The organism is Bacillus cereus group sp. BfR-BA-01453, from assembly GCF_022662915.1.
Classification (GTDB): Bacteria; Bacillota; Bacilli; order Bacillales; family Bacillaceae_G; genus Bacillus_A; species Bacillus_A paranthracis.
Window position 1 is genome coordinate 1 of sequence record NZ_JAKUEN010000006.1, and the last position, 57,671, is coordinate 57,671.

Here is a 57,671-nt window from a genome sequence, read left to right on the forward strand (position 1 = left end):
GTCCAGTGGCACCGGTAGCACCTGTGTTACCTTGAGCACCTTGAGGTCCAGTGGCACCGGTAGCACCTGTGTTACCTTGAGCACCGTGAGGTCCAGTGGCACCAGTAGCCCCCGTGTTACCTTGAGCACCTTGAGGTCCAGTGGCACCAGTAGCCCCCGCCGGTCCTTGAGGTCCAGTAGGTCCAGGAGGCCCACCAGAAGGTCCAGTAGGTCCGGTAACTCCTATGCCGGTAGCGCCCGTGTTACCTTGAGGTCCAGTGGCACCAGTAGCACCTGTGTTACCTTGAGCACCTTGAGGTCCAGTGGCACCAGTAGCACCTGTGTTACCTTGAGCACCTTGAGGTCCAGTGGCACCGGTAGCACCTGTGTTACCTTGAGCACCTTGAGGTCCAGTAGCACCGGTAGCCCCTGCTGGCCCAGTAGGTCCAGTAGGCCCTTGAATGAATGAGGCAGAATTAACTAGAGCGGTTTGTAATGCTGCGATTAATTTAAGAAGCTCTTGAAGTGTGCAAGGGTCAATTCGGAATAGTTTTGTAATGGATAGTAAATAATTAATTAGATTTTGAAGCTCGATAAATACAGCGCTTGCTACGAAAGTTGGATTTTTTAATATAGTTATTAAGTTTTTAATAATAGCTAACCCTTGTGCTTTCAGGGAGGAAGTAGCATCTAGTGAACAAATAAATTTACTTAGTAGGTTCAATGTATCAATTAGATCTTCAATATTTTGGGGAGATGGATTTGCGAAAAGTTTTGGGATTATTTTTGTTAAATCGATAATGATTGCGCGGAATGTTCTAAGTTGTGCCTTAGTAACTGGGATTGATGGAGTATTTGGAATTCGTCCAGCGCTACTTGGAAAGCATGGTTTGGAGAATTTGTTCTGACTGTCGTTATAATGAGACATTAAATCTCTCCTTTCTCATGAGGATATGAACGAAACTCATCATAGTAGATGCAAAAATTAGTTAAATGGTCATAGTAAAATCGTTTGTTTGAAGAAAAAATAGAAAAAACGCCTTATGATAAGGCGTTTTTTCTATTTTCTGCATATTGATAATATCGTTTTAGTGAAATCTTTGATTTGAACCCAGCTAGCTTTATAATTTCTGACTCTGGAGTTTCTTTTTTTATTAAGTTTAAAATATAGGTGTTACGAAAGTGTTGTCCTGAGATTCCTTTGCGTAAATTAGCTCTGGATACTTCAAGGCGAATCATTTTTTGGATAGCGATTTCTGTTAATCCCTTCGGTGCATCATTTTCGTATACCCATCTGTATGTTCCACGATTAAAATCGAATGCGACAAATAATGGGTCATTACTATGATATTTTGGACGAACGGGTTCAGGGATGCTTTTGTAATAAGTATATAGTTGTTTTTTGTCTTCGTTAGTTAAAGTAATTGTTCTTTCTACTCCTGCGGTTGCAGGTATAGATAACGTGTTAGTTTCAAAGTGGACGTGATGCATAGTTAATGCTGTAAGTTCCTGTAAGGATAATCCATAGTCAATTAATAAATTTAAAATAGCGATATTACGATCCATCAATAAAGGGCGTACAGGACGTTGTTTTTCTGAAAGTCCTTCTAATGAAGTGACTATATGTTTTAATCTTTTTTCTTCATCAGATGAAATGAAATCTTCATTGCGGAGTGTGCGGTCTGGTTGAATAGAAATTTCCATGTTCTTTAATGGGTTGGGAATATTTAGAAAGTGATGCATTCGATTTAATACAATGAATACACGGTGCATCGTTTTCTCTGAGTAATGTCGATTCTTTTTTAAGTCGGAAAAGTAATCTTCGTAGTCTTTTGTACAAAGTGTAGCCCATATATTACTGGAAGGGAGCTTTTTGTTTTTTTCTAACCAATGTCCGAAATCTTCAATGTCATAAACATAACGTTTAATGGTTGAAGGTTTTCGGCCTTTATTCAATAAAAAAATAGAAAAGGCTTGTATTGTATCATGGAATTCCGTTGTCTCCATAGTCCCACCACCTTCATTATTTCTTTTATTATAGCAAACTTTTCTGAAAATAGTCATTTGCAAAGGAGACAAGAATAATAATATTTGGTGAGTGGATAAAATGAGGTGATTGTATGGAACAATCGATGCGAAAGAAAAATAATAATCAAATTAACATTGTGTTAAATCATCGAAAGAAAATTTCTTTACCGGCTGCAGAAAATAAAACAGTAATTTCAAATGAAACTACTACGAAACATGAGATGCTGCAAAGAATTGAAGAAGAGATGGGAAAACTCGTTGGGATGGATGATATAAAAAAGATAATAAAAGAAATATATGCTTGGATTTATGTGAATAAAAAAAGACAAGAAATAGGATTGAAGTCTGAGAAACAAGTACTTCATATGTTATTTAAAGGGAATCCAGGTACAGGGAAGACAACTGTTGCTAGAATGATAGGGAAATTATTATTTGAGATGAATATTCTATCAAAAGGGCACTTAGTTGAAGCGGAACGTGCGGATCTTGTAGGAGAGTACATCGGTCATACAGCTCAAAAAACAAGAGATTTAATAAAAAAAGCAATGGGAGGAATTTTGTTTATTGATGAGGCGTATTCATTAGCACGAGGGGGAGAAAAAGATTTTGGAAAAGAAGCAATTGATACGCTCGTAAAACATATGGAAGATAAACAACACGGTTTTGTATTGATTTTAGCTGGATATTCAAGAGAGATGAATCACTTTCTTTCATTGAATCCAGGACTGCAATCTCGTTTTCCATTTATAATTGAGTTTGCGGACTACTCAGTAAATCAGTTGTTAGAAATAGGGAAGAGGATGTATGAAGAACGTGAATATCAGTTATCGAAAGAGGCTGAATGGAAATTTAGAGATCATTTACATGCTGTAAAGTACTCATCGCAAATTACATCCTTTAGTAATGGACGATATGTCCGGAATATTGTTGAAAAATCGATTCGTACACAAGCTATGCGGTTGTTACAAGAGGATGCATATGATAAATATGATTTGATTGGAATATCAAGCAGTGATTTGATGCTTGAAGAGGAGACGCACAGTACGTAAGCTGTGCGTCTGTTTTTCTGTATAAGTGCTTCTATTATTTTTTTGCTTTTTCTTGATAAGATTTATGGAATCGTTCCATTTTAGCACTTTTTTCGTGTGCGGAATTAGGGTCGTGTTCAATTTGACCTACTGAGCTTTTTTGAGCCCCTTTATTCACATGGTTTGTCATTTGTATTCACCTCGCTTTGAGGATTAGTATAAACATTCTGTAAAGAAAAACTCATTAGAAAAGAAAAACCCCTTTACGATTTGTAAAGAGGTTGGATTGCTATTTATGCATTGAACGTTCGTTTGTGTCGATGCGTCTATGCGGTAAATGCCATTTGTAATGAATAGAAACCATGCGGAAGCAAACAATTAAAATGAATAAGGTGTATAGAGCCCAATCGCTAACAATAATTTGAGCGCCGATTAAGAAACCTGCCAGAATCGTCCAAAAAGCATATACATCAGCTCGAAGAACGAGAGGTTTTCTACGGGCTAAAAGATCGCGGATAATACCGCCTCCAATGCCAGTTAAAACAGCTGCTACGATTGTAGCGCTAATTGGTAAATTTAATTTTTGAGCGTATAATGCCCCTTGTACGGCAAATGCTGATAAGCCGATAGCATCAGTGATGTTTTCCCACTTTTTCCAGTGTCTAATTAATTTATTTGGAAAAAGAAAAATAATCGTCATTGATAAAAGTGCGATTTGGAATAACATGTCTTGTTGCCAAAACGCGACAATCGGATAACCGATTAATAAATTACGAAGGGCACCTCCCCCAAATGCGGTTGCCATTCCTAAAATATACACCCCGAAAATATCATAATCCTCTTCCATTGCAACAATAGCCCCGCTTAATGCGAAAGCAATTGTGCCTATGATGCTAAAAATCTCCCATGCCATGAATTTTCTCCCCCGCTAACTAGATGAAATGTGCTTCCTCTGCTATTATATTAGAAGGTTTAAATTTCGAAAAGGATGAGTGAACATATTTGATGGAAGAAAAAGAGAAAGTCATATTAGTGGGCTGTCAATTGCCGCAAGATGATGATGAAAAATTTATGCATTCCATGAAAGAACTTGCATCATTAGCGAAAACTGCACGAGCAGAATTGTTAGTGTCTACAACGCAAAAACGACCGAAGTTTCATCCAGCGACTTATATAGGTAAAGGTAAATTAGAAGAGCTTACAATGTTAACTGAAGAATTAGAACCGGATGTTATCGTATTTAATAACGAATTAACACCGAGTCAAATTCGGAATTTATCCTCAGTATTAGATGCGAGGGTAATTGATCGAACGCAACTTATATTAGATATTTTTGCGCAACGTGCGAAGTCGAGAGAAGGGAAGCTTCAGGTAGAATTAGCTCAGTTGCAATATACAATGCCGCGTCTTATGGGGCAAGGATTGTCTTTATCACGTCTTGGTGGTGGTATTGGAACGAGAGGGCCAGGTGAAACGAAACTTGAGACGGATCGTCGTCATATTCGAGCGCGCGTTGATGAAATAAAGAAACAACTTGCAGTTGTTGTGGAACATCGAAAAAGATATCGTGAGAGAAGAAAAGATAATAAAGTATTTCAAGTTTCTTTAATAGGATATACAAATGCGGGGAAATCTACGTTGTTTAATAGATTAACGGAAGCTGATACATTTGAAGAGAACTTGTTGTTTGCAACGCTAGACCCGACAACAAGGAAGATGCCGTTACCTTCTGGTTATACAGTATTACTAACTGATACGGTTGGTTTTATACAAGATTTACCTACATCATTAATTGCTGCATTCCGCTCGACATTAGAAGAAGCTGGTGAAGCGGATATTATTTTACATGTTGTGGATTCTGCCGATCCGAATTATGTAGGGCATGAGAAAACAGTAAAACAATTATTGTCAGAACTCGAAATCAATCATATTCCTATTATTACGTTATATAATAAAAAAGATGAATTACATCAAAACTTTATTCCGTTTCCGAAAAATGACTTCTTAATGACTAGTGCTTTTGAAGAAAATGATCTATTACATATAAAAGAAGCGATAGAAACGAAAATGAAGGAAGAAATGAATTGTTATCAAGTGAAAATTCCTCCGAGTGAAGGTAAGTTATTAACTCTATTAAAGACAGAGACGCTATTAACGAAAATGGAGTTTTTGGAAGAGAAATTTGTATATGATTGCGCGGGGTATATTTTTGCTCATTCATCGCTTAATGTACAATTAAAGAGATTTTTAGTGGAAGAAGGAGAAAATAAAAATGTTTGATCGTTTGAAAAATGGAGAAAAAATTGCTCCAATCGTAAAAGAAGTAGAGAGTCAAATTACAGAAGTACATAAACGTGCGGATGAAGTAATTGAAAGTAATCAGTTTCGTGTGTTAGAAAGTTTTCGTAAACATAAAATTAGTGATTCACATTTTATTCCGACGACAGGTTACGGTTATGATGATATTGGTCGTGATACGTTAGAAAAAGTGTATGCAGATGTATTTGGAGCGGAAGCTGGTCTTGTTCGTCCGCAAATTATTTCAGGTACGCACGCTATTTCTACGGCGTTATTCGGTATTTTACGTCCAGGAGATGAGTTGTTGTACATTACTGGCAAGCCGTATGATACGTTAGAAGAAATCGTTGGTGTGCGCGGAAAAGGTGTAGGTTCATTTAAAGAATATAATATTGGTTATAATGCAGTTCCGCTCACCGAAGAGGGGCTTGTTGATTTTGGAGCTGTTGCGGCTGCTATTCATAGTAATACGAAGATGATTGGTATTCAGCGCTCAAAAGGTTATGCTACTCGTCCATCGTTTACTATTTCTCAAATTAAAGAGATGATAGCGTTTGTTAAAGAAATTAAACCTGATGTCGTTGTGTTTGTAGATAACTGTTATGGCGAGTTTATTGAAGAGCAAGAGCCATGTCATGTTGGTGCAGATTTAATGGCAGGTTCGCTTATTAAAAACCCGGGTGGGGGAATTGTTAAAACTGGTGGTTACATTGTCGGTAAAGAACAGTATGTTGAAGCGTGTGCATATCGTTTAACATCTCCAGGAATCGGTGCGGAAGCAGGGGCATCTTTATACAGTCTGCAAGAAATGTATCAAGGTTTCTTCTTAGCGCCGCATGTAGCAGGACAAGCGCTAAAAGGCGCGATTTTTACAGCTGCATTTTTAGAAAAGTTAGGAATGAATACATCACCAGCGTGGAATGCACCAAGAACGGATTTAATTCAATCTGTTCAATTTGATGACAAAGATCGCATGATTGCATTCTGCCAAGCAATTCAATATGCATCTCCGATTAACTCTCATTTCACTCCATATGCCAACTATATGCCGGGGTATGAAGATGATGTAATTATGGCTGCGGGAACGTTTATTCAAGGTGCAAGTATTGAATTGTCGGCTGATGGTCCAATTCGTCCGCCTTATGTTGCTTACGTACAAGGTGGGCTAACTTATTCGCATGTGAAGATTGCGATTTGTTCTGCAATTGATGCATTAATTGAAAAAGAATTATTAACAATTTCTTAAAGGGAAGCTGTCAATTTTGACAGCTTTTTTTCGTGTGAAAGTAATGATTTATTTCATTAGAAAAAAGAATGAAAAAATTTATAAAAAATCATGTAAGAAAAGCTAACATCTATTGACATCAAACATAACATGGTATAAAATGAGAAGCAGTTAAGGCGAAGGAGGAACTGAAGCAATGAAAGAAGATAGACGTTCTGCCCCGCTGTTTCCTATTGGTATTGTTATGGATTTAACACAATTGTCTGCACGTCAAATTCGCTACTATGAAGAGCATAATCTTGTTTCTCCAACCCGTACAAAGGGGAATCGTAGATTATTCTCATTTAACGATGTAGATAAGTTGTTAGAGATTAAAGATTTATTAGATCAAGGCTTGAATATGGCTGGTATTAAACAAGTGTTACTAATGAAAGAAAATCAAACAGAAGCAGTGAAAGTAAAAGAAGAAACGAAAGAAATTTCAAAAACTGAGCTTCGCAAAATACTTCGAGATGAACTACAACATACAGGTAGATTTAATCGAACTTCATTGCGACAAGGTGATATTTCAAGATTTTTTCACTAAAGAGAACTGATTCTGAAGGTGTTTAGAGGGACTAAGGAGGAATTTATAATGGCTAGGTACACAAAAGAAGATATTTTCCGTTTGGCGAAAGAAGAGAATGTAAAGTATATCCGTTTACAATTTACGGACCTTTTAGGGGTAATTAAAAACGTAGAAATTCCAGTGAGCCAATTAACAAAAGCTCTTGATAACAAAATGATGTTTGATGGATCTTCTATTGAAGGTTTCGTACGTATTGAAGAATCTGATATGTACTTATATCCAGACTTAGATACTTGGGTGATTTTCCCTTGGACAGCTGAAAAAGGTAAAGTAGCTCGATTAATCTGTGATATTTACAATGCAGATGGCACTCCATTTGAAGGGGATCCACGTAACAATTTAAAACGTGTATTAAAAGAAATGGAAGCTTTAGGATTCTCAGATTTCAATCTTGGACCAGAGCCGGAATTCTTCCTATTCAAAGTAGATGAAAAAGGAAATCCAACATTAGAATTAAACGATAACGGTGGATACTTCGACCTTGCGCCGATGGATCTAGGGGAAAACTGTCGTCGTGATATCGTTCTTGAACTTGAAGAAATGGGCTTTGAAATTGAAGCGTCTCACCATGAAGTTGCTCCAGGGCAGCACGAAATTGACTTCAAATATGCAAATGCAATTCGTTCATGTGATGACATTCAAACATTTAAACTTGTTGTAAAAACAATTGCTCGTAAACACGGTTTACACGCAACATTTATGCCAAAACCATTATACGGTGTGAACGGTTCAGGTATGCACTGTAACTTATCATTATTCAAAAATGGTGAGAATGTATTCTTCGATCAAAACGGTGACTTACAATTAAGTGATGATGCTCGTCACTTCATCGCAGGTATTTTAAAACACGCACCAGCATTTACAGCGGTAGCAAACCCAACTGTAAACTCTTACAAGCGTTTAGTACCTGGATACGAAGCTCCTTGTTACGTAGCGTGGTCTGCACAAAACCGTAGCCCATTAGTACGTATCCCTGCATCTCGTGGTATTAGCACACGCGTAGAAGTACGTAGTGTTGACCCAGCTGCAAACCCATATTTAGTAATGGCTACATTATTAGCTGCAGGTCTTGATGGAATTAAAAACAAATTAACTCCACCAGCTGCAGTAGACCGTAACATCTACGTAATGACAAAAGAAGAGCGCGAAGAAGCAGGTATCGTTGACTTACCAGCAACATTAGCGCAAGCTTTAGTTACATTACAATCTAACGAAGTAATTAGTAAAGCATTAGGAGATCACTTACTTGAGCACTTCATCGAAGCGAAAGAAATTGAGTGGGATATTTTCCGTACGCAAGTTCACCAATGGGAACGCGATCAATATATGTCTCTATACTAAGAGGTGAGGAAGCCCTGATACTACGGTATCAGGGCTTTTTTATTTATTGGCAATATAGGTCATAGTTGAAATGAATTGAATAGATGTCTGAAGAAATTATGACGGTATTTAAATTTCTATTCCATATCTTTAATGTAACGTGGTGAAATTCGAATTGTTTTGTGTTCCAAAAGGGTGGATAAGTAAAAGTAACATGCGTAATATCTATGGGTATAAAAAATTGTATGATATGTTGTGTTCGGTATTGGATATGTTTCATACTAAAGTTCGAGTGTTTAAAAATATAGTACCTTGCAATAAATAATACTAAGTGGTATATTATGGGTATGTTGGGTACCGTGTATTGAACAGTACTGAAATGAGAAAGGGGGATTGTCCTTGAACGTTCAGTTTAAAAAAGGTGTGTTAGAACTGTGTGTTTTGGCACTTGTGAAACGTAAGGATTGTTACGGTTATGAACTTGTTCAGCAAATCTCAAATAAATTTTTAATATCGGAAGGGTCAGTATATCCTTTATTACGCCGTTTAACGAAGGAAGGATATTTTCAAACGTATTTAAAAGAATCTACGGAAGGACCACCTCGCAAATATTATCAACTAACTGAGCAAGGGGAAACGCAACTGAATTTGTTAGTAACAGAGTGGCGTGATTTTGCGAAAGGTGTACAAGAAATTATTGAAGGGGTGGAATGGGATGAGTAAAGAACAGTTTCTTAAGGAATTATCAAGTCACCTTAGAAAGTTACCGGACGAAGAGAGAAAAGATATTTTATTTGATTATGAAGAGCATTTTCAGTTTGGGATAGAAGAGGGAAAAACTGAATCGGAAATAATAAAGGGGCTTGGTTCTCCGAAAGTAATTGCAAAAGAATTGCTTGCGATGTATCGTTTCGATGAAATGAAAAAAGATCCATCAACTTCAAATGTGACAAGAGCTGTCATGGCGGCGATTGGACTTAGTTTGTTTAATTTCATTATTGTGTTAGGCCCGTTATTTGCAATTATTGCTTTTATATTTTCTTTTTGGGTCGGTGGGATTGCTAGTGTAGTGACACCATTTTTCGTAATTGGAAAAGTATTTATGGGTACTTTTATATGGTTAGATTTATTCGTTGGTATAACTTTTGTTGGAGTAGGTTTGTTGTTATGTATAATCGCTTATTATAGTACGAAGTGGTTTAAAAAGCTTTGCGTACGTTATGTAATATGGAACTTCAAAATGATAAAAGGGGAGTAGATGATGAAAAAAATATTGTTAGCAGCAATCGCTTGTATCATTATTGGAGTAATTGGGATTTCACAAACATATGAAAAAGCAGTGCAAGCTGCAGAAGAAGGAAACAAAGAAGATAAAATTAAAAATGAAACACTAAAAAATATAGAAGTTAAGTTAGATGTCGGGGATATTGTTGTCCAAAAATCTCCTGACGCTTCTTTTTATGTAAAGCAATCAGGAGATGCGCGTAAACAAGAGATTCGTATTACTGAAGATGGTGACACATTAAAAATCATTGGGGAAAGAGAAAAAGATGCTTCATTTGATTTTTCTTTTTACGATTTTAGGTTTCAAACGTCTACATTGACTCTCCTTGTGCCTGAACGCTCTTACCAAGATGTAAAAGTAAATTCATCTGCTGGACAAATTGAAATAAGTGATGTGAAAAGTGACCGTGTAAGTGCTAGAACACTTACTGGAGAAGTGGATTTGAAACATGTAACGGCTAAGAATGTGGAGGGATCTACAAAAGCTGGTGAAGTAAACTTTAAAAAAGTAATAGGGAAAGTGACTGCAAAAACGACCAGTGGGGAAATAAATATTCTAGATCATGATTCTAAGTACAATCTAGAAGCAAGTTCAACTGCGGGAGATATAAATATTACTTTATCGGAAAAACCAAAAGATGCGGTAATTACTGGGCAAAGTGCTGCCGGGGATGTAACAATTTTTAATGAAGAAAATAAAGACGTAACGATTGGTAATGGGAGTAAAAAGATTAGCGGTAAAACAGCTGCGGGCGATGTGACGATTGAAACGCGTTCATAAGAAATAGAATGTGTGAAAATCTATCAAAATACAAAAAAGAAGATAATTACCGTATATAAATAAGGTAATTATCTTCTTTTATATTCTTAATGTAAATCACGATATACGCCAATTACTTTACCGATAACTGACACTTGCTTTAAAATGATAGGTTCTAATGAAGAGTTTTCCGGTTGTAGACGGAAATGGTCTTTTTCTTTATAGAAACGTTTAACAGTTGCTTCATTATCTTCTGTTAAAGCGACTACAATTTCACCATTATATGCAGACTGTTGTTGGCGAACAACAACTAAATCTCCATCGAAAATACCAGCTTCAATCATACTATCTCCAGAAATACGTAACATAAACACTTGATCTGCTCCTGCGACAATGCTAGCTGGAAGAGGGAAGTGTTCCTCAACGCTTTCGACTGCTGTAATTGGTAATCCAGCAGTAACTTTCCCGACAATTGGAACTTGAATAACAGATTGTGTTTCTGTATCCATTCGGTCTTCACCTAAAATTTCAATTGCACGTGGTTTTGTTGGATCGCGTCGAATGTATCCTTTTTCTTCTAATCTTGATAAATGTCCGTGCACTGTAGAACTAGAAGCGAGGCCGACTGCTTGACCAATTTCACGTACGGAAGGTGGATATCCTTTTTCTTGTACTTTTAGCTTAATAAAGTCGAGAATGTCTTGCTGGCGTTTCGTTAACTTTTCCATGTTTTCTAACACCTCGTTTTCTTTCATTTTCTTATTAATAAGTATAACATGTGAAAAAACATTCTACAAACATAAGTTCGAACAAAAGACGAATTTATGTTACACTAAAGGGAAATTATAGTGAGAAAGAGGGGTTCATAATGAATGCAATTATTTATGCGCGTGTGAGTACAACAAAAGAAGCACAAGAAACATCATTATTACGTCAAAAAGATGAATTATTGCATTTAGCGGAGCGCTATCAAATGAATGTTACTAAGGTGATTGAGGAACAGGCTAGTGGCTATACAATTGAACGTGACGGCATATTAGAAGTGCTAGATACAATTCGAGACGAACAAATTGATGTGCTACTTATACAAGATGAAACGCGCCTTGGTAGGGGTAATGCAAAGATTGCGTTAATGCACTGTTTACATAAAGAAGGAATAAAAGTATATACACATACACATAATGGTGAATTGCAATTGTCGGATTCTGATTCAATGGTATTAGATATTATTGGTATTGTTGAAGAGTATCAAAGAAAGATTCATAATTTAAAAATTAAACGTGGTATGCAACGAGCAGTAGAAAAAGGCTATCGTCCAGAAAATAATTTAAAGAATCGTCATTTAAGTGTAGGACGAGAGAAGAAAGAAGTGCCAATTGAGGAAATTGTACGTTTGCGCAAGAGTGAACTTACTTTCGAAGAAATTGCAGCAACACTACGTGGCTTTGGTCATAATGTTTCAAAAGCGACGGTACATCGTAGATATGTAGAGTATACAAAGCAATTGCTTGATAAAGAAGAGTAACTATTGTATGATAATAATCAGTTTTGAGTAGAAGGGGGATTCGAGATGCTTAGTCACGAACTCGTTGAACGCATTAACTTCTTAGCGAAAAAAGCAAAAGCTGAAGGTTTAACTGAAGAAGAACAACGTGAGCGTCAATCGCTACGTGAACAATATTTAAAAGGATTTCGTCAAAATATGTTAAACGAACTAAAAGGAATTAAAGTCGTTAACGAACAAGGTACTGATGTTACACCGGCGAAATTAAAAGCTTTAAAAAAGCAAGATAATGCAAAATTAAACTAAAAGATGGGCGAAAAGCCCATCTTTTTTATTTAATAACTTTCCAGTTGTTATTAACGGTTGCTTCTATCTTTTTATGTTTCAATATATAGTTAGCAATAAGTTCAGACATATTTGTTGGTATGTCTTTTATTACGGGCTTATTTTGAAACATAAAGAAGTTCCCTCCGCCGCTTGCGCGATAATTATTCATGACGACGTCATATTCTTCGTTCATATTAAGGGGAGTGCCTTTATGTTGTAAAGATTCTACTCTTTCGCCAATTGGTTTTGAAATGTTTAATACGTACGAAATTCCTTCCCACATATCGTAATTATAGTGTTGCGGTTTTGGTTCTATGTAGCTAGGGTTTACGATGATGGTTTCATCGTCTTTTAATGTGAAATAAGAAGCAGAGAGTTCGAGAGCATCTTTTATATCAGCTCCAGTTATTCTAATTACTTTTAATGTATTTGGATAAATATAATTAGAAACGATGTCACGCATTGTTACATATGTCGGGAAACCTGCAGATGTATTATGGAATAAGCTTGTACAAGAAATAGAAACATTAGCTATATCCATCTGTATTTTATTTATGAATTCAATAAAAGGATGGTCTTGCAAACGAGTTTGCATAGCATCTGAAATTTGCATGTCACCGTGGATGGTTCCAATAGGTTGATCAAGCCATTTTTGTGTTTTCTCTTCATAATCGGTTACCAAGTAAAGAACATCTGGATCTGCCTCGATTTCTTGCACAGTCAATAGTTCTGAATAACTCTCTTTTTTTACCCACTCTTGTTTCATTTTTTCAAATGTTACAGTTACTTTTCCAACTGAATGTCCATTACATCCAGTCTGTAAAATTGTTACATCATTACCCACTGTTTGAGCAATTTTTCGGTGCTGATGGCCTGTTAATAAAATATCTATGCCCTCAATTTCATGACACATAGCATACCCTTGGTTTTCGCCTGTTAAAACTTCAGTCGGTTCTCCAGTTTGTAAATCGCGTTCAAATCCCCCATGATACGCTACGACTAGTAAATCTGGTTTCTCATGTTCGTGAATGTAAGAAACCCAATTTTTTGTTGTTTCTAACGCATCTTCAAATTGCAAGTCTTTAATGTGATGGGGTTGTTCCCAATTTGGAATATAATGCGTTGTCACCCCTAAAATAGCAATTTTTATATTTGCTTCAATATGTTTTATTATATATGGTTTCCCGAAATAAGGTTTTTTACTGCTTTTGTCTAAAATATTTGCTGATAAATATGGGGAGTTTGCAGTAGAAATAGCATTGTTTAATACATCCATTCCATAATTAAATTCATGGTTTCCAATCACTGCAGCGTCATAACGTAAATAGTTTGCTATTAATGACATTGGGTTTTTCTTATCTTTTTCATATGTAGCGTAATGGTAAGTAAATGGTGTTCCTTGTATGAAGTCACCGTTATCAATTAAAAGAACGTTTTTATTTTGGGACCGTTCTTTTTTTATAAGAGTAGAAATCTTAGCTAAACCAATTTCTGCTGGAGAGTTATCTTGGTAGTGAATTGGATAAACAGTACCATGTATATCACTTGTTAATAGGATGTTTAAAGTTACAATTTGATTTTGATTCAATATCATTCACCTTTTCTATTATTATCTACCGATTAAGCATATCAAATATATGGAGAGAATTTTAATGTGAGTGTATAGAATGTGTAAAGATTCTGTAAATAATCAATTATTTGTAAAAATGTGTGATATATTTCTTCATGTTTATGAAAGGTTATTTTATAACAATGAAAAATGGAGGCATTAACATGTTGAAAAAAGTTTTTGCAATGAGCACAACAGTTGTATTAGCAGCGGGTTTGTTAAGTGGCTGTGGAACGAAGGAATCAAGCGCAAGTAAAAATGCAGATACGAAAAAAGGGTATGTACCGAAGACTTTAAATGTTCAATTTGTTCCTTCTCAAAATGCAGATACGTTAGAGGCGAAGGCAAAACCACTTGAGAAGCTATTAAGTGATAAGTTAAATATTCCAGTAAAAGTTAGTATTTCGACGAATTACAATACAATTGTAGAAGCGATGGCATCTAGGCAAGTAGATGTAGGATTTTTACCTCCAACAGCGTATGTGCTAGCACATGAGAAAAAAGCTGCAAACGTAATTTTACAAGCACAACGTTTTGGAGTAGATGATGAAACTGGAGCTCCTACAAAAGATTTAGTAGACTTCTATAAATCTGAGTTTGTTGTTAAGAAAGATTCAAATATTAATAGTGTAAAAGATTTAAAAGGTAAAAAAATTGGCTATCAAGATGTAACTTCATCAGCGGGATATGTGTGGCCTGCGGCTGTACTATTAAAAGAGGGCGTTGATCCGTTAAAAGATGTGAAACCTGTTACATTAAAAGGTCACGATCAGTCGCTTATTGCTCTTTTAAATGGTGATGTAGATGCAGCTGTTGTATTCCAAGATGCTCGTAATATTGTAAAAAAAGATTATCCGAATATATTCGATCAAACGAAAATAGTGAAATTTACGGAGAAAATTCCAAACGATACGATTTCGGTACGTTCTGATTTAGATGAAGAGTGGAGCAAGAAATTACAGGATGCTTTCATTGAAATTGGAAAGAATGAGGAAGGTCACAAAATCATTAAAGAAGTATATTCACATGAAGGATATGTTAAATCTGATGATAGTAAATTTGATATCGTTCGTGAATATGGGAAGAAAGTAAAAACGCAATAATACATATGGAAATGGCAGCTAACTGGAAAGGTATGTTTTCAGTTAGTTTGCCGTTTTGAATTCATAGAAGGTAGGTAAGATGTGTGATAGAGTTTCGAAATGTTTCCAAAGTGTATCCGAATGGTACAAAAGGATTAAATAATATAAACTTGAACATTCAAAAAGGTGAGTTTGTTGTAATGGTAGGGCTGTCCGGAGCTGGAAAGTCTACACTTTTAAGATCGGTAAATCGTCTTCATGAGATTACAGAAGGTGAAATCATGATTGAAGGTGAGTCTATTACTGCTGCAAAAGGAAAAGGATTACGCCGCATGCGCCGGGATATTGGTATGATTTTTCAAAGTTTTAATCTTGTAAAGCGATCAACGGTATTAAAGAACGTATTAGCTGGCCGTGTCGGGTATCATTCGACATTGCGTACAACGTTAGGCCTATTTCCGAAAGAAGATTTGGAGCTTGCCTTTCAATCGTTAAAAAGAGTAAATATTTTAGAAAAAGCATATGCGCGGGCTGATGAATTATCAGGAGGACAACAACAACGTGTATCAATTGCTAGAGCATTGGCGCAAGAAGCAAAAATCATATTGGCAGATGAACCTGTTGCGTCGTTAGATCCGCTAACAACAAAGCAAGTATTAGATGATTTGAAGAAAATTAATGAAGATTTTGGAATTACAACAATTGTAAACTTACATTCTATTGATTTAGCTAGGCAATATGCGACGCGTATTATTGGATTACATGGAGGAGAAATTGTTTTTGATGGCTTAGTAGAAGAGGCAACGGATGAAAAATTTGCTGAAATTTATGGTGACGTAGCGCAGAAAAGCGAATTGTTAGAGGTGGCAGTTAAATGAATGACGTGACGATATATTCGAAATCGATACCGAAGCCGCCGAGTAAGTTAAAACATATGTTAACGTTAATTCTAGTCTTTTTACTGTTGTGGGGAAGTAGTATACAGGTCGACGCATCATTTTCAAAACTAGTAGTTGGTTTTCCTAATATGATGGATTTGCTAAAAGAGATGGTGCCACCAGATTGGAGTTATTTTCAAGTTATTACAACAGCAATGTTAGATACAATACGTATGGCGATTATTGGGACGACTTTAGGTGCGATTTTAGCTATTCCACTGGCACTATTTGCGGCAAATAATGTGTTTACTAGTGCATTTTTGTACAGTCCAGCTCGATTGATTTTAAATTTTATCCGAACGATACCAGATTTATTATTAGCGGCGATTTTTGTAGCTATTTTTGGAATAGGACCACTTCCAGGTATTTTGGCTCTTACTTTTTTCTCAATTGGGCTCGTGGCTAAATTGTTGTATGAGTCAATTGAATCGATTGATCCAGGTCCATTAGAAGCGATGACAGCAGTAGGAGCAAATAAGGTGCAATGGATTATTTATGGGGTAATTCCGCAAGTGAAAGCGCATTTTGTCTCCTATGTTCTTTATACATTTGAGGTAAACGTACGTGCAGCAGCTGTTTTAGGTTTAGTAGGAGCTGGCGGTATCGGATTATATTATGATCGTACACTTGGATTTTTACAATATGAACAAACTGCATCTATTATTATTTATACCCTTGTTGTTGTATTGTTAATTGATTATGTAAGTACATTGTTGCGGGAGAAATTATAATGAGTAAAACGACGTTAATCGTACCAAAACCGAAGAAACCGAGTATGTATCGCTGGATTATTTTCATAGCACTTACATTTGTTTATGTATGGGCTTTTTCGGGAGTACCGCTAGAGGGAATCAAAGATACGGCGGGAGAAATTACAAAAGCAATTATGACAGGTGTATTGAATCCAGATTGGTCGTATGTATCTTTGTCAGATGGTGAAGATTTATTACATGGTTTAATTGATACGTTGGCAATTGCGATATTAGGTACATTTATTTCTGCCTTTTTATCTGTTCCATTCGCTTTTTGGGCGGCGACGAATATGAGTAGTGGAAAATTAACTTCGGGAACTGGGAAATTTGTACTTAGTTTTGTCCGTACATTTCCTGAATTAGTTATGGCCCTTCTATTTATAAAAGCTGTTGGACCAGGTTCTTTTGCCGGCGTTCTAGCTTTAGGGTTACACTCTATTGGAATGTTAGGAAAATTATATTCAGAAGGAATTGAAAATATAGATAAAGGACCGACGGAAGCGTTAATAGCAACAGGTGCGAATCGCTTTCAAATACTTTGGTATGCAGTATTGCCGCAAGTATTACCAGATTTTCTATCGTATACGTTATACAGGTTCGAAATTAATGTGCGATCCGCTGCCATTTTAGGTGTTATTGGAGCAGGTGGAATTGGCACACCTCTAATTTTTGCACTGAGTTCACGCAATTGGTCTCGCGTGGGAATTATTTTATTGGGCATCATTTTAATGGTCATTATCATTGATTTTATTTCAAGTTCGATTCGGAAACGGATTGTTTAACTGATTTGAAAAGCATCGAATTTAGATGCTTTTTTGTATTTTTAAAGCGGATTGAAAAAGTTAGTATAGAAGAATTTTGTATATCTGTATAAATATACAGATAATTCTCTTTCTTTTTAAAATAAAAATAATGAAAAAGTATGTCATATTGAATGCCCATACATTCCCGGAAACATTGATTTTTTTATAAAAAATCAAAAAAACATCAACATATTTGTCGATACATGTTGTATAATCTTGCGTGGGAAGCTATCATATAAATGTATAAAACGTTTACTAATATAAGCGAAGGGAAGAATAGCATGTCACATTCAATCGAACAACTTTCTATCAACACGATTCGCACATTATCCATCGATGCGATTGAAAAAGCAAACTCTGGTCACCCAGGAATGCCAATGGGTGCAGCACCAATGGCTTATACATTATGGACTCAATTTATGAAACACAATCCAAATAACCCAACGTGGTTTAACCGTGATCGTTTCGTATTATCTGCAGGTCATGGTTCAATGTTATTATACAGCCTACTTCACCTATCTGGTTATGATGTAACAATGGATGACTTAAAGAACTTCCGTCAATGGGGAAGCAAAACTCCAGGACATCCTGAGTACGGTCATACAGCTGGTGTAGATGCAACGACTGGTCCACTTGGACAAGGTATTGCAACTGCTGTAGGTATGGCAATGGCAGAAAGACATTTAGCTGCTAAATATAACCGTGATACGTATAATGTAGTAGACCATTATACATACGCTATTTGTGGTGATGGAGATTTAATGGAAGGCGTTTCTGCTGAAGCATCTTCATTAGCTGCTCATTTACAATTAGGTCGTCTTGTTGTGCTTTACGATTCAAACGATATTTCATTAGATGGCGATTTAAATCGTTCATTCTCTGAAAGTGTAGAAGATCGTTACAAAGCATACGGATGGCAAGTAATCCGTGTTGAGGATGGAAACGATATTGAAGCAATCGCGAAAGCAATTGAAGAAGCGAAAGCTGACGAAAAACGCCCAACGCTAATTGAAGTAAGAACGACAATTGGTTTCGGTTCTCCAAACAAATCAGGAAAATCAGCTTCACATGGTTCTCCACTTGGTGTAGAAGAAACAAAATTAACGAAAGAAGCATATGCTTGGACTGCTGAGCAAGACTTCCATGTAGCAGAAGAAGTATACGACAACTTCCGTAAAACAGTACAAGATGTTGGTGAAACTGCGCAAGCAGAGTGGAACACGATGCTAGGTGAATATGCACAAGCATACCCAGAATTAGCAAACGAATTCCAAGCAGCAATGAACGGTCAACTTCCAGAAGGTTGGGAGCAAAACTTACCAACTTATGAATTAGGATCAAAAGCAGCAACTCGTAATTCTTCTGGTGCTGTAATTAATGCAATTGCAGAATCTGTACCATCATTCTTCGGTGGATCAGCTGACCTTGCTGGTTCTAACAAAACATACATGAATAACGAAAAAGACTTTACAAGAGATGATTACAGCGGTAAGAACATTTGGTACGGTGTACGTGAGTTCGCAATGGGTGCAGCAATGAACGGTATTGCACTACATGGTGGTTTAAAAACTTACGGTGGTACGTTCTTCGTATTCTCTGACTACTTACGTCCAGCAATTCGTCTTGCAGCATTAATGCAATTGCCGGTAACGTATGTATTCACACACGACAGTATCGCTGTTGGTGAAGATGGTCCAACACATGAACCAATCGAGCAATTAGCGGCGCTACGTGCAATGCCAAATGTATCTGTTATTCGTCCAGCTGACGGTAACGAGTCTGTTGCGGCTTGGAGACTAGCTCTAGAATCTACAAATAAACCAACTGCTTTAGTATTAACTCGTCAAGACCTTCCAACATTAGAAGGTGCAAAAGACGATACGTATGAAAAAGTAGCAAAAGGTGCATATGTAGTTTCTGCAAGCAAGAAAGAAACAGCTGATGTAATCTTACTTGCAACTGGATCAGAAGTAAGTCTAGCTGTTGAAGCTCAAAAAGCATTAGCAGTAGACGGTGTTGACGCATCTGTTGTCAGCATGCCATCTATGGATCGCTTTGAAGCTCAAACTGCTGAGTACAAAGAATCTGTATTACCAAAAGCAGTAACAAAACGTTTCGCAATCGAAATGGGTGCTACATTCGGATGGCATCGTTACGTAGGTCTTGAAGGAGATGTGTTAGGTATCGATACATTCGGTGCTTCTGCTCCTGGTGAGAAGATTATGGAAGAGTATGGATTTACTGTAGAGAACGTTGTTCGTAAAGTAAAAGAAATGCTTTAATGATTTTAGAAAAATCTCTCCGGCATGGAGAGGTTTTTCTATGTAAATGAGTTTTTTCGACAGAAAAAGTTTTTTCTCTCTCCGCAGTCAGACAATCATTGCAAAATTTCTTCTATATAATGAAGAGAAAAGGTTGTCCAGATTGGGAGGCGAAAGATGAAAACGTATGAATTGTATTTAATTCAAGAGGATATTGCGAAAGCTTACTTTGGTCGTGAATATTTGTTTTTTGATTTATTTGCTCGATTTTCAGAATCTGGGTCCCTTTCGGAGAAAAAAGTGCTATATAAACAAATGATGTATATAACGATGCCATTACAAGTAATGAAAATTCATCATAAATTAGAACAAGCTTTGCGCGTTCTTGGTAAATATGATCGAACACATCATACACATACACTTTATACAGGGGCAGAATATGGCGAAATAATGGTGAAACCACACTATATTCGCATGAATACCTCTGGAAATGTTTCTATGGAAACGACTTTCTTTGAGGTGCTTCGGAAGTGTGAATTAACATTTTTAGCTATGGATTATGAAAATACAAAGTACGGATGGCTGAATCCTCTAAAACAAGTACGAACATATGTGTAAAAAATGTCGAATTGTATCTTGTCTTATTGAAAAGGTTTTAGTACACTGTAAGGTAGACAACATGAAGGAGGAAAATATATGCCAATTTGGTTAGGTATTCTAGTGGGCGTAGTAGCACTAGTAGCAGGCGTGGCGTTAGGATTTTTCATTGCCCGCAAATACATGATGAATTACTTACAAAAAAATCCACCAATTAACGAACAAATGTTAAAAATGATGATGATGCAAATGGGACAAAAACCTTCCCAAAAGAAAATCAATCAAATGATGAGCGCGATGAATAAGCAACAAATGAAATAAGCGCTAAAAGACACTCGCTAAGAGTGTCTTTTCTTTTTGATATGGACAGAGTTTAAAACTTTTAAAAATTCTGTATTTTTGGTAAACTGAAAACATCGCTCATTTTAAGGGAGGAGGAAAAAAATGAAAGTGTTTATGAATTTAGCGTGGTTTTTTAAACAAGAAAAACGAGCGTACATAACTGGAATTATTTTATTGTTTGGCGTTGCACTTTTAGAACTTGTAGCACCAAAAGTAATTGGAATCGTTGTAGATGAAATTAATGATGGAACATTGACGACCGATAAGTTACTAAAATGGGTTGTACTATTAGTAATTGTAGGTATTACGATGTACATATTACGTTACGTGTGGCGCATTATGATTTTTGGGTCTTCATTAAAGTTAGCTCGCCAATTACGGAAAAATTTGTATGAACATTTTACAAAGATGAGTCCATCTTTCTATCAGTCAAATCGCACAGGTGATTTAATGGCGCACGCGACCAATGATATTCAAGCAATTCAGCAAACTGCTGGGGCGGGTGTTTTAACACTTGTTGATTCATTAGCTGTTGGAGGATGTGTACTCGTAGCAATGGGTTTTACAATTAGTTGGAAGTTAACATTGTTAAGCTTAATTCCAATGCCGATTGTAGCAATATCGACAAATTATTACGGCACTTTATTACATAAAAGGTTTCATAAAGCGCAGCAATCGTTTTCGGAAATCAATGATAAAGTGCAAGAGAGTATGAGTGGGATGAAGGTAATTCGATCGCTTGGACAAGAAAAAGAAGATTTGCAAGCGTTCCGAAAAAAATCAGAAGATGTCGTACATAAAAATATGTTGGTTGCACGTATTGATTCATTATTTGATCCAACAATCGCTCTTATCGTAGGATTTTCATTTTTAATCGCAGTATGTTACGGGTCAGTATTAGTTGTGAGAGGTGAATTAACAGTAGGTGATCTCGTTACATTTACGACGTATTTAGGTACTCTCGTTTGGCCAATGTTAGCGTTTGGATGGTTGTTTAATATTATGGAGCGTGGGCGTGCTTCGTATGACCGTGTAGAAAAAATTCTCTCGCAAAAATCAGATGTAGTAAATAGAGAAAATGCTGTGCATACAATAGCGAGCGGTGATATTTCATTTGCGGTCGATTCGTTTTCGTATAAGAAAAATGAACTGTTACATTTAACAGATGTTCACTTTGATTTGAAGAAGGGGCAAACGTTAGGGGTCGTGGGACGTACAGGTGCAGGGAAAACGACTTTATTAAAATGTTTAATCCGTGAGTATGATCATTTTAATGGTGAATTAAAAGTTGGAGAGCGGGATATTCGCGATGTAACACTTTACGGTGTCCGTTCTGCCATTTCATATGTGCCGCAAGATCATTTTTTATTTTCAGCAAGTATTGGGGAGAATATTGCCTTTGGAAAGGCGGATGCTACATATAATGAAATTACCCGTGCTGCAGAGATTGCTTGTATTCACAATGACATTCTTCAATTTTCAGAAGGGTATGAAACAGTAGTTGGAGAAAGAGGCGTTTCTTTATCTGGAGGTCAAAAACAGAGAATTTCTATTGCGCGTGCTTTATTAACGGATGCTGAAATATTAATTTTAGATGATTGTTTATCAGCAGTAGATGCAAAAACAGAAGAAACGATTTTAAATGCTTTAAAGAGGGAGAGAGCAGGGAAAACGACAATTATTACTGCCCATCGTTTAAGTGCAATTCAGCATGCCAATCTTATTCTTGTTGTGGATGAAGGTAGAATTGTACAACGAGGTACACATGAACAACTAATGAAAGAACATGGTTGGTATAAAGAAATGTATGAGAGCCAGCAGTTAGAAGCATTAGTCGAGAAAGGAGGCGTATGATGGCTGAGAAAAAACAGAGCGATTTAAGAAGATTACTGTCTTATATGAGGCCATATAAAGGACTGTTAGCATTAGCATTTTTATTTCTAGTTGGTGCAACTGTAACAGAAATGATGGGTCCTTTTTTAATTAAACAATTTCTTGATGAACACTTAGTACCACGTAACTTTGATCAATCAGCACTTGTTACTCTATTTGTAGTGTATATTGTTGCTCACTTATTAAAAGTATTATTTACTTATTTAGACTTGTTATATTTTCAAAATATCGCTTTTAAAATTGTTCAAGATATGCGTGTTGAAGTATATGAGCATGTTCAAAAGTTGTCATTAAGTTTCTTTGATCGTACGCCGATTGGTACGCTCGTATCGCGCATAACGAATGATACAGAAGCAATTAAAGATTTTTATGTCAGTGTATTATCAACATTTGTTAAAAATATCGTATTTTTAGTAGGGATTTTAGTAGCGATGTTTTTATTAAATGTAAAATTAGCGCTATTTTCTCTCGTATTAATTCCGATCATGTTTGCGATTATGGTGCTATATCGTCGGAAAAGTGCAGCTTTTTATTTAGAAGTCCGTAATCAATTAAGTGTGTTAAATGCAAAGTTAAACGAGTCCATTCAAGGGATGAATATTGTTCAAGTGTTCAGACAAGAAAAGCGCATGAGAAAAGAATTTGAAGAAGTGAATAATAAACATTATAGTGCAGGGCGACGTACATTAAAGTTAGATGCATTGCTTTTACGTCCAGCAACTGATTTAGTTCATATTGTAGCTATTGCGTTAGTACTTGGTTTATTTGGAATTGATGCTTTGAAGAGTCCTGTTGAAGTAGGCGTTTTATATGCGTTTGTTAACTATATCCATCGTTTCTTCCAGCCTGTAAATGAGATGATGATGAAATTATCATTTTTCCAACAGGCACTGGTTTCATCATCACGTGTATTTCATTTAATGGATGAGAAAGATTTAGCGCCAGTTCAAAAAGGGGATGGAAATCCTCAAGTTATTAATGGAGATATTGAATTTAAAAATGTTACTTTTTCGTACGATGGAAAACGTGATGTTTTAAAAAATGTATCTTTTCACGTGAAACAAGGGCAAACGGTTGCTTTCGTTGGGCACACTGGCAGCGGAAAGAGTACTATTATGAATTTATTACTGAGATTCTATAATATTAAGTCCGGAAATATTGTAATAGATGGTGTAGAGTTAGAGAAATTTGAAGAACAAGAAATTAGAAAGAAAATAGGACTTGTATTGCAAGATGCATTTTTATTTGCGGGAAATGTAAAACAAAATATTCGTATGTATAATGAAGAAATTACGGATGAAGAAGTAAAAGAAGCGGCACAATTTGTGCAAGCGAATACGTTTATTGAAAAATTACCAGAGCAGTATGAAACGGAAGTAGTAGAAAGAGGAGCTGCATTTTCTAGTGGTCAACGACAATTAATTGCTTTCGCTAGAACGATAGCGACGAATCCGAAAGTGTTAGTATTAGATGAAGCAACAGCAAATATTGATACAGAAACTGAAGATGCAATCCAAACAGCGTTACAGCAAATGCGAAAAGGACGGACTACGATAGCGATTGCACACAGATTATCTACCATACAAGATGCAGATCAAATTTTTGTTATGCACGATGGAGAGATAGTAGAAAGAGGGACACATCAAGAATTACTGAGTGAACAAGGATTGTATTATAATATGTATTTACTACAAAATAAAGGAAGTTTACAAAAGGCCTTGTAATTACAAGGCTTTTTTACTTTGTTTATAAAATATGTTTGCTCTTTATGTCTATAGTATAAACGTCGTCACAGCAGCGGTTTCATTAGAAGCTTTGCAAGGAAATGGAACAAATGGTGGTGGAAATGTTTCCCGGCCCAGTACTGCTACTGCAGTCTATGGTGTTACTGTAATTAATGGCGATAATGTAAATTTACGGGGTAGACCATCTTTACAGTCAAATGTAATCCGTCAGCTAAATAGAGGAGAATCATATGAAGTTTTGGACGAACAAGATAGTTGGATTGCTTTAGGTGGAAGCGAATGGATATACTATGATCCGAGTTATATTCAGTATGGTGTACAATAAAATGAACGTAAAAGGTATCTCGCTTGAGATGCCTTTTATTATAAATATGTAATTTTTACAAAGTGTATATTAAAAGCATAGTATAATATAATGGATGTTTATAAAAATAATTGAAAATGCAATAAAGGAGAAAAAATATGAATTATGTGCTAATAGGTGTAATTTTATTATTATTAGCTGCAGTATTCGTGCTGTTTTATAAAAATAAACAGCTAGAATCAGAGAGTCAGCAAGCGGAATTTGAAAAAAAACAAGCAATTGAAACGTACGAAAATGAAATTGCAGCTACGGTTACAGAACATAAAGAGCAGCAAAATACATTAAAAAATATGGAACAGAAAAAATACAATGATTTACAAATAAGTGCAGCGAGAGAACTTGAAAATATGCGTATGATGAAAAATCAATTAGCTGTGCAACATAGTAAAGAACGCAGTGAAATGCAAGAAAAACATAGTAACGAAATACATATGTTTCAAAAGTTAATTGCAGATTTGCGAGAGTATACGAAAAATGGAGCCGAAGTGAGTACACACGAAACATTACAGTATATGAAGCGTGGCTTCGTAGAGCAAGGCATAATACTAGATAATGAATTTCATATTATGCCGAATGTTTTTATGAGGAATCAGCATGGAAGAAATGATTTTCGAATTCATCATCTTGTTTTAAGTAAAACGGGTATGTATGTACTTGAAACGAAAGAATGGACAGGGAAATTAATTCATGGCTTAACGAAAGAAAATGCTAGTACATATTCATTTATGATTGATGAAATTGGCAAGTATCAACAAGAGATAGAGAAAGAAGAGACGTTTGAATATATTACAGGTGAAGATTCATTAACGATACAAGTGAAAAATGAAGGGAATCCAGTATATAGAGCGAAGAAACTATCTCATATTCTATACAATTGTTTGAAAGAAATGCAAGTTGATATTGTAAAGGAAAACATAAATCCGATTGTATATTTTTATAATGAGAATGGGAAAGAAGTGTTAGATCTTTCTGAAGAAAAAACGCCGAGATTAAAAGATAGAGAGCAACTTGTATCGTTTTTCAGAAATGAATTCTTAACGGGGAAAATAATATATACAGGTCAAGAGTTAGAAAAACTTCGAGAAACCATTAATCGAATGAATTATATAATGAATTAAAAAGAGGTGGGCTTTCTGAGTGCTATATTAAGGGGTATTTTGTATGTTTATATTTGTTTGTATATACTCATGTATCTTGCTTTTATGTTTATTATTGGTATGGCTCATACGTCATTAAGTGTAACGAGCATTTTTATAATAGTCATGCCATTTGTTTTATTAGTTATGATTCAAAAGTCGATCTTATATGTGGCTAAAAATCGTAATGAAGAAAAGAAGCAAATGTCGGGAGTATTAATAGTAGCACTTATTCCGTTAGTAGTATGTACTGCACAATTAAGTATGAATACGTACACTTCCAAGTTTAACCAAGATCGGTGGTTACATGCTGAAGATAAACGGGTACATATGGTAGATGATCTATTGCAAAAATATAAATTAACAGGAAAATCAAATGAAGAAATTACACAATTATTAGGAACGCCTACTGAAACGAGAAATGGAGAAAACGGGGTTATCACTTCGTACTATCTTGGAACTGAACGTGGCTTTATTCCCATAGATAGTGAACATCTTGTTTTACAATTTGATAGAGATGGTAAAGTTGTGGAATATAAGGTGCATACCGATTAAAGAACCGTTGAGAGAAGCTATATATTATAGCTTCTTTTTTATATTCCAATATAGTAAATGTAGGCAAATAGTAGTCATTCCTATCTATACGAATTGAAAGGAGTCTGTTATATTGTAAATGGTTATGTTGCTTAATAGTTTAGTAGATAATCTATATTTTGGTTGAGGAGGGGAATTTTAACACGAATTTAATGATATGCGTGTTAAGTAGTATGATGAAAAAAGGATTTTATAATGTTTTAGCTGCATCAATTGTATTTAGTATGGTAACGATTCCAAATTATTCCTATGCTAATGAGCTTGGAAAAACTGTTACAGTTTCATCTGATGAACAAGCTTTAAAAAGTATTGAAAACCATATGAAAGATGAAGATGGTCGAGGGGAAGATAAAGGAGTAAGAAGTGAAGTGCAAGGTGAGTTTCTTGTACATATAGTGAAAGAAGTACCTTTATACGATTCTAGTAATTTCCAAAAAGAGACAGGGATTCGTATTTCGAATCAAGTTGTAAAAGCTGAGAAGAGAAAAGGAAACGCTTACTATGTTCAAACTTCATCGGGAACGGGATGGATACAAAATAGTGATGGAAATGTAGAGGTTAAAGAAATTCACCCGTTATTAAGTGAAAAGTTAGTTATTAATGAAGGAAGCTCTACTTACTCTGAACCATTTACTTCATACAAAGAAGAAAATGTACTGGAGCCGCAAACTATTCAAGCAATTGGACAGGCGGGAGAATGGTTCCAAGTAAAAATAAATAATGAGATGAAATGGATTCATTCACCTTCAGCAAAATTTGAAGGAACAAAAGCTTCACTTATACAAGATGCAGCACCAACACGTACAAAACGTGCAGCAGCTATGTATGCTGCGCCAATAGAAGAGAAAACAACGGATATTTATGGTGTACCTTTAAAAGAAATGATTGTACCAAAAGGAAATGAAAATATTCGTCCAGGTTATGCGATGAACCCGAAGTATATTACGATTCATGAGACCGATAATTATAGTGTTGGGGCAAATGCTAGAAACCATGCGATATATTTATATAACCAAGCAACGGGAACGGAAGATCGTTCAGCGTCGTGGCACTTTACGGTAGACGATAAAGAGATTTATCAACACCTGCCATTAAACGAAAATGCTTGGCATGCAGGAGATGGAGCAGAAGGAACTGGGAATCGAGAATCAATTGCGATTGAAATTGCTGTAAACGAAGATGGTGATTATAATAAAGCTGTTGAAAATGCTCGTAAACTAGCAGCTTATTTAATGGGGGAATTAAATATTCCTTTAGAAAATGTGAAAAAACATCAATTTTGGAGTGGGAAGATTTGTCCAGCCATTATGATTAAAAATAATGGGTGGGAACCATTCTTACAAGGAACAAAAGTTTATTATGATGCGAACCATAAAGATGATATAACGGGTGGTTGGTATGAAGCAGACATTCGTGAATTAGATAAGCGCGGTATTATGGTTGGAGATGGAAAAGGTTCTTATTGGCCAGAGCGCCTTGTGACACGTGGTGAATTTGCAAATTTAATATCAAGATCATTGCAGCTACCTGAAGGATCATCGAATTTTAATGACTTAAATACAGCACATCCATCGCTAATAGATGGTATTAATCGTGCAGCAAGTGCTGGGATAATAAGTGGTAGAGGAAATGGTATATTTGCTCCAAACGATACGATTAAACGAGATGAAGCTGTTATCATGATTGACCGTGCACTGCAATATAAAAAAATTAAAGGTAACTTAGTCTCGTTACCATTTTCAGATCAAGATTTAGCATATGATAAACAAGCTGTACAACGTGTTTATGGATTAGGTATTGTAAAAGGAAATGAAAATAATGAATTTATGCCGAAAGGTTCTGCAACGCGTGGAGAATCGGCAGCATTTATTAATAGAATGTTAAAAGTAATAGAAAGTAAATAATGAAAATGCACTCGCTTTTGCGAGTGCTTTTTTATTTTTCAATATGTTATGGAAGGGAGCGGAGGTTTTTGAGTGGAATAAGGAATGAAAGCGGAGGTGATGCATATATATAGATGCGTTGGATTGTTTTTAACGAGCTATTTGCGAGCAGCCTGATTGAAAATCCATACTGGTTAAAGTTTTACTTTATCATATTGTATAAATGAAAAGGAGGTAAGACGGTGAAAGCTATACCGACTGATGTCCTGAGTAAAGAATTGATGGAAAGAGAAGGCGTTATATCTATTACAGTAAAGGAATTTGAAAAAATCGAAGTAGCTGGAGTAGTAGTCGCTGGCCCCGCGGTTATTTTGATTAATCAAGATTAAGTACATAGTATTGAAATAAAAAGTATCCTAGATGGATGCTTTTTGTTTGTGTAGAAGAAAGAATATGGTGGATAATTGCCTTACTGGAGGGAGAGTATGTGGCAATTATTATAACGATGTTAGTAATGGGGATTTTATTAGGGTTTGTTGGAGCTGGGGGAGCCGGGTTTATTATCGCGATACTCACTTTAGTATTCCATATTCCTATTCACGTTGCACTTGCAACGTCTTTAACTGCTATGGCATTTACGACATTATCTGGGGTTATAAGTCATTATCGTGAAGGAAATGTAGTACTTACTATAGGCGGGATTGTTGGGGGATGTGGAGCGCTTGGTTCTTATATCGGTTCAAAAATTGGTTCACTTATACCAGGACATCTTCTTCATTGGTTTACAGCTGGGATGTTATTTTTATCTGCAATTTTTATGTTTATTAAATTAATTAAGTTTCAAAATAGGGAAGAGTTACTTTTAGCAGAGATTAAAGATTTTTCGAAAGAGAACATAATGAAATGTATATGTCTTGGATTAGTCACTGGAATGATGGCTGGTTCATTTGGGATTGGTTCTGCACCATTTATTCAACTTGGATTAATGGGTCTATTAGGATTGACGATTCAGCAATCTGTAGGAACAACAATGCTTGTTATATTGCCCATTGCGATTGGGGGTGGGTTAGGGTATAGTTCAGAAGGGTATCTAGATTATATATTATTATTGCAAGTATTAATTGGGACGATGCTAGGAGCTTATATCGGTGCGAAGTTTACAAATTATGCACCACGTATGCTTTTGAAGTTTTCAATGATTATGACACCAGTTTTCGCTGGATGTATGTTATTAATGGGATAAAAATAATATAGCAAACTAATATGTTTTACGAATGAATTATGTAAGTAATTCATATTTCCCATATAAAAGGATTTGCTTTAATATAATGAGTGTAAAGTTCGAGTATTCGAAGTACTACTTGAATTATATCCCTATCCCTTTTCTAAAAATGCGAACAAGTTTTGCCCTATTCTATTCAATATTTAATTGTATAGAAATATATTGTTCGATGACCATTATGGAACGTACATAATGGGAAAATCCCGATCCTTAAAGAGGATGCCCCTAATCTTCATGTGAAAATATGATCGGATATGAAAGCTGACCAATTTATGGTCAGCTTTCTTTTTGTTCAAAAACTATTTCTTCTTTAATTTCAGTTTGTAATAATAAAGCTTTTCCGAAACGACGTTTACATTCTGCACGCACTTTTTCAATGGCTAGTAGCTGAGTAGTGGCAGGAACTGTGACGATAGCTTGGCGAGGTTTTCGATTTTCTTCACAAAAGACACATTCCACAACATATTTAAAAATCATGCTTTCATCCTTCCGTTTTTAATTTCTAAGAAGGAACTGCCTATGAAGTTGATGTAAATTTTCGTCATTGTTTTCCTTTTTTCCTCTTTTTTCAAGGAGAAAATAAAAAAGGAGACGAATAGTAGTAGGGGAGGGATGTATATGGAAAGATGGATAGGTTGTGCAGCAGTATGTGTAAATGAAAGAAATGAGGTTTTAATGGTATTGCAAGGACAAAAGGGTGAAGAAAAAAGGTGGTCCGTCCCAAGTGGAGGACTTGAAAAAGGAGAAACACTAGAGGAATGTTGTATCCGAGAGGTTTGGGAAGAAACAGGCTACAATGTGGAAGTTGTAAGTAAAATATACGAAAAAGAAGCGATTACATATGGGGTTCCTGTATACGTTCATTATTATGTCGTAAAAAAAATAGGCGGTAGTATGAAAATCCAAGATCCTGATGAGTTAATACATGAAATTGCTTGGAAGGGGATAGATGAAATGAAGGAATTAACGCTATCTTTCCCGGAGGATTATGAGATTTTAAACAAATACATAAATAAAAAAGCGAGTGTGTAAACACTTGCTTTTTCAATGTATCCACGATAAGAAAAGCGGAACGATAACTAAACTAGCTCCTGCAGTTAAAAGCATAGATAAACTTGCAATCGTTCCCTCTACAGGACCGATTTCGAATGCTTTTGATGTGCCGGTTCCATTTGCGCTCGTTCCTAACATAATACCTTTTGCAATTGCTGTTTTAATACGGCATATACGAATGAGAGAAGGTCCGAGCAATGCTCCTGTTAACGCAGTTAAAACAACAAATACTGCTGTTAATTGTGACATACCACCAATCATTTCTGAAATGGCCATTGCAATTGGCGTCGTTACAATATGAGGTGCTAAACTATGTTCTAACGATGAATCAATTTGAAAATAATTTGCTAGTAGTGCTGAAGTAATAACTGATAGAAACGAACCAACAATGACATTAAGTAAAATAGCTATTCCATGTTTCTTAAGTAAATCAAAGTATTTATAGATTGGCCATGCAAAAGCAACTGTTGCAGGTTTTAATAATTCTGTTAACCAGTGGCCTCCAGTTTCATACGTTTCATAAGATGTGTCTAGTCCGAGTAATAACGCGATTAAAATAATAGGACATACGAGAAGAGGAGAAAGTAAGCTCCAATTCCAGCGTTGATACATTTTCTTCGATATCCAATATGTGAATAGTGTTAATAGTAAACAAAGAAAGCCGATCATTGCACGGATCCTTTCCGCTTTAGTAGCAATTCTGTTAAGAGTCCTGTAACGAGAGTGACACAAAGTGTACTAATCATAATAATTAAGATGAGATCGATTCCATATTGTGATAGTGTATCTTTGTAGCGTATGACAGCGACTGCAGAAGGAATGAAAAATAAAATAAGTTCTTTTAATAAAAAGTCTGCACCGTCTTGTATCCACTCTTTTTTCACTAGGTTAAATTTTAATGAGATTAATAATAAAAAAATACCGATAATACTTCCTGGAACTGGGAGGTGTGCCTGTTTTGCAATCCATTCACCTGTCCAAGCGAAACAAAATAATAGTAAAATTTGTCCGCTTAATTTCCACCATTTCATACAGTAACCACCTCTTTCTTTTTTTACATAAAAATTGTAAAAAAGAATTAACAATTTCTACTATACGTTCATTCAAAAAATTTGTCTAATATATAAATTATATGTTATTAATATATTAGACGTATTAATTGAAATGGAAAAGGGTGTCCAAAATGGAATTACGGCATTTGCAATATTTTGTTGTAGTGGCAGAGGAGTTACACTTTGGACGAGCGGCTGCTCGTTTACAAATGACACAACCACCGCTTAGTCAACAAATTCAGCAATTAGAAAAAGAAATGGGAGTTATGTTATTTTCAAGAACGAAGAGAAAGGTTGAATTAACAGAAGCTGGAGAAATGTTTTTGAAAGAAGTAAAAAAAGCGTTCGAACAAATTGAAAAAGCGGTAGAGATTGCACAAAGTGCCCAAAGGGGAGAAGTGGGCTCACTTTCAATTGGTTTTGTAGGTGCGGCGATATATGATATTTTACCATCTATCGTAAGGGAGTATAGAAAGAAATTTCCGAGGGTGTCTGTTGCATTACATGAATTATCTACTCCAGATCAAGTGCATGCACTTCATGATAATCGTATTGATATTGGATTTTTGCGTCCACCAATCCCGACACAATTATTAGAATTAGAGCCAATTCAAAAACTATCTTGTACGTTATGTTTACCGAAGGCTCATCCACTTGCAGAAAAAGATGAAATACATATAGAAGATTTACGGGATGAACCGTTTGTATTTATTACGAGACCAGTATGGCCAGCGTTATACGATACAATTTTATCACTTTGCCGCGACGTCGGGTTTAGTCCGCGTATCGTACAAGAAGCGACGGAATATCAAACAGTTATGGGACTTGTAGCAGCGGGGATTGGAATTACAGTCATACCCGTATCGGCAAATAAATTATATAAAACAGAAGTTGTATATAAAGAGCTATATGATTCTAATTTTGTTGCAGAAATGTCAGTAGCTTACAAAAAAATGAATAGCAATCCAGAGCTACTAGAGTTTTTAAAAATTGCAAGAGAGAAGAAAAGAATAGAAGTTGAGGATGAGATTAATTAAGTTATTAAAAAGTACATCTCATTAAACAATAAAGCGGAAAGGCAATATAATTGCCTTTCCGCTTTATTGTTCTTTTTTTAGTTCTATACTAAAGAGATAAACATGTTCATTTTTGTTTTCTAGGACTAAAGACTTAGAGAAAATTCCGATTGTAGTGCGATGTTTAAAATGTCATATTTTTATACACTAGTAGTATAGAATGCGTATGTAATAAGGTAGGGGAAGAATTTTATGTCTTTATGTCGGTTAGCGAGAAAAAATATAAGAACATTTGCTACCAAAAGGATGAAGCAATTTATGTGGATTGCTATGAGTATTATGATTTTGTTTTTTATGATATCGCTACAATTTAATGAAGTAGTTGCTGGGGAATTAGGGACTACACTTTTATTTCAAATGTGTTTTTACACGTTGTTTATCGTAGTCATTTTCATATGTACGTTTATTACATATAAAATGACTTATTCTCTTCTGCAAGCGAGGAAAGAAGAAATTAAATCTTATGTAGCAGAGAATAGGAAGAGAAATGATGTACTATGTTTATTATGTCAGGAACAATTATTTATTTATGGAGCAGCGTTTGTTTTTGGATTAGTTAATGGGATGTTATTTTTAAAATTATTTACGATTATCTTTATGAAAATAACAGGAATACAAGGGATAAATAGTGCACCGATTACAATATATGCAATAGTAGTAGTGAGTATAATTATGATTGTTATTCTTCTATTATCGATGGTGCAATGTATTCGATTTGTTCAAAGTTTACAAGATGAAAATTCATTTCAGTTTAAAGAAAAGGCATGAGCAATCATGCCTTTTTCCATTTTACACATAAAAATAATCATGTTACAGTGTAAAGACCTGACAAAGAATGGGAAGGAAAGGTTGTATAGCATGACAAATGAACAATCAATTGTAAAGGTCGAGCGGTTAACGAAGCGAATCGGTTCAAAGACACTTGTAGAAAATATTAGTTTCGAAGTTAAAAAAGGTGAAGTAGTTGGTTTGCTTGGACCAAATGGTGCTGGAAAAACGACTTTAATGAGAATGATGGTCGGCATGATTCGTATGACAGAGGGCGAAGTTTGGATTGACGGTCAATCTGTAAAACAGCAATTTGAAAGTACTGCCTCGAAAATTGGAGCAGTAATTGAGACACCGGAATTTTATCCATTTTTGAGCGGCTATGAGAATTTAACATATTTCGGACGCATGAATGGTAACGTGACAGAAGAACGTATCGATGAAGTAGTGAAATTGCTAGGGATGGGACAAGTAATTAATCGCAAAGTAAAAGCATATTCACTCGGCATGAGACAACGTTTAGGAATTGCCCAAGCGCTTATTCATGATCCAGATGTATTAATATTAGACGAACCAACGAATGGATTAGACCCTAGTGGAATACATGAAATGAGAATGTACATAAAGAAAATTGCACATGAACAAGGAAAAGCGGTACTTGTATCTAGTCACTTACTTTCGGAAGTTGAATTAATGTGTGATAGAGTTATCATTATTCAGCACGGAGAATATGTCGCGACGCAAAATATTCAGCATAATCAAAGTGAAGAGATGGAGACAATCCGTATACGCGTAGATGATGCGAATAAAGCGGCAGAAATGTTAGACCAAGATGTTTTAATAAAAGGTAATGATTTACTTATTCATGTAAAAGATGAAGAAATCCCAAATGTTATTCGTACATTGCTTGAGAAAAACATTCAAGTGTATCGTGTATATGAAGAAAGAAAAACGTTAGAAGAGCAATTTTTAGAATTAACAGGGGGAAAAGATATTGTTTAATTTAGTGTATAACGAATTGTATAAAATATTTAAGCGAAAGCGAACGATTATTCCATTTGCAGTTATTGCAGTATTAATAATCGGATTAGGATGGGTTACTGTAAAGTATTTGGAGCCGGAAACAAAAGGATGGAAAGCTGATTATACAGAACGAACTGTAGAAATTGAGAAAAAGCTAGGCATGGAAAAAGAAGCAATTTTAGCGGAACGATCTGGGGATGAGCTTGTAAAGGAATATCAGCTTAAGATGAAGCATTTAGATACAGATACAGCACCTGCAAGTAGTTCTCCGCTTTCTTTCATGAGAGATACAGGTTTTATCGTATTTCCAATATTGCTCCCGTTTATCCTCGTGTATGCAAGTACAATTTTTGCGAATGAATATAGCTGGGGAACATATAAATTTTTAACGATACGACCAGCAAGTCGCTTTAAAATTTTGACAGCTAAATTTTTAGCAATTGTCATATTTGCAGCGCTATTGTTTATATTTAATATGATTTTCTCCATTTTATGTGGACTTGTTATTTATAAATTCCAGCAGCCTGCATGGAGCGAGTTTATTTTCCAAGATGGAAATATTATAAAACAAAATATTTTTGTAGAAGCTAGTAAGTATTATATTTTATCGTGGTTGCCGACGATTGTGTACGCAGCGTTTGCATTTATGATTTCTGTACTAACAAGATCTAGTGGAGGCGCGATTGGTATTTCACTATTTCTTGCTTTATCAGGTAATATTGCATTACTAGCAGCAACTAGATATGATTGGGCGAAATATTTATTGCCAGCAAACACAGATTTATATAGTATTGCAAAGAATGGAAGCTTTATTGATGGAGTAACGTTCCCGTTTGCATCATGTATGTTAGTACTGTATTTATTTGTATTTTTAATCATTTCCTATACAGTATTTTTAAAACGTGATTTAACTTAAAAAAAAGAGCCGTTAAGCATTTCTTAACGGCTCCTTTTTTAGGAAAAGTGTTTAAGTGCTTTTTCAGCTAACAAAGTGAAGTATTCTGCACTTATGGGTAACGCTCGCTCATCTACTGTAAAGCTTGGATGATGCCATTCATGTGTACCACTCGTTCCCATAAAGACGAATGATCCTGGTATGTGTTGTTGATAAAAAGAGAAATCTTCGCCAGCCATGGAAGGAGTAGGGGTAATCACGTCTAGTGACATTTCCTGTGCAGTTTGTGTACATAAATGAGTAAGACTTTCATCATTATGGACAGCAGGAGGACCTGAATGAAAATGGAATTCTGTTTTTACACCTAGTGCATCAGAAACGCCCTTAATGATACGTTCCATTAAGGCTGGAATTTTTTCGCGTGTTTCAGCTTGGAAAGTACGAACAGTACCTTCTAATATTGCTTTTTCAGGAATAACGTTCCACGTATTTCCTGAGTGGATGTTTGTGACACTAACGACGGCATTATGTGAAGAACTTATATTTCGGCTTACAATTGTTTGTAATGCCATCACAATTTGAGAAGATGCGACAATTGGATCTACCCCAGCATCTGGTACAGCTGCATGTGTACCAACTCCGTGAATTTCAATTTCAAATCGATCAACTCCAGCCATCAGTGGACCATCTTTAATACCGATTGTACCGACTGGTAAATCAGGTTTATTATGCATGCCGAAAATAGCTTGCACGCCATGTAAATGCCCGGCTTCAATTACTTTGCAAGCACCATTACTGCTTTCTTCAGCTGGCTGGAATATAAAGCGAACAGTTCCATTTAGGGAAGGTTCCCTTTCTTTTAATAAATAAGCTGTACCTATAATAGCAGCTGTATGAAAATCATGCCCACAAGCGTGCATTTTTCCATGGATTTTTGAAGCGTAGGATAAATTTGTTTCTTCCTGAATAGGAAGGGCATCAATATCAGCACGGATTGCTATAAGCGGTCCGTTACTATTCCCCGAAATTTCAGCAATAACGCCCGTTTCTAAACTAGAATTGATAATTGTAATATTTTTTTCTTCTAACCAATTCTTTATAGCTTTCGTCGTTTTGAATTCTTCGTAGGATAATTCTGGATTCTCATGTAAATTTCTACGAATAGAAATAAGTTGATCAGTTAACTGTTCTAGATTTGATGCCACTTATAATGCCCTCTTTCTTAAATAAAGTATTTACTATAAGTATACAATAATAAAAGAGAGGATTCTCAAATGAAAATCCTCTCTCGTTTATCATGTGTAAGTCTTCACTTTATGCAGCAACTTTTTTATGTGTATGATGTTTACGATAACGTCCACGCATTGCATAGGCAATTTGCGGGATTGCAATACCGATTAAAATAAGTGATACACCGAACCATTGTGAAGAGAGCACAGCTTCTTTTAAAACGAATACAGACATAATTGTAGTAACGGGTAATTCTGCTGCACCAAGAATAGTTGCTAAGCCAGAACCAATCTTTGGAATACCAATTGTAAAGGCGATAGAAGGAATAACGATACTAAATGTTCCTAAACCTAAACCGTATTTCCAAAGACCTTCAGAAATTGCACCGTTAAAAATAAATGTTGGAGGGAATACGATCATTACTAAAGTTAAAGCGCCAGCCATTAAGAGAACACCACGTGGTAATGAAGGTACTTCAACAGCAACTTTTCCGCTCACAAAAATATATGTTGCAAATGTAACAGCAGATAACAGGCCTAGTATAATTCCTGTCGTATCGAAATCACCTGCTGATTTTTCTAGTAAACCACTTGATAAAAATGTACCTGCAAGTAAGAAAATAACGGAAATAACCTTTTCTCTTGAAGGTAATGTTTTTGTTGCGACTGCTTCAATAATAATTCCGACCCAAACGAATTGAAATAAAAGTATAATTGCAATAGATGCTGGTACAGTTTTTAATGAAGCATAATAAAAAATTCCAGTGAAACTTGCAGATGTACCTGCAACGAATAAAGTTAATGCTTGTTTTAATGGAACACGATGTCTAGAAAATAGAAGTGTAATAGCAAGCAAAATAATCCAACCGAACAAATATTGGCTGCCAATTACCTCTCCAAGTGAAAATCCTTCTGCATATGCAAGTTTAACGAAAATAGCTAAAATCCCATAACTACACGCTCCTAATAAAACTAAAAGAGAATAACGAAGCATGAAAAATTCCTCCCATCTATATGAACTTGTTCCGTAACGGACATATATAACTAGAGGGAAGTATACAAAATTAAAAATGAAGGGTCAAATAAAAGAAAAGTGTGACATTTTATAGAATAATAATAAAAGTATGATATTTATGCATAATCTTGAAATTAGTAATAATAGAAGTATTGTAAAATCAGCTTTGTATTGTATAAAGACAGCATTTGAAAAAAATATTTTTTAATCAATACGTATATAGACATACGAATAATATGCTAATCATTTGAGAAACTATGTTACCTTTGTTATGTTAATAACATTAGAGAGGTTTTGTAGTTTAATTGAGATTTTTCTATATAATAGAAGGAACTGAAAACGTTTTTTTAGAAAAAGCGTGAAAGGGTAGTTTTTCTTATTATCACGTTGGAAAAGTGATTTCACGAATTGTTCACAGTATTTTTATATGTTTTTGCTACAATATGTAAAGAGAGGAGTGGAACAATGCAAGATATTAGTATTTTTTTAGCGTTTGGCGCCGGGTTTTTATCATTTATTTCCCCATGCTGCTTACCGCTTTATCCGGCATTTTTATCGTACATAACAGGTATGTCGGTTTCTGAGTTGAAAGAAGAAAATGCAATGCTTCGCAAAAGAAGTATGATACATACAGCGTTTTTCTTACTTGGATTTTCAATTATATTTATGGCAATTGGATTTGGTACAAGTTTTATTGGAGGCATTTTTACAAATTATAAAGATTTAATTAGACAGTTAGGTGGTATATTTATCATCGTATTTGGTCTTATTATTGTCGGTGTGTTTAAGCCGAAGTTTTTAATGCAAGATCGCAAATTCACGTTTAAAAATCGTCCGAGTGGTTATTTTGGATCCGTTCTAATTGGGTTGGCATTTGCGGCAGGATGGACACCTTGTACAGGACCTATTTTAGTATCGGTTATTGGATTAGCAGCAACAAATCCAGAATCAGCAATGATTTATATGATTGCATACATACTTGGATTTGCTATCCCGTTCTTCGTACTATCATTCTTTATTACGAAAATGTCTTGGATTAAAAGAAACAGTATGAAGTTCATGAAAATCGGGGGATACATTATGATTATCATGGGTATCTTCTTATACTTTAACTGGATGACAAAAATTATCGTATATTTCTCAAGTTTATTTGGTGGTTTTACTGGTTTTTAGTATTATTCTGTGAAAATGTTGGAAATACTAACGGAAAAGCATATAATGAAAGTATATTTTGCATATAGCCACAAAAAAGGATGAGAAAATATGAACATAGTTGTTTTATCCAGTATCGTTGCTGTTTGTATGGCTGTTGGTGCGATGTTTATTCGTTTAAAAGCAGCTAAGAAACCTGCAACATTGAAAAAAATTATACTTCCACCATTTTTTATGAGTACGGGAGCGTTGATGTATGTTTTTCCTGAATTTCGATTAACTCCAGCAGAAATGTTAGAAGCAATTGGCGTCGGTTTGTTTTTCTCTATTTTTCTTATTAAAACATCTAAATTTGAGATTAGAGGACAAGAGATTTATTTGAAGCGTTCAAAAGCCTTTGTTTTTATATTAATTGGATTACTTGTCGTGCGAATTGTATTTAAAACATACTTAAGCCAATCTCTTGATTTAGGACAACTTAGTGGCATGTTCTTCTTACTCGCGTTCGCAATGATTGTGTCATGGAGAATTGCGATGTACCGTTCCTTTACGAAATTGCAAAAGGAAATGGAAAAAGAAGATGGTTTTTATAATGAAAAAGATATGAAATTAACTTAAAAACTGTATATGTATAAAATAAAAAGACAGCGTTTTTTGACGCTGTCTTTTTATTTTATATTGCTAACATCTTCTATTCCAACCGCGCCGGATAAAACGTTCCCCATTAAAGAAACAATTTAAATTTGGTGAGACGAACGGACCGATAAACGGAATAATGTTTGGCTCTGAAGTTTCATCAACGGAAATCGGTGGTTTAGTAGGATCTGGTCTGAGTGTATAGCGAATGCGAGCGGTATTTCGAATGAGACCATTTCGTGGCTCTGCTGTTACTTGAACGATAAAACGAACAACAACGGATTCACTTGGATTAACAGTATTGATAAGAATACCGATAGTTGGGTTAGTTCCGGGACGTGCTACTCCATTTACTGTTACTGAATTTGGATAGAAAGTAACCTCAGGAGGAAGTGGGTCGGTAATGAGTACGTTATTTACTGGGATGATGCCATTGTTAGTAAAGGTAAGTGTATATGTGATGAAATCACCGAGATGGGCGCTATTTACATTTGCGGTCTTAATAAATGTGTTTGGCTCATTAGGGTTTACTTCTATCGTAATTGGTGGTGTTGTAGTCGTTGTTGTGATAGGTGGTCTAGTCGGGTCGGGTTGAGAAGTATACGTAATGGATGCGATATTTGTAATCATTCTATTAGCTGGAAGTGTAATAACCTGTACTTGGAATGAAATAGTTACGGATTCTGTTGGATTAAGAGTTCCGACTGGAATGCCTGTGGATGGATTTGCGTTTGGAACGGGAATGTTATTAATTGTGACACTATTTGGAACGAATGATGTGCCGACAGGAAGTGAGTCTGTAACAGAAATGTCAGTGACAGGAATCGTACCTTCATTTTGGAATGTGATAGTAAATGTAATCGTATCACCTACTGAAACGATGGATTTATCAGCGGTTTTTATCGGGTTAATAGTCCCAACGTTTACAGGAGTAATTGTAGTAGGTGTAGGGGTAGTAACGGATACCGGTGGTTTAGTAGGATCGGGTTGGTACTGGAAGGAAACGTTACCTTGGTTTTGAATTTCTCCGCTTGGTGGAATTGAAGTAACTAGGACACGGAAAGAAATCGTTGCGGATTCAGAAGGAGCAAGTGTTGAAATTGGGATGCCTGCTGATGGATTTGCAGTTGGTTGCGGCACGTTGTTAATTGTTACACTATTTTGGATGAACGAAGTACCGATAGGAATTGTATCAGTTACAAGTATATGATTAGCAGGAATGGTACCTGTATTTTGGAGAGAAATCGTATACGTAATGATATCACCTAAAGTAACTGTTTCCGGCGTGGCTGTTTTTTCCGGATTTAATATAGCTGTATTTACATTCGTTGTGTTAATTGGAGTAGGGTCTGTAATTGTAATAGGAGGTTCACCAGGACCTGGTTCATATGTGAAAGTAACAGTTGCTTGATTTCGAATAATACCACCAGGTGGTACACTTGTGACTCTTGCTTGGAATTGAACAGTAATTGTATCGTTTGGATTGACTGTTCCAACAGGTATACCTACAACAGGATTTGCTCCAAGATCTGGAATGCCATTTATTACAACAGTACCTGGAAGAAACGTTAACCCATTTGCTAACGGATCAGTAATGATAACGGAAGTTGCAGGGACTGATCCGCGATTTTGGAAGGTTACAGTATACGTTATGATTTCATTTATATCTACAATTTGTTTGTCGGCTAGTTTATTTGGGTTAGGTGTAGGTGTAATAACGGATACTTCAACAGTTGGAGTAGGATCTGTAATAGTAATAGGGGGTTCGCTAGGGTTTGGCTGGAATGTGTAAGTGACAGTTGCAGTGTTTTTAATAATACCGTCTGGTGGGAGTTCAGTTACAGTAACTTGATAAGTTAATGTAACAATTTGATCTGGAGTTACAGTCCCAACGTTTACACCACTATTTGGATTTGCTCCAGGTGAAGCAACACCATTAATCGTAACACTGTTCGGAATGAAAGTAGTACCAGCTGGAGTAGGGTCTGCAATAATAACATCTGACGCATTAATATTCCCTACATTTTGGAACGTAATTGTATAAGTGACAGTATCACCAAGGTTAATAACTTGAGGAGTAGCTTGTTTGTTAGGATTAGTAGTAACTTCACTTACTTGCGTCTTTGTAGTAGGTGTAGGCGTAGTAACGGATACGGGAGGTAAATTTGGATCTGGCTGGTACTGGAATGAAACGCTTCCTTCATTTTCGATAAAACCTGTCGGTGGTATCGATGTTACTTGAACTTGGAAAGTTACGACGGCTGAAGTGTTAGGTTCTAATGTACCGATAAGAATTCCAGAACTAGGAACGATATCTGGTTGTGGAATGCCGTTTATCGTAACGCTATTCGGAATGAAAGTAGTACCAGCTGGAATAGGGTCGGTTACAAGTACATTTGTTGCAGGGACAGTTCCTGTATTTTGTAAGGAGATTGTATAGGTGATTGTGTCGCCTAATAAAGCAAATACTTTATCTGCGGATTTTGTAGGGTTCGTTGTTGCGGTATTGACATTTGTAGTAGTAGGTGGAGTCGGTGTAGTTACTGTTACTGGGGGTTCTCCAGGATTAGGTTGGAATGTGTAGGTGATAGTAGCTTCATTTACAATAATTCCGTTAGGTGGTATGGAAACAACACGAACTTGGAAAGTTACAACAACTGATTGACTAGGATTTAATGTGCCAAGAGGAATGCCAAGAGCTGGATCAACATCGCTCGTTGAGATACCATTAATTGTTACACTATTTGGAATGAAAGTCGTACCAATTGGAATCGAATCTGTGAAAATAATATTTGTTAGTTCAACAGTTTGTAAGTTTTGGAAGGTAACGGTGTACGTAATGATATCACTTATATCAACATTGTTTCGATCAGCTGTTTTTGCTGGATTAATAATGCTGTTAATAATTTCAGTATTAACTGGAGGAGTTTCTTCTGTTGTTGTAATAGGAGGTTCATTTGGGTTAGGCTGAGATGTAAAGTTGATTGAACCAATATTTGTAACAACACCGTTAGGAGGTATATTTGTAATCGTTACCTGGAACGTGATGGTTACTATTTGATTAGGCTGTATTGTGCCGATAGGTATCCCGATACTTGGATCAATACCTGGTTGCAAAATCCCATTTATTGTAACAGAATCCACAATAAATTGTGTGCCTACTGGTGCTTGATCCATGACGGATACATTTGTCATTGGAATATTTCCGAGGTTTTCAAGAGTGATTGTATACGTGAGTGCATCTCCAATGTTAGCAACTGATAAATCTACTGTTTTAGTTGACTCTAATTCTGCATTTTGTACAATTGTTTCTGCGATTGGAGTCGGTGTGGTTGTTGTAATAGGCGGGAGTGTCGGATCTGGTTGAGATGTGTAAGTGACATTTGCTTCATTTGAGATAATGCCATTTGGTGGTAAAGCTGTTATTTGTACTTCTAAAGTAACAGTCACTATTTGTCTAGGGTTTAATGTGCCAACTGGGATTCCTATTTCAGGGGTCAAATTAGGTTGTGGAATGCCATTAATCGTAACGCTACCAGGGATAAATGTAGTTCCAGTAGGGATAGAATCTGTAATAATGACATTAGTTGCAGGTATATTACCAGTATTTTGAAGGGTGATTGTATAAGTGAGCGTATCACCAATACTTGCAAACTCACGATCCACTGTTTTTTGCGGGTTCGGGTTAGCGGTACGAACAGGTAAAGTTACGGTAGGAGTCGTTTCTGTTGTTGTAATAGGAGGTTCGCTAGGATTAGGCTGAGAAGTGTAGGTAACACTTGCTGTATTTTCTATTTTTCCATTAGGAGGAATAGCGTTTATTTGAATCTGGAATGTAACAGTAACTGTCTCGCCGGGATTAACTGTTCCAACAGGAATTCCTGTGACTGGACTTACGCCGGGTTGAGCGACATTGTTTACAGTAACACTATTCGTAATAAAAGTTGTACCCGGTGGCAAAGAGTCTGTAACTGTTACACCTGTAGCAGGTATAGTTCCTTGGTTTGTAAATGTGACAGTATAAGTTACAATATCGCCAATTTCTGCAAACGTAAGGTTTGCTGTTTTTGTCGGACTTATGACTACAGTTTGGATAGGAGTCGTTGTTTCAGGAGTTGTTTCTGTTTTTGTGACTGGAGGTAAATTTGGATCCGGTTGATAATTAAATGTTGCACTACCTTGATTTCGGATTTCGCCGCTAGCAGGGATGTTTATTACTCGTACTTGGAAAGTAATCGTTGCGCGTTCGGATGGCGCTAAAGTTCCAAGTGAAATTCCTGATGATGGATTTGTTCCTGCTTGAGGAATCCCATTAATCGTAACACTATCTGGAATAAATACAGTACCGGCAGGGATAGAATCTATTACTGTTATATTCGTAGCAGGAACAGTACCGGTGTTTTGAAATGAGAGAGTATAGGTAATGACATCATTTAATGCAACGAAGGAGCGATCTGCTGTTTTTTGTGGATTTAGTGTAGCGGTATTAACTGCTGTTTCTGTTTCAGGAGTTGTAATAGTTGTCGTAACGGGAGGTTCATTTGGATTTGGCTCGTATGTGAATGTAATATTTGCTTGATTTCTAATAACTCCTCCGGGCGGGATACTATTTACTACACCTTGGAACGTAACTGTAATACTTTGACCGGGATTTACAGTGCCGACGGGTATACCAATTTCAGGGTTTTCTCCAAGTTGTGATGTGCCATTTACGACAACGCTACCTGGAACGAAAGAAACACCAGATGGAAGTGCATCTTTTATAATAACATTTGTAGCGGGGACGGTCCCTCTATTTTGGAATGTTACAGTAAAAGTAATCGTATCCCCTATATCAGCAACTTGTCGATCAGCAGATTTTGTAGTCGTTGGATTAGGATTATTAATTGGAATGTTTACACTTGGAGTGGTGGTAGTTGTTGTAACAGGAGGCTCACTTGGGTTCGGTTGATATTGGTAAGTGAAGGATGCTTGGTTTCTAATTATTCCATCAGGTGGTAAGTTTGTAACGACAACTTGATACGTGATTGTTTTTGTTTCTCCGACAGAAATGGTACCAAGTGGTATACCAAGTGATGGGGCTACTCCTGGCGTTGTAATGCCATCGACTGTAACACTATTTGGAACGAAAATAGTCCCGTTAGGTGTAGGGTCTGTAACGACTACATTTGTAGCCGGAACGGTCCCGTTATTTGTAAATGTGACCGTGTAGGTAATCGTATCTCCTAAATCAGCAACTTGTTTGTCGGCAGATTTTGTAGGCGCTGTAATAACGGTCCCAACTTGAGTTTCTGTTTTAGGAGTTGGGGTAGTTGTTGTAACAGGAGGCTCATTTGGATTAACAATATAATTAAATGATACACTGCCTTGGTTTTCTATAATTCCATTTGGTGGGACACTTGTAACTTGAACTTGGAATGTAATTGTTTTTGCTTGATTTGGATTTAAAGTACCGATTGATATACCGTTTTCAGGATTACTGTTAGGTTGTGAGACACCATCAATCGTGACGCTATTTGGAATAAATGTTGTACCGTTTGGAATTGGATCTGTTAGTACAATATTTATTGAGGGAACAGTGCCGTTATTTTGTAAACTAATTGTATACGTAATAACATCACCAATATCAACGAAAGTACGATTAGCAGATTTTGTAGGGTTAACTGTAGCGGTATTAACAGAGACTGTAGTAGGTGCTGTCGGTTCGGTTGTGGTAACCGGCGGTCTTGTTGGATCTGGCTGGTACGTATATGTCGTTGAAGCTTCGTTTGTAATAACACCGCCAGCTGGAATTTGTGTAACAAGAACTTGGAAAGATAGTGTTTTGGTTTCACCGGGATCAATTGTTCCAACTGGGATTCCTAGTGCGGGATTTGAATTTGGAACCGGTACATTATTTAAGATTACGCTATTCGGAATGAATGTTGTACCAGTAGGAATGGTATCAGTAAAAACTACATTTGTAGCAGGGATCGTACCATCATTAGTGAAAGTAATCGTATACGTAATAACATCACCGATATCAACAGTAGTTTTATCCGCCGTTTTAACAGGGTTTGTAATAGCGGTGTTAACAGGAGTAGTAGTAGGTGGTGTAGGGTTTGTTGTTGTAATAGCTGGTTTTGTAGGATCTGGTTGATACGTAAATGTTGTGGTTCCGATATTTCGGATTAGGCCATTCTCTGGGAGAGAGGTAACTTGAACTTGGAAAGTGACAGTGACAGTATTACCAGCTGCGATTGTTCCAATTTGTATACCACCAGAAGGGTTTACGCCAGGTTGTGAAGTACCGTTAATTGTGACGCTATTCGGAATAAATGTAGTGCTACTTGGAATCGGATCAGTCACAATAACATTAGTTGCAGAAATATTTCCTGTATTCGGTAATGTAATCGTATACGTAATCGTATCGCCAATATCGACAACTTGTGGACTAGCAGATTTTGTAGGATTTACAATTGCAGTTCGTACAGAAGTAGTTGTTGGAGGTGTTGTTATCGTAGTGGTTGTTGGGGGTTCAGCCGGATTCGGTTGCGACGTAAATGTTATATTTGCTTCGTTAGTAATCGTTCCGTTAGCTGGAAGGGAAGTGACTTGGACTTGAAATGTGACAGTTGTAGTTTGACCAGCAGGAATTGTACCTAGCGGAATATTTGTTGGAGTTACGCCAGATTGTGCCGTTCCATTAACTGTAACACTGTTTGGAATAAAAGTAGTGCCAGTAGGGATAGGGTCGGTGATGGAAACATTTGTTGCTGAAATATTACCGTTATTTGGAACAGTAATCGTATACGTAATGATGTCACCAATATTTACAATTTGTTGGTTTGCACTTTTAGTTGGATTTATGATAGTAGCATTAATTTGTGTTTCAACTATATTACTTGTAGAGTTTCTGTTAATTGGTGGTTGGTTTGGTGGATTATATTGAAAGCTTGAAGTTGCACTATTTGGAATAGGGTTTGGTGTAGGGAGAGTATTAACTTGAACTTGAAACGTAATTGTAGCATTCCCGTTTGCAGCAATCGTTCCTACATTTATTCCAGTAGCAGGATTATCTGTAGTAGAAGTACCATTAACTGTAACGCTACCCGGTACGAACGATGTGCCGGCAGGAGGCGTGTCTGTAATGATAACATTATTAGCAGCTAATGTGGCTTGATTTGTGGCTGTAATTGTATACGTAATCGTATCACCGATAGTAGCAATTGTTTTATCTACTGCTTTTGTTAATGCGACATTAGCTGTGAAAATATCTGTATTAACTATATTGCTTGTTGCTGTTCGATTAATAGTGGGTGCGTTAGGAGCTGGTTGAAATGTGTATCCAAATGATGCTATGTTACTGGCGACAGGTGGGGTAGGAATACTTGTTACATCTACTTGGAAAGTAATTGTAGCAGAACCACCAGCAGGGATGTTATTAATAGGAATTCCAGTTGAGGGATTGCCAGCTGTTGGAGTACCGTTAACAGTTACACTGTTTGGAACGAAAGTGGTGCCGGCTGGTATAGGGTCTGTAAATGTAACGTTTTGGGCAGGAAGTGTTCCGGTATTTTGGACAACGATTGTATAGGTTAAACGACTTCCTATTGTTGCTATTGCCATTAGATTCGTCCTTTCTGTCTGAATTTAAATCCGGTCAAGGCATCGAATATTTACAAACAGCATTATTTAATAATCTAGAAACAATACTATGTTTAAATATTAGTATAAAATGAGCTCGTCATTGCATCCTATTCAAATTTAAATGAATAGGAATAGGCAAAGGCTTTTTTTTTGCCCAAATTAGTCTGTGCATATACAAATGGAACTTTTTTTACTTGTTTGCATTAAATGAAATAGCGAATAAATATTTATCTTATATGGAAGGGGAGTGGAATTGTTGGCTTTTGTACAAACATATACGAAAACGGACTCTTTATTTATGGTACACACAGGGAATACAGTTGGCATGCGTGGTATTACAACAGCGACGGCGTATCAATACAATGCATTAATAACAAGAGATACAAATTTAAGTTTTGCAGGGGTTCCTTCTTCGGTAGATCCATTAACTTTTGCAGGAACGACAAATGATTGGACATTAAATGGTTCTTGGGCAAGGCTTAATCCTTCAGTAACAGACGTACCAGCAACAGCAACTGTAGACTTTGCTATGTTAGTTTGGCAAGGGACATTGAGTGCAACTGTGACAGAAACTGTAGTAAATAACAACATACCTACTTTACAAACACCGGATGGGGTCACTCATACAATTACGAGTGTTCCTGCATGGGGAGAGACGAGATCAAGCGGAACATTTCAAGGTACCATTTATACACGTGCTGCAAATGTAACAAATATTCTACAAGGGCTTTCAAATCGAGCAGCGGGGGATTATTTTGTAGAAAGGGTTCCCACGGCAAATCCTCCGACGCAAGGGACAGGCGTAGGATGGGCATTGGTTGTTGTATATCGCGATAATTCATATCCTATTAGGAATGTTAGTTTATATACTGGTTTACTCATTTCTACATTGGGTGAGACGGCAACGATTTCAAATTTTATCACTCCAGCTGTAGCGCCGGTTAATGCTCGTGTATTTACAATGGCAATTAATGGTGATACTGATGCGACAGGTGATAGATTTAACTTAAACGGTACGGGACTTTCAGGACCTAATAATTTAATAAACAACTTTTTTGCTTCACAGGTAAATAATTATTTAGGAAATTTAAATACAATCGGAAGTTTTGGGGATAGAAATATGCCAATTGGTACTTCTGCGACTAACCGTCGTGCGGAATTTGATGTGACAAATGTGCCTGCAAATGGCGTGTTAACAGCTGGATCCACTTCTACTACCGTGAATATCCCAAATACATTTGATTATATTTACGCTGGTGCTGTCGGTTTACAAATAGATTTAGCGGAGGCACGTTTAACTGCTACAAAATCAGTAATAGTAAGTTGAAAAATTGAAAACTTTAATAAAATTTTTTATCCTAATAGGAGTGAATTCTATTGGCTTTTGTTCAAGCTTACGGTAAAAACGATAACTTATTTATGATGCATACAGGCAATACGATGGGAATGCGAGGTACTGCTAATACAAACTTTGCTTATAATGCACTTATTACATTAAATACTGACACCACTTTCGGAGGGGTGCCTTCATCGACGGATCCAAATACATTTGGAGGTACGACAAATGATTGGACACTAGATGGTTCATGGGCTGAATTAAATCCATCAACTACTATCGTTCCAACTACAGCAGTTGTAGATTTTGCATTACTTGTTTGGTCAGGTGGGTTGGATACGGCTGTTACAACCGCTGTTGTTGATGCGAATCCACCAAATTTAGTTACGCCTGATGGAACGAGTACACAAGTGACAATAAATTCAGCATGGTCATCAGGAGGGACGAATTTACCTTTTATAGCCAATGTATATAATCGAGCAGCAGACGTTACATCTTTACTACAAGGGCTACCAAATCGCGCAGCAGGAAGATATAGTGTGACAAGATTACCTACGCGTCAGCCAGTTGGTTATGGTGCAGGATGGTCGTTGATTGTTGTATATCGTGATTCCTCATATCCGATGAGAAATGTGAGTTTATTTCCAGGTTTTTTATTATCAGGTACACCGCAAACCCTTTCTGGATTTTTTACACCAGCTACAGGGACGGTGACAGCAAGAGCTTTTGTAATGGCGGTAAATGGTGATCCGAATTTTACAGGTGATAATTTTCAATTGAACTCTGTGACATTAACAGGACCAAATAATCCAATAGGGAACTTTTTTAGAGGGCAAGTAAATGATATTAATGGAAATTTAAATACAATTGGTAGTTTTGCAGATCGGAATTTTTCTGGAACGACTACAACTGCAAATGCAAGAGCTGAGTTTGATATTACAAATGTAAATGCTACAGGTTCTATTGCACCAAATACGACATCTACACAAGTAAATATTACAGGTACCGGAGATACAATTTATACAAGTGCGGTTGGATTACAAATAGACTTGGCGGAGGCTAAATTAACAGCAGTAAAATCAGTAACTGTAAGTTAAAAAAGATTGCTATAAGTTAGCAATCTTTTTTATGAGAGGTATTTTGTTAGTAATGATTGATAGTTAGAATAATCAATCTCTTTTTCTTGTAGTTTTTTCACTAAAAATTTATGGTCGCGTTTTGGTGTAGCGATAATATATCCTTTAATAATTAAATCTTGTGTAATTTGAGAGGCTTTTTCTTGTAATGCAAGTTCTCCGATTTTTCCGGCAATTTTCGATTTAGCAACATCGCGAAATAGTTCTGGAACAGGACTTACGAGCTCTTCTAACAATTGTTTTTGTTCGTCATCCCACAAATGTCTAGTTTTATTAATATAGTGCTCTTCCCAATCTAAAATGGACATACCATCTTCTTTTGGTAATCGTTTCAGGAATTTTCTGAACATAAAATATCCACCGATAGACATAAGCCCTAATAAAATAACAGTCCATAGCACAATAAACCAACTGAACCATCCTTCGAGCAAATATATCCCCCCTTAATGATTGCGGTTTTCTATTATTCATATTATAAACAGTGAGATTCATAGAAAGCAAGAACGCTTGGTCATTTTGACCAAGCGTTATCATTTAAACAAAGTATAGTTGTTCCACACATAAATTATTATTATCATCTTCTACATATTCAATGATTAATGTGCCAACTTTACGATCTTTATCTTCAGTTGTGAAAATAGAGTAAGAAGTAAAACGTGCTGTTGATAGGCCGCTTATATGTGTAGGTAAAGAAATGTAGTCGTTATCGCGGAAGAATTCCATCAGTTCAATATCCTCAAATTCTTTTCGGTCAACTTGTTTGTTTGTATAGCGGCGTTGAAGTTGTTTTAAAGACTCATTCCAAGAAATTGCTTTTGTGTCGTATACCATTTTGTTCTATCTCCTTACTGTATGTAATCATTAAGAACATACGTTCTAATCTAGTATACTCTTTTTATTAGAAAAGGGAAAGCAAAAAATAATGTAAGCTTGGATTTCCAAGCTTACATTATTGATGCGTTCGTCATAATCTCTATTTTTTATTATAAGTTACATAAGAATAAGAAACAAGATGATATATATTTTGTTGATAGTTTTCAAGATTCTGTATATTATAGTTTTACTAAAGCGCAAGGGAATGAGAGGAATGGCATATGTAATTTCACTCCAAGGACCGATGGCAAGCGGAAAAACGACATTGGCTAAAAGGTTAGAGCGATGTGGGTTTTCAGTTATATATGAAAATCCTTATCCAATTGTAGAAAAGCGAAAGCAATTAAATTTGGATATGAATTCAAAAGAAGGGTTTATTCTAAATCAAAAAATGTTTATGGAAGCAAAAATAAAGGAGTTTCAAAATGTAAAAGATTCAGTTGTGATTTTTGATCGCGGGCCAGAAGATATTGAGTTTTTTACGCTCTTTTATCCAAAGATTATAGGAGAAGAGTGGGATATAGAAACTGCATTAAGAGATGAATTATATAAATTAAGAGAATGTCGTTCAGATGCTATTTTTTATTTAGATGGCTCGGAAAGTAATTTATATAATAGAAAAAATAATGATAGAACAAGAAACAGAAGTACATTTGAGGAGCAATTTAAATTAGTAGAAACTGAAAAAGACTGGTATAAACAATTTCCTGTAACTTATGTGGACACGAATAGATTAACAGTGGACGAATTAGAGATATATTTTATGAGATGGTTGAAGGAGAGAGGACTGTGAAAAAAATACTTTTATTTGTATATCCTACATTTGCGGAGTTTGAAATTACGGTAGCAACGGCATTGTTGAAAAACAAATATGAAATTATTACAGCGAGTTTAACGAAAGAATTGATTATAAGTGAAACAGGTTTGCAAGTGCAACCACATATAGAATTAAGAGAAGTGCGTGTAGAAGAATATGAGGGGATTATTATTCCAGGCGGAGATGCAATACATATGAAGGATGCAGAAGTACTCTTTTCAGTTATCCGTCAATTTCATGAACAAGAAAAATTAGTAGCTGCTATTTGTGCTGGGCCGTATGCGCTAGCAAAAGCAGGCTTATGCAAAGAAATCTCATATACGGTGACTATGGACTACCAAAAATTAGATTGTTTTCCAGTAGAAAATTTTGTCTATGAAGAAGTTGTGCAACAATCAAATATTATTACAGCACAGGGGCATGCATTTGTACCATTTGGAATAGCGATTGCCTCTTATTTTGGAGTAACAAACGAACATAATATAAATTTTTACAGTGGTAAGGGGAATGTGATGATGGAGGAGCTTTTGCCTGAGAATGTATAAAAGCTAGCATTTGCTAGCTTTTTTCTTTTTGACATCGATAAATGGCTAACGTTTTCGGATCACGCCATATACCGTTATGAATTGCCAATTCATTTTCTACTTCTTCTTTTAGCCATTCCTTCATTTCGGCGTGAAGATGTGTATTATCAGGTATATTTAGCGACGGAAACATGCTAGAAATATAGTTTACAATTGGAGTAGCATGATGAAAAACGAGAGCATTATGAATAACTGCTTCTTCAACAGTTGGAAAAACAGACTGTAATATCTCTTTACCATTTTCCAAACAAAATGGCGTGACTGAAGATGTTGTTTTCGGTAAATCAAATGCGTCTAACATGCGGTTACACATTTCAACTATACGAGATAATGTAACGTCAGAATTTGTTGTAGCTAACAGTGAGCCTCCAGGACGTATTACTTTATGGAACCCTTGGACTGTTTTTTCAACATCTTTCATGTGGTATAACATATGTCTTGCGACAATCCAGTCGTAGCAATTAGCTTTGAAAGGAAGTTTACCGGCGTCACCTAGCCTCCATTCAATTATGCTATTCTTTTTTGTAGCTTCAGAAAGCATCGTTTTCGATTGATCCAAACCTGTTAAATGTCCTGTATGACCGTTAGTTTGTAAAAGGGAAAGAAAATTCCCGTTAGCGCACCCAACCTCTAATATTTTCTCGTCTCCTTGAAGTTGTAAATGATCTATGACGACTTCATCTAAATTCACATGTTTTTCTTCATAATGTTTATGTGTATCGATACGTGTTTGTAAATGGTTGCTTACGTTGTATTGGCGTTTTACATCATTCATCTTTTCGTATTCCACCTTCGTACAAAATTGCTGAATCGCGTGCGTTAATACGTCAGTTTTCTTTAAGCCTTCGTAATGGAGTGCAGATTCAAACCTTTCAAGTAATTTTTCTTCAATTCGAAAATGAATATCTTTTCGCTTTGTCATTGAAAATTCGCTCCTTTGCATCTGTTAGTGAGACTATAGCATGCCTGAAAAAATTGTGTAAATCATTTGTGTACACAAATGGAGGAGATGAAAAAATTATTTGAATGTGAGTTTAAACTATTGACGATTTAACCGTTTTCATATATTCTTAAATTAAGAAATATTCAAATAATTAAAAGAAATGAGAGAGTCACATGCTTCTTCAAGGAACACATCGAATTGGTCGTATGGCCATGCTGTTGGCACTTGCGGATGAGAATGAAAGTCCTGTATTATCTATTCCAAAAGGTTGGAAGTATTGTACGGGGAAAGTGGGTTCGATGAATTCGCAAAAGGTTGTCGCAGCAATGGAAACAGCGGCTAAGAGCAACCAAGTTATTGAAACAGACGTTTACAGAGAAACACATGCACTTTATCACGCAATTATGGAAGCTTTGTACGGAGTGACGAGAGGTCAAATTCAGTTAGCAGACGTTCTTCGTACAGTAGGACTTCGCTTTGCGATTGTGCGCGGTACACCATACGACGGAAAAAAAGAAGGCGAATGGGTTGCTGTTGCATTATATGGAACGATTGGTGCACCTGTAAAAGGATCTGAGCATGAGGCGATTGGTTTAGGAATTAATCACATATGATTTGCCCATAGTCTATTAGTTAGAAGGGGGCCTTACTTTTTTAGGACAGAAGTCTGTCTTAAAAAGATAAGGTCCCCTTTTGCCTTTTTAAGGAGGAAAAACAATGATTACGTTAACAGGACACACATTGACAATTGAAGAAATGAAGAGGTTGTTACTTGAAGGAGAAGGTGTAACAGCTTGTCCAACTAGTATGCAAAAGGTGGCGGAGTGCCGCGAAGTTGTTGAGAAAATTGTAGAAGACGGAAAAGTCGTTTACGGTATTACAACTGGATTTGGAAAGTTCAGTGATGTGCTTATTCAAAAAGATGATGTAAAGGCACTTCAACACAATTTAATTCAGTCACATGCATGCGGGATAGGCGATCCATTCCCTGAAGAAGTATCACGCGGTATGTTAATTTTACGAGCGAACACGATGCTTAAAGGCGTATCTGGCGTTAGACCGCTTGTTGTAAATATGCTTCTTGAGTTTGTAAATCGTAAAATTCACCCAGTCGTTCCGCAACAAGGTTCACTTGGTGCGAGTGGCGATTTAGCGCCTTTATCTCATCTTGCGCTCGTATTATTAGGCGAAGGTGAAGTGTTCTATAAAGGGAAACGCGTTCATGCGATGGTGGCTCTTACAGAAGAAGGTCTTGAGCCGATTGAACTTGAAGCGAAAGAAGGGCTTGCATTAATCAATGGTACGCAGGCGATGACAGCGCAAGGAGTTCTTTCTTATATAGAAGCAGAAGCAACTGCGTATCAAGCTGAATTAATCGCTTCAATGACAATTGAAGGGTTACAAGGCATTATTGATGCATTTGATGAAAATGTTCATAAAGCACGTGGTTATAAAGAGCAAGTGGAAGTAGCGAGCAGAATTCGTGACATCCTTCACGATAGTAAGTTAACAACAAAACAAGGAGAACTACGAGTACAGGATGCCTATTCACTTCGCTGTATCCCGCAAGTACATGGTGCTTCTTGGCAGGTTTTAAATTATGTGAAAGAAAAATTAGAAATTGAAATGAATGCAGCAACAGATAATCCGCTGATCTTTGATGGCGGAGAAAAAGTAATTTCGGGTGGGAATTTCCACGGTCAACCGATTGCGTTTGCGATGGACTTCTTAAAAGTAGGAATGGCGGAACTTGCAAATATTTCAGAGCGTCGTATTGAGCGTTTAGTAAATCCGCAATTAAATGATTTACCTCCATTTTTAAGTCCAGAACCAGGACTTCAGTCTGGTGCAATGATTATGCAATACGCAGCAGCGTCACTAGTTTCTGAAAATAAAACGTTAGCACATCCGGCGAGTGTTGATTCAATCCCGTCATCAGCTAACCAAGAAGATCACGTAAGTATGGGAACAATCGCTTCACGCCATGCACATCAAATTATTCAAAACGTAAGACGTGTTCTTTCAATTGAAATGATTTGTGCGATGCAAGCAGCAGAATATCGTGGTATTGAAAATATGAGTACAGTGACGAAGAGCTTCTACCATCAAGGTCGTCAGCAAGTGCCTTCTATTACAAATGACCGCATATTCTCAACAGATATTGAAAATATTGCGCATTGGTTAAAAACGAATTATTCGATTAAAGAAAGATTAGATGTAAACGCAGCACTATAAAATGAGAAAAGGGAGAGATTGAAATGGAAAAAGTAAAACAAACAATTCGCGCGCCAAGAGGTACTGAGTTACAAACGAAAGGGTGGGTTCAAGAAGCTGCACTTCGTATGTTAATGAACAATTTAGATCCGGAAGTTGCTGAAAAGCCAGAAGAATTAGTTGTATATGGCGGAATTGGCCGTGCAGCTCGTAACTGGGAAAGCTACAATGCAATTGTAGATTCATTAAAAACGTTAGAAAGCGATGAAACATTACTTGTTCAATCAGGAAAACCAGTTGCTATTTTTAAATCACATGAAGATGCGCCACGCGTTTTGTTAGCAAACTCAAACTTAGTACCGAAGTGGGCGAACTGGGATCACTTCCGTGAACTAGAGAAAAAAGGTCTTATGATGTACGGACAAATGACAGCAGGTAGCTGGATTTACATCGGAACACAAGGTATTTTACAAGGAACATATGAAACATTTGGTGAAGCGGCACGTCAACATTTCGGTGGTTCATTAAAAGGTACATTAACACTTACTGCTGGTTTAGGTGGTATGGGCGGTGCACAACCTCTTGCTGTAACGATGAACGGCGGTGTTGTTATCGCTATTGATGTTGATAAGCGCAGCATTGATCGTCGTATTGAAAAGAGATACTGTGATATGTATACAGAATCGTTAGAAGAAGCGTTAACGGTTGCGAACGAGTATAAAGAGAAGAAAGAACCGATTTCTATTGGTTTATTAGGAAATGCGGCAGAAATTTTACCAGAGCTAGTGAAGCGTAATATTACGCCAGATTTAGTTACGGATCAAACATCTGCTCATGACCCATTAAACGGCTATATTCCAGTAGGTTACACGTTAGAAGAAGCGGCAAAACTTCGTGAAGAAGATCCAGAACGTTACGTACAATTATCAAAAGAAAGCATGACAAAACATGTGGAAGCAATGCTTGCTATGCAAGCAAAAGGCGCAATTACATTTGATTACGGAAATAACATTCGCCAAGTTGCTTTCGATGAAGGTTTGAAAAATGCATTCGATTTCCCTGGATTCGTTCCAGCATTTATCCGTCCATTATTCTGCGAAGGAAAAGGACCATTCCGCTGGGTAGCACTTTCTGGTGATCCAGAAGATATTTATAAAACAGACGAAGTAATTTTACGTGAGTTCGCGGATAATGAGCATTTATGTAATTGGATCCGTATGGCTCGTCAGCAAGTTGAATTCCAAGGCCTTCCATCACGTATTTGTTGGCTTGGTTACGGTGAGCGTGCGAAATTTGGTCGCATCATTAATGAAATGGTTGCAAATGGTGAATTATCAGCACCAATTGTTATCGGTCGTGACCATTTAGATTGCGGATCAGTAGCATCTCCAAACCGTGAAACAGAAGCGATGAAAGATGGTAGTGATGCAGTAGCTGACTGGCCAATTTTGAATGCATTAATTAACAGTGTAAACGGTGCAAGCTGGGTATCTGTTCACCACGGTGGTGGCGTTGGTATGGGTTATTCACTTCACGCTGGAATGGTTATCGTTGCAGATGGAACAGAAGCAGCAGCAAAACGTATTGAGCGCGTATTAACTTCTGACCCTGGTATGGGTGTTGTTCGTCACGTGGATGCAGGGTATGACTTAGCTGTGGAAACTGCGAAAGAAAAAGGCGTTAATATTCCAATGATGAAATAAGGAGGAGAAAAACATGCTGGACACTTTACTAATAAATATCGGTCAATTGCTAACAATGGATCAAGAAGATGGCTTGTTAAGACGGGAAGCGATGAACACGCTTCCTGTTATCGAAAACGGTGCGGTTGGAATTGAAAATGGTGTAATCACTTTCGTTGGAACAGCAGAAGAAGCAAAAGGACTTCAGGCGAAAGAAGTTATTGATTGTGGTGGGAAAATGGTTTCTCCTGGTCTTGTTGACCCGCATACTCATCTTGTATTTGGTGGATCTCGTGAAAATGAAATTGCACTAAAACTACAAGGAGTTCCGTACTTAGAAATTTTAGAACAAGGCGGAGGTATTCTTTCAACTGTAAATGCAACGAAACAGGCGTCGAAAGAAGAACTTGTTCAAAAAGCGAAATTCCATTTAGACCGTATGCTATCTTTCGGAGTTACAACTGTAGAAGCGAAGAGTGGTTACGGATTAGATGATGAGACAGAATGGAAACAATTAGAGGCAACTGCACAATTACAAAAAGAGCATCCCATCGATTTAGTTTCTACATTTTTAGGTGCTCATGCAGTTCCGAAAGAGTATAAAGGTAGATCGAAAGAATTTTTACAATGGATGTTAGACCTACTACCAGAAATGAAGGAGAAGCAATTAGCTGAATTCGTTGATATTTTCTGTGAAACAGGCGTGTTCTCTGTTGAAGAGTCGAAAGAGTTTTTATTAAAAGCGAAAGAGCTTGGCTTTGACGTGAAAATTCATGCAGATGAAATTGATCCTCTTGGTGGTGCGGAAGCAGCGGCTGAAATTGGTGCAGCATCAGCCGACCATTTAGTTGGTGCTTCTGATAAAGGAATTGAAATGCTTGCAAACTCTAATACAG

Annotated in this window: 54 protein-coding genes and 1 pseudogene (1 of these 55 running past the window's edge); 40 read left to right on the top strand and 15 right to left on the bottom strand. The window is 36.4% G+C overall.

What is annotated here, in order from left to right; all coding sequences use genetic code 11:
- Positions 1 to 907 (bottom strand): collagen-like repeat preface domain-containing protein (locus tag MR070_RS13945; protein WP_242261490.1); only part of this gene is annotated, 907 nt, incomplete at its 3' end.
- Positions 908 to 1,020: 113 nt separating this feature from the next.
- Positions 1,021 to 1,986, bottom strand: coding sequence for a tyrosine-type recombinase/integrase (locus MR070_RS13950; RefSeq protein WP_000450311.1), 966 nt, complete (start codon positions 1,984 to 1,986; stop codon positions 1,021 to 1,023).
- 113 nt (positions 1,987 to 2,099) lie between these two features.
- On the opposite strand from MR070_RS13950, the gene spoVK reads away from it, so the two are divergent.
- A complete protein-coding gene (gene spoVK, locus MR070_RS13955) occupies positions 2,100 to 3,056 on the top strand; it encodes a stage V sporulation protein K (RefSeq protein ID WP_000438181.1) in 957 nt (318 codons plus the stop codon).
- A 34-nt stretch (positions 3,057 to 3,090) separates the two neighbouring features.
- Here the strand turns inward: spoVK and MR070_RS27065 are convergent, their stop codons facing one another.
- Together MR070_RS27065 and MR070_RS13960 are read right to left on the bottom strand one after the other, a co-directional pair.
- A complete protein-coding gene (locus tag MR070_RS27065; protein ID WP_276570327.1) occupies positions 3,091 to 3,225 on the bottom strand; it encodes a hypothetical protein in 135 nt (44 codons plus the stop codon).
- A 99-nt stretch (positions 3,226 to 3,324) separates the two neighbouring features.
- Positions 3,325 to 3,948, bottom strand: coding sequence for a trimeric intracellular cation channel family protein (locus MR070_RS13960; RefSeq protein ID WP_000312265.1), 624 nt, complete (start codon positions 3,946 to 3,948; stop codon positions 3,325 to 3,327).
- Between the two features lie 92 nt (positions 3,949 to 4,040).
- Here MR070_RS13960 and hflX point away from each other — a divergent pair, with 92 nt between their 5' ends.
- The 7 genes from hflX (at position 4,041) to MR070_RS13995 (ending at position 10,571) form a co-directional block, all read left to right on the top strand.
- Entirely contained in the window at positions 4,041 to 5,315 is a 1,275-nt protein-coding gene (gene hflX, locus MR070_RS13965; RefSeq protein ID WP_000391391.1) for a GTPase HflX, read from the top strand.
- Positions 5,308 to 6,579 (top strand): methionine gamma-lyase family protein, encoded by a 1,272-nt coding sequence (locus MR070_RS13970; RefSeq protein ID WP_000460296.1) that lies wholly within the window; start codon positions 5,308 to 5,310, stop codon positions 6,577 to 6,579. Before hflX ends, MR070_RS13970 begins: the two co-directional genes overlap by 8 nt.
- A 175-nt stretch (positions 6,580 to 6,754) precedes the next feature.
- Positions 6,755 to 7,144, top strand: a complete 390-nt coding sequence (glnR, locus tag MR070_RS13975; RefSeq protein ID WP_000656783.1) for a transcriptional repressor GlnR — start codon at positions 6,755 to 6,757, stop codon at positions 7,142 to 7,144.
- 48 nt (positions 7,145 to 7,192) lie between these two features.
- Positions 7,193 to 8,527 (top strand): type I glutamate--ammonia ligase, encoded by a 1,335-nt coding sequence (gene glnA / locus MR070_RS13980; protein WP_000135327.1) that lies wholly within the window; start codon positions 7,193 to 7,195, stop codon positions 8,525 to 8,527.
- A 378-nt stretch (positions 8,528 to 8,905) separates the two neighbouring features.
- Positions 8,906 to 9,229: a PadR family transcriptional regulator gene (locus MR070_RS13985; protein WP_001102620.1), complete on the top strand. Its 324-nt coding sequence runs from the start codon at positions 8,906 to 8,908 to the stop codon at positions 9,227 to 9,229.
- Complete coding sequence (locus MR070_RS13990) at positions 9,222 to 9,764, top strand: DUF1700 domain-containing protein (RefSeq protein ID WP_070806710.1); 543 nt, start codon at positions 9,222 to 9,224, stop codon at positions 9,762 to 9,764. Before MR070_RS13985 ends, MR070_RS13990 begins: the two co-directional genes overlap by 8 nt.
- Positions 9,765 to 10,571: a DUF4097 family beta strand repeat-containing protein gene (locus tag MR070_RS13995; protein WP_041184133.1), complete on the top strand. Its 807-nt coding sequence runs from the start codon at positions 9,765 to 9,767 to the stop codon at positions 10,569 to 10,571.
- An 86-nt stretch (positions 10,572 to 10,657) separates the two neighbouring features.
- Here the strand turns inward: MR070_RS13995 and lexA are convergent, their stop codons facing one another.
- Positions 10,658 to 11,278 (bottom strand): transcriptional repressor LexA, encoded by a 621-nt coding sequence (lexA, locus tag MR070_RS14000; protein WP_000413738.1) that lies wholly within the window; start codon positions 11,276 to 11,278, stop codon positions 10,658 to 10,660.
- A gap of 140 nt (positions 11,279 to 11,418) precedes the next feature.
- Between lexA and MR070_RS14005 the strand changes: the two genes are divergently transcribed.
- The gene (locus MR070_RS14005; protein ID WP_000991471.1) at positions 11,419 to 12,075 is read left to right on the top strand and encodes a YneB family resolvase-like protein; all 657 of its coding nucleotides are present in this window, start codon (positions 11,419 to 11,421) and stop codon (positions 12,073 to 12,075) included.
- A 45-nt stretch (positions 12,076 to 12,120) separates the two neighbouring features.
- Positions 12,121 to 12,360, top strand: a complete 240-nt coding sequence (locus tag MR070_RS14010; RefSeq protein WP_000948565.1) for a DUF896 domain-containing protein — start codon at positions 12,121 to 12,123, stop codon at positions 12,358 to 12,360.
- 25 nt (positions 12,361 to 12,385) lie between these two features.
- Here the strand turns inward: MR070_RS14010 and MR070_RS14015 are convergent, their stop codons facing one another.
- Complete coding sequence (locus MR070_RS14015) at positions 12,386 to 13,969, bottom strand: bifunctional metallophosphatase/5'-nucleotidase (protein WP_242261491.1); 1,584 nt, start codon at positions 13,967 to 13,969, stop codon at positions 12,386 to 12,388.
- A 185-nt stretch (positions 13,970 to 14,154) separates the two neighbouring features.
- Here MR070_RS14015 and MR070_RS14020 point away from each other — a divergent pair, with 185 nt between their 5' ends.
- From MR070_RS14020 to MR070_RS14090, 15 genes and pseudogenes are all read left to right on the top strand, one after another.
- Positions 14,155 to 15,093, top strand: coding sequence for a phosphate/phosphite/phosphonate ABC transporter substrate-binding protein (locus MR070_RS14020; protein WP_242261492.1), 939 nt, complete (start codon positions 14,155 to 14,157; stop codon positions 15,091 to 15,093).
- A gap of 83 nt (positions 15,094 to 15,176) precedes the next feature.
- Positions 15,177 to 15,950, top strand: a complete 774-nt coding sequence (gene phnC, locus MR070_RS14025; RefSeq protein ID WP_242261493.1) for a phosphonate ABC transporter ATP-binding protein — start codon at positions 15,177 to 15,179, stop codon at positions 15,948 to 15,950.
- Positions 15,947 to 16,741 (top strand): phosphonate ABC transporter, permease protein PhnE, encoded by a 795-nt coding sequence (gene phnE, locus MR070_RS14030; protein WP_138321303.1) that lies wholly within the window; start codon positions 15,947 to 15,949, stop codon positions 16,739 to 16,741. Before phnC ends, phnE (MR070_RS14030) begins: the two co-directional genes overlap by 4 nt.
- Positions 16,741 to 17,544, top strand: coding sequence for a phosphonate ABC transporter, permease protein PhnE (phnE, locus tag MR070_RS14035; protein ID WP_044793449.1), 804 nt, complete (start codon positions 16,741 to 16,743; stop codon positions 17,542 to 17,544). The genes phnE (MR070_RS14030) and phnE (MR070_RS14035) overlap by 1 nt, the downstream gene beginning before the upstream one ends.
- 302 nt (positions 17,545 to 17,846) lie before the next feature.
- Positions 17,847 to 19,847 (top strand): transketolase, encoded by a 2,001-nt coding sequence (gene tkt / locus MR070_RS14040; RefSeq protein WP_000019784.1) that lies wholly within the window; start codon positions 17,847 to 17,849, stop codon positions 19,845 to 19,847.
- 156 nt (positions 19,848 to 20,003) lie between these two features.
- Entirely contained in the window at positions 20,004 to 20,444 is a 441-nt protein-coding gene (sirA, locus tag MR070_RS14045) for a sporulation inhibitor of replication protein SirA (RefSeq protein WP_000860645.1), read from the top strand.
- Positions 20,445 to 20,522: 78 nt separating this feature from the next.
- On the top strand, positions 20,523 to 20,744 hold the full coding sequence (locus MR070_RS14050; protein ID WP_001123317.1) for a YneF family protein: 222 nt from the start codon (positions 20,523 to 20,525) through the stop codon (positions 20,742 to 20,744).
- 123 nt (positions 20,745 to 20,867) lie between these two features.
- Positions 20,868 to 22,619, top strand: a complete 1,752-nt coding sequence (locus MR070_RS14055; protein WP_242261494.1) for an ABC transporter transmembrane domain-containing protein — start codon at positions 20,868 to 20,870, stop codon at positions 22,617 to 22,619.
- Complete coding sequence (locus MR070_RS14060) at positions 22,619 to 24,382, top strand: ABC transporter ATP-binding protein (protein ID WP_000818391.1); 1,764 nt, start codon at positions 22,619 to 22,621, stop codon at positions 24,380 to 24,382. Before MR070_RS14055 ends, MR070_RS14060 begins: the two co-directional genes overlap by 1 nt.
- A gap of 64 nt (positions 24,383 to 24,446) precedes the next feature.
- Positions 24,447 to 24,716 (top strand): annotated as a pseudogene (locus MR070_RS14065) (SH3 domain-containing protein); the annotation flags it as partial.
- Between the two features lie 149 nt (positions 24,717 to 24,865).
- Entirely contained in the window at positions 24,866 to 25,885 is a 1,020-nt protein-coding gene (locus tag MR070_RS14070; RefSeq protein WP_001110285.1) for a nuclease-related domain-containing protein, read from the top strand.
- A gap of 6 nt (positions 25,886 to 25,891) precedes the next feature.
- Positions 25,892 to 26,458, top strand: coding sequence for a hypothetical protein (locus tag MR070_RS14075; RefSeq protein ID WP_014481737.1), 567 nt, complete (start codon positions 25,892 to 25,894; stop codon positions 26,456 to 26,458).
- A gap of 215 nt (positions 26,459 to 26,673) precedes the next feature.
- A complete protein-coding gene (locus tag MR070_RS14080) occupies positions 26,674 to 28,401 on the top strand; it encodes an S-layer homology domain-containing protein (RefSeq protein WP_044793518.1) in 1,728 nt (575 codons plus the stop codon).
- Positions 28,402 to 28,622: 221 nt separating this feature from the next.
- Positions 28,623 to 28,769, top strand: coding sequence for a BC1881 family protein (locus MR070_RS14085; protein WP_000644411.1), 147 nt, complete (start codon positions 28,623 to 28,625; stop codon positions 28,767 to 28,769).
- A gap of 98 nt (positions 28,770 to 28,867) precedes the next feature.
- Positions 28,868 to 29,623: a sulfite exporter TauE/SafE family protein gene (locus MR070_RS14090; protein ID WP_000974646.1), complete on the top strand. Its 756-nt coding sequence runs from the start codon at positions 28,868 to 28,870 to the stop codon at positions 29,621 to 29,623.
- Between the two features lie 315 nt (positions 29,624 to 29,938).
- Here the strand turns inward: MR070_RS14090 and MR070_RS14095 are convergent, their stop codons facing one another.
- Positions 29,939 to 30,139 carry a DUF3903 domain-containing protein gene (locus MR070_RS14095; protein ID WP_000576449.1) on the bottom strand — a complete coding sequence of 67 codons (201 nt, stop codon included), beginning with the start codon at positions 30,137 to 30,139 and terminating at the stop codon, positions 29,939 to 29,941.
- Positions 30,140 to 30,280: 141 nt separating this feature from the next.
- Here MR070_RS14095 and MR070_RS14100 point away from each other — a divergent pair, with 141 nt between their 5' ends.
- Positions 30,281 to 30,694 carry an NUDIX hydrolase gene (locus tag MR070_RS14100; protein ID WP_139896239.1) on the top strand — a complete coding sequence of 138 codons (414 nt, stop codon included), beginning with the start codon at positions 30,281 to 30,283 and terminating at the stop codon, positions 30,692 to 30,694.
- Between the two features lie 12 nt (positions 30,695 to 30,706).
- Here the strand turns inward: MR070_RS14100 and MR070_RS14105 are convergent, their stop codons facing one another.
- The gene (locus tag MR070_RS14105; protein WP_000578957.1) at positions 30,707 to 31,384 is read right to left on the bottom strand and encodes an LrgB family protein; all 678 of its coding nucleotides are present in this window, start codon (positions 31,382 to 31,384) and stop codon (positions 30,707 to 30,709) included.
- Positions 31,381 to 31,746 carry a CidA/LrgA family holin-like protein gene (locus tag MR070_RS14110; RefSeq protein ID WP_000872364.1) on the bottom strand — a complete coding sequence of 122 codons (366 nt, stop codon included), beginning with the start codon at positions 31,744 to 31,746 and terminating at the stop codon, positions 31,381 to 31,383. Before MR070_RS14110 ends, MR070_RS14105 begins: the two co-directional genes overlap by 4 nt.
- A gap of 152 nt (positions 31,747 to 31,898) precedes the next feature.
- On the opposite strand from MR070_RS14110, the gene alsR reads away from it, so the two are divergent.
- The 4 genes from alsR to MR070_RS14130 all read left to right on the top strand — a co-directional run bounded on the left by alsR (position 31,899) and on the right by MR070_RS14130 (position 35,550).
- The gene (gene alsR, locus MR070_RS14115; RefSeq protein WP_000423223.1) at positions 31,899 to 32,804 is read left to right on the top strand and encodes an acetoin biosynthesis transcriptional regulator AlsR; all 906 of its coding nucleotides are present in this window, start codon (positions 31,899 to 31,901) and stop codon (positions 32,802 to 32,804) included.
- 231 nt (positions 32,805 to 33,035) lie between these two features.
- Complete coding sequence (locus tag MR070_RS14120; protein WP_000050622.1) at positions 33,036 to 33,611, top strand: FtsX-like permease family protein; 576 nt, start codon at positions 33,036 to 33,038, stop codon at positions 33,609 to 33,611.
- A gap of 90 nt (positions 33,612 to 33,701) precedes the next feature.
- Positions 33,702 to 34,613, top strand: coding sequence for an ABC transporter ATP-binding protein (locus tag MR070_RS14125; protein ID WP_000180647.1), 912 nt, complete (start codon positions 33,702 to 33,704; stop codon positions 34,611 to 34,613).
- Positions 34,606 to 35,550, top strand: a complete 945-nt coding sequence (locus MR070_RS14130; RefSeq protein WP_000482766.1) for an ABC transporter permease — start codon at positions 34,606 to 34,608, stop codon at positions 35,548 to 35,550. Before MR070_RS14125 ends, MR070_RS14130 begins: the two co-directional genes overlap by 8 nt.
- A 38-nt stretch (positions 35,551 to 35,588) precedes the next feature.
- Here the strand turns inward: MR070_RS14130 and MR070_RS14135 are convergent, their stop codons facing one another.
- Both MR070_RS14135 and MR070_RS14140 read right to left on the bottom strand, forming a co-directional pair.
- Positions 35,589 to 36,734 carry a M20 peptidase aminoacylase family protein gene (locus MR070_RS14135; protein ID WP_242261495.1) on the bottom strand — a complete coding sequence of 382 codons (1,146 nt, stop codon included), beginning with the start codon at positions 36,732 to 36,734 and terminating at the stop codon, positions 35,589 to 35,591.
- 109 nt (positions 36,735 to 36,843) lie between these two features.
- Positions 36,844 to 37,752, bottom strand: a complete 909-nt coding sequence (locus MR070_RS14140; RefSeq protein ID WP_000947048.1) for an EamA family transporter — start codon at positions 37,750 to 37,752, stop codon at positions 36,844 to 36,846.
- A 486-nt stretch (positions 37,753 to 38,238) separates the two neighbouring features.
- On the opposite strand from MR070_RS14140, the gene ccdA reads away from it, so the two are divergent.
- Complete coding sequence (ccdA, locus tag MR070_RS14145; RefSeq protein ID WP_242261496.1) at positions 38,239 to 38,946, top strand: cytochrome c-type biogenesis protein CcdA; 708 nt, start codon at positions 38,239 to 38,241, stop codon at positions 38,944 to 38,946.
- 90 nt (positions 38,947 to 39,036) lie between these two features.
- Positions 39,037 to 39,543: a CcdC family protein gene (locus MR070_RS14150; RefSeq protein WP_001028639.1), complete on the top strand. Its 507-nt coding sequence runs from the start codon at positions 39,037 to 39,039 to the stop codon at positions 39,541 to 39,543.
- Positions 39,544 to 39,606: 63 nt separating this feature from the next.
- On the opposite strand, the gene MR070_RS14155 is transcribed toward MR070_RS14150, so the two are convergent.
- Positions 39,607 to 47,169, bottom strand: a complete 7,563-nt coding sequence (locus MR070_RS14155; protein ID WP_242261497.1) for a DUF7507 domain-containing protein — start codon at positions 47,167 to 47,169, stop codon at positions 39,607 to 39,609.
- Between the two features lie 277 nt (positions 47,170 to 47,446).
- Here MR070_RS14155 and MR070_RS14160 point away from each other — a divergent pair, with 277 nt between their 5' ends.
- The gene (locus MR070_RS14160; RefSeq protein WP_000896245.1) at positions 47,447 to 48,517 is read left to right on the top strand and encodes a hypothetical protein; all 1,071 of its coding nucleotides are present in this window, start codon (positions 47,447 to 47,449) and stop codon (positions 48,515 to 48,517) included.
- A 50-nt stretch (positions 48,518 to 48,567) separates the two neighbouring features.
- Complete coding sequence (locus MR070_RS14165) at positions 48,568 to 49,623, top strand: hypothetical protein (protein ID WP_000896233.1); 1,056 nt, start codon at positions 48,568 to 48,570, stop codon at positions 49,621 to 49,623.
- Positions 49,624 to 49,652: 29 nt separating this feature from the next.
- Here MR070_RS14165 and MR070_RS14170 read toward each other — a convergent pair whose 3' ends face one another.
- Positions 49,653 to 50,093, bottom strand: coding sequence for a DUF2621 domain-containing protein (locus MR070_RS14170; RefSeq protein ID WP_044793439.1), 441 nt, complete (start codon positions 50,091 to 50,093; stop codon positions 49,653 to 49,655).
- A gap of 103 nt (positions 50,094 to 50,196) precedes the next feature.
- Complete coding sequence (locus tag MR070_RS14175) at positions 50,197 to 50,493, bottom strand: hypothetical protein (RefSeq protein ID WP_000262403.1); 297 nt, start codon at positions 50,491 to 50,493, stop codon at positions 50,197 to 50,199.
- 247 nt (positions 50,494 to 50,740) lie between these two features.
- Here MR070_RS14175 and MR070_RS14180 point away from each other — a divergent pair, with 247 nt between their 5' ends.
- On the top strand, positions 50,741 to 51,328 hold the full coding sequence (locus tag MR070_RS14180; RefSeq protein WP_242261498.1) for an AAA family ATPase: 588 nt from the start codon (positions 50,741 to 50,743) through the stop codon (positions 51,326 to 51,328).
- A complete protein-coding gene (locus tag MR070_RS14185; RefSeq protein WP_242261499.1) occupies positions 51,325 to 51,897 on the top strand; it encodes a DJ-1/PfpI family protein in 573 nt (190 codons plus the stop codon). Before MR070_RS14180 ends, MR070_RS14185 begins: the two co-directional genes overlap by 4 nt.
- 13 nt (positions 51,898 to 51,910) lie before the next feature.
- On the opposite strand, the gene MR070_RS14190 is transcribed toward MR070_RS14185, so the two are convergent.
- The gene (locus MR070_RS14190) at positions 51,911 to 52,858 is read right to left on the bottom strand and encodes a class I SAM-dependent methyltransferase (RefSeq protein WP_000166768.1); all 948 of its coding nucleotides are present in this window, start codon (positions 52,856 to 52,858) and stop codon (positions 51,911 to 51,913) included.
- 194 nt (positions 52,859 to 53,052) lie between these two features.
- On the opposite strand from MR070_RS14190, the gene hutP reads away from it, so the two are divergent.
- The 4 genes from hutP to hutI all read left to right on the top strand — a co-directional run.
- Positions 53,053 to 53,493, top strand: a complete 441-nt coding sequence (gene hutP, locus MR070_RS14195; protein WP_000926516.1) for a hut operon transcriptional regulator HutP — start codon at positions 53,053 to 53,055, stop codon at positions 53,491 to 53,493.
- A 103-nt stretch (positions 53,494 to 53,596) separates the two neighbouring features.
- Positions 53,597 to 55,114, top strand: coding sequence for a histidine ammonia-lyase (hutH, locus tag MR070_RS14200; RefSeq protein WP_000631846.1), 1,518 nt, complete (start codon positions 53,597 to 53,599; stop codon positions 55,112 to 55,114).
- Between the two features lie 23 nt (positions 55,115 to 55,137).
- Positions 55,138 to 56,796: a urocanate hydratase gene (hutU, locus tag MR070_RS14205; protein ID WP_000416706.1), complete on the top strand. Its 1,659-nt coding sequence runs from the start codon at positions 55,138 to 55,140 to the stop codon at positions 56,794 to 56,796.
- Positions 56,797 to 56,809: 13 nt separating this feature from the next.
- A protein-coding gene (gene hutI, locus MR070_RS14210) for an imidazolonepropionase (protein WP_000887529.1) crosses the window boundary here: on the top strand, positions 56,810 to 57,671 show its 5' portion. Its footprint extends 410 nt past the window's final position; 862 of the gene's 1,272 nt are visible here — the first part of the coding sequence; it begins with the start codon at positions 56,810 to 56,812; its stop codon lies off the right edge, out of view.

Excerpts from the sequence above, each read along its gene's own strand:
- MR070_RS13950 (WP_000450311.1), bottom strand. The coding sequence starts at position 1,986 with ATGGAGACAACGGAATTCCATGATACAATACAAGCCTTTTCTATTTTT.
- spoVK (WP_000438181.1), top strand. The coding sequence starts at position 2,100 with ATGGAACAATCGATGCGAAAGAAAAATAATAATCAAATTAACATTGTG.
- MR070_RS27065 (WP_276570327.1), bottom strand. The coding sequence starts at position 3,225 with ATGACAAACCATGTGAATAAAGGGGCTCAAAAAAGCTCAGTAGGTCAA.
- MR070_RS13960 (WP_000312265.1), bottom strand. The coding sequence starts at position 3,948 with ATGGCATGGGAGATTTTTAGCATCATAGGCACAATTGCTTTCGCATTA.
- hflX (WP_000391391.1), top strand. The coding sequence starts at position 4,041 with ATGGAAGAAAAAGAGAAAGTCATATTAGTGGGCTGTCAATTGCCGCAA.
- MR070_RS13970 (WP_000460296.1), top strand. The coding sequence starts at position 5,308 with ATGTTTGATCGTTTGAAAAATGGAGAAAAAATTGCTCCAATCGTAAAA.
- glnR (WP_000656783.1), top strand. The coding sequence starts at position 6,755 with ATGAAAGAAGATAGACGTTCTGCCCCGCTGTTTCCTATTGGTATTGTT.
- glnA (WP_000135327.1), top strand. The coding sequence starts at position 7,193 with ATGGCTAGGTACACAAAAGAAGATATTTTCCGTTTGGCGAAAGAAGAG.
- MR070_RS13990 (WP_070806710.1), top strand. The coding sequence starts at position 9,222 with ATGAGTAAAGAACAGTTTCTTAAGGAATTATCAAGTCACCTTAGAAAG.
- MR070_RS13995 (WP_041184133.1), top strand. The coding sequence starts at position 9,765 with ATGATGAAAAAAATATTGTTAGCAGCAATCGCTTGTATCATTATTGGA.
- lexA (WP_000413738.1), bottom strand. The coding sequence starts at position 11,278 with ATGGAAAAGTTAACGAAACGCCAGCAAGACATTCTCGACTTTATTAAG.
- MR070_RS14005 (WP_000991471.1), top strand. The coding sequence starts at position 11,419 with ATGAATGCAATTATTTATGCGCGTGTGAGTACAACAAAAGAAGCACAA.
- MR070_RS14010 (WP_000948565.1), top strand. The coding sequence starts at position 12,121 with ATGCTTAGTCACGAACTCGTTGAACGCATTAACTTCTTAGCGAAAAAA.
- MR070_RS14020 (WP_242261492.1), top strand. The coding sequence starts at position 14,155 with ATGTTGAAAAAAGTTTTTGCAATGAGCACAACAGTTGTATTAGCAGCG.
- phnE (WP_138321303.1), top strand. The coding sequence starts at position 15,947 with ATGAATGACGTGACGATATATTCGAAATCGATACCGAAGCCGCCGAGT.
- phnE (WP_044793449.1), top strand. The coding sequence starts at position 16,741 with ATGAGTAAAACGACGTTAATCGTACCAAAACCGAAGAAACCGAGTATG.
- tkt (WP_000019784.1), top strand. The coding sequence starts at position 17,847 with ATGTCACATTCAATCGAACAACTTTCTATCAACACGATTCGCACATTA.
- sirA (WP_000860645.1), top strand. The coding sequence starts at position 20,004 with ATGAAAACGTATGAATTGTATTTAATTCAAGAGGATATTGCGAAAGCT.
- MR070_RS14050 (WP_001123317.1), top strand. The coding sequence starts at position 20,523 with ATGCCAATTTGGTTAGGTATTCTAGTGGGCGTAGTAGCACTAGTAGCA.
- MR070_RS14055 (WP_242261494.1), top strand. The coding sequence starts at position 20,868 with ATGAAAGTGTTTATGAATTTAGCGTGGTTTTTTAAACAAGAAAAACGA.
- MR070_RS14060 (WP_000818391.1), top strand. The coding sequence starts at position 22,619 with ATGGCTGAGAAAAAACAGAGCGATTTAAGAAGATTACTGTCTTATATG.
- MR070_RS14070 (WP_001110285.1), top strand. The coding sequence starts at position 24,866 with ATGAATTATGTGCTAATAGGTGTAATTTTATTATTATTAGCTGCAGTA.
- MR070_RS14080 (WP_044793518.1), top strand. The coding sequence starts at position 26,674 with ATGAAAAAAGGATTTTATAATGTTTTAGCTGCATCAATTGTATTTAGT.
- MR070_RS14095 (WP_000576449.1), bottom strand. The coding sequence starts at position 30,139 with ATGATTTTTAAATATGTTGTGGAATGTGTCTTTTGTGAAGAAAATCGA.
- MR070_RS14100 (WP_139896239.1), top strand. The coding sequence starts at position 30,281 with ATGGAAAGATGGATAGGTTGTGCAGCAGTATGTGTAAATGAAAGAAAT.
- MR070_RS14105 (WP_000578957.1), bottom strand. The coding sequence starts at position 31,384 with ATGATCGGCTTTCTTTGTTTACTATTAACACTATTCACATATTGGATA.
- MR070_RS14110 (WP_000872364.1), bottom strand. The coding sequence starts at position 31,746 with ATGAAATGGTGGAAATTAAGCGGACAAATTTTACTATTATTTTGTTTC.
- alsR (WP_000423223.1), top strand. The coding sequence starts at position 31,899 with ATGGAATTACGGCATTTGCAATATTTTGTTGTAGTGGCAGAGGAGTTA.
- MR070_RS14120 (WP_000050622.1), top strand. The coding sequence starts at position 33,036 with ATGTCTTTATGTCGGTTAGCGAGAAAAAATATAAGAACATTTGCTACC.
- MR070_RS14125 (WP_000180647.1), top strand. The coding sequence starts at position 33,702 with ATGACAAATGAACAATCAATTGTAAAGGTCGAGCGGTTAACGAAGCGA.
- MR070_RS14140 (WP_000947048.1), bottom strand. The coding sequence starts at position 37,752 with ATGCTTCGTTATTCTCTTTTAGTTTTATTAGGAGCGTGTAGTTATGGG.
- ccdA (WP_242261496.1), top strand. The coding sequence starts at position 38,239 with ATGCAAGATATTAGTATTTTTTTAGCGTTTGGCGCCGGGTTTTTATCA.
- MR070_RS14150 (WP_001028639.1), top strand. The coding sequence starts at position 39,037 with ATGAACATAGTTGTTTTATCCAGTATCGTTGCTGTTTGTATGGCTGTT.
- MR070_RS14155 (WP_242261497.1), bottom strand. The coding sequence starts at position 47,169 with ATGGCAATAGCAACAATAGGAAGTCGTTTAACCTATACAATCGTTGTC.
- MR070_RS14175 (WP_000262403.1), bottom strand. The coding sequence starts at position 50,493 with ATGGTATACGACACAAAAGCAATTTCTTGGAATGAGTCTTTAAAACAA.
- MR070_RS14180 (WP_242261498.1), top strand. The coding sequence starts at position 50,741 with ATGAGAGGAATGGCATATGTAATTTCACTCCAAGGACCGATGGCAAGC.
- MR070_RS14190 (WP_000166768.1), bottom strand. The coding sequence starts at position 52,858 with ATGACAAAGCGAAAAGATATTCATTTTCGAATTGAAGAAAAATTACTT.
- hutP (WP_000926516.1), top strand. The coding sequence starts at position 53,053 with ATGCTTCTTCAAGGAACACATCGAATTGGTCGTATGGCCATGCTGTTG.
- hutH (WP_000631846.1), top strand. The coding sequence starts at position 53,597 with ATGATTACGTTAACAGGACACACATTGACAATTGAAGAAATGAAGAGG.
- hutU (WP_000416706.1), top strand. The coding sequence starts at position 55,138 with ATGGAAAAAGTAAAACAAACAATTCGCGCGCCAAGAGGTACTGAGTTA.